This window comes from Flavobacterium muglaense, assembly GCF_014305155.1.
GTDB classification, from domain to species: Bacteria; Bacteroidota; Bacteroidia; order Flavobacteriales; family Flavobacteriaceae; genus Flavobacterium; species Flavobacterium muglaense.
In genome coordinates, this window is record NZ_JACRUK010000031.1 from 1 (window position 1) to 45,654 (window position 45,654).

Annotated in this window: 40 protein-coding genes, 1 tRNA gene and 1 pseudogene; 18 read left to right on the forward strand and 24 right to left on the reverse strand. The window is 35.2% G+C overall.

Translation table 11 applies throughout. The annotated features are described in order from the left end of the window. Positions 1-139 precede the first annotated feature (139 nt). From H8R24_RS12090 to H8R24_RS12115, 7 genes are all read right to left on the reverse strand, one after another. A complete protein-coding gene (locus H8R24_RS12090) occupies positions 140-898 on the reverse strand; it encodes a hypothetical protein (protein WP_187038205.1) in 759 nt (252 codons plus the stop codon). 127 nt (positions 899-1,025) lie between these two features. After that, the gene (locus H8R24_RS12095; protein WP_317173679.1) at positions 1,026-1,556 is read right to left on the reverse strand and encodes an REP-associated tyrosine transposase; all 531 of its coding nucleotides are present in this window, start codon (positions 1,554-1,556) and stop codon (positions 1,026-1,028) included. 516 nt (positions 1,557-2,072) lie between these two features. Then, complete coding sequence (locus H8R24_RS12100) at positions 2,073-2,630, reverse strand: hypothetical protein (RefSeq protein WP_187019493.1); 558 nt, start codon at positions 2,628-2,630, stop codon at positions 2,073-2,075. Next, entirely contained in the window at positions 2,627-3,127 is a 501-nt protein-coding gene (locus H8R24_RS12105; protein WP_222617402.1) for a hypothetical protein, read from the reverse strand. Before H8R24_RS12105 ends, H8R24_RS12100 begins: the two co-directional genes overlap by 4 nt. Before the next feature lie 120 nt (positions 3,128-3,247). Next, on the reverse strand, positions 3,248-3,541 hold the full coding sequence (locus H8R24_RS18370) for a hypothetical protein (RefSeq protein ID WP_317173677.1): 294 nt from the start codon (positions 3,539-3,541) through the stop codon (positions 3,248-3,250). Next, positions 3,528-3,845 carry a transposase gene (locus H8R24_RS18375; RefSeq protein WP_317173678.1) on the reverse strand — a complete coding sequence of 106 codons (318 nt, stop codon included), beginning with the start codon at positions 3,843-3,845 and terminating at the stop codon, positions 3,528-3,530. The genes H8R24_RS18370 and H8R24_RS18375 overlap by 14 nt, the downstream gene beginning before the upstream one ends. 170 nt (positions 3,846-4,015) lie before the next feature. Then, complete coding sequence (locus H8R24_RS12115) at positions 4,016-5,626, reverse strand: reverse transcriptase domain-containing protein (RefSeq protein WP_187019491.1); 1,611 nt, start codon at positions 5,624-5,626, stop codon at positions 4,016-4,018. 412 nt (positions 5,627-6,038) lie between these two features. On the opposite strand from H8R24_RS12115, the gene H8R24_RS12120 reads away from it, so the two are divergent. Beyond that, positions 6,039-7,400: a hypothetical protein gene (locus H8R24_RS12120; protein WP_187019489.1), complete on the forward strand. Its 1,362-nt coding sequence runs from the start codon at positions 6,039-6,041 to the stop codon at positions 7,398-7,400. A gap of 188 nt (positions 7,401-7,588) precedes the next feature. Here the strand turns inward: H8R24_RS12120 and cobA are convergent, their stop codons facing one another. From cobA to rocD, 4 genes are all read right to left on the reverse strand, one after another. After that, entirely contained in the window at positions 7,589-8,392 is an 804-nt protein-coding gene (gene cobA, locus H8R24_RS12125; RefSeq protein ID WP_187019487.1) for a uroporphyrinogen-III C-methyltransferase, read from the reverse strand. Positions 8,393-8,427: 35 nt separating this feature from the next. Continuing rightward, a complete protein-coding gene (locus tag H8R24_RS12130) occupies positions 8,428-9,600 on the reverse strand; it encodes a molybdopterin molybdotransferase MoeA (protein WP_187019485.1) in 1,173 nt (390 codons plus the stop codon). 1,498 nt (positions 9,601-11,098) lie between these two features. Then, positions 11,099-12,061 carry an arginase gene (locus tag H8R24_RS12135; RefSeq protein WP_187019484.1) on the reverse strand — a complete coding sequence of 321 codons (963 nt, stop codon included), beginning with the start codon at positions 12,059-12,061 and terminating at the stop codon, positions 11,099-11,101. 6 nt (positions 12,062-12,067) lie between these two features. Beyond that, the gene (gene rocD / locus H8R24_RS12140) at positions 12,068-13,351 is read right to left on the reverse strand and encodes an ornithine--oxo-acid transaminase (protein WP_187019482.1); all 1,284 of its coding nucleotides are present in this window, start codon (positions 13,349-13,351) and stop codon (positions 12,068-12,070) included. 224 nt (positions 13,352-13,575) lie between these two features. On the opposite strand from rocD, the gene H8R24_RS12145 reads away from it, so the two are divergent. From H8R24_RS12145 to H8R24_RS12155, 3 genes are all read left to right on the forward strand, one after another. Continuing rightward, entirely contained in the window at positions 13,576-14,028 is a 453-nt protein-coding gene (locus H8R24_RS12145) for an Lrp/AsnC family transcriptional regulator (protein ID WP_187019480.1), read from the forward strand. A 90-nt stretch (positions 14,029-14,118) separates the two neighbouring features. Beyond that, positions 14,119-14,892: a dienelactone hydrolase family protein gene (locus H8R24_RS12150; RefSeq protein WP_187019478.1), complete on the forward strand. Its 774-nt coding sequence runs from the start codon at positions 14,119-14,121 to the stop codon at positions 14,890-14,892. Positions 14,893-14,912: 20 nt separating this feature from the next. After that, positions 14,913-15,932 carry a M28 family peptidase gene (locus H8R24_RS12155; RefSeq protein WP_187019476.1) on the forward strand — a complete coding sequence of 340 codons (1,020 nt, stop codon included), beginning with the start codon at positions 14,913-14,915 and terminating at the stop codon, positions 15,930-15,932. Between the two features lie 208 nt (positions 15,933-16,140). Here H8R24_RS12155 and H8R24_RS12160 read toward each other — a convergent pair. The 4 genes from H8R24_RS12160 to H8R24_RS12175 form a co-directional block, all read right to left on the reverse strand. Further along, a tRNA-His gene (locus tag H8R24_RS12160) sits at positions 16,141-16,216 on the reverse strand. A gap of 74 nt (positions 16,217-16,290) precedes the next feature. Beyond that, positions 16,291-17,007 (reverse strand): bacillithiol biosynthesis deacetylase BshB1, encoded by a 717-nt coding sequence (gene bshB1, locus H8R24_RS12165; RefSeq protein WP_187019474.1) that lies wholly within the window; start codon positions 17,005-17,007, stop codon positions 16,291-16,293. A gap of 46 nt (positions 17,008-17,053) precedes the next feature. Further along, entirely contained in the window at positions 17,054-18,139 is a 1,086-nt protein-coding gene (locus H8R24_RS12170; RefSeq protein WP_187019472.1) for a chorismate-binding protein, read from the reverse strand. Continuing rightward, positions 18,139-18,576: a PaaI family thioesterase gene (locus H8R24_RS12175; RefSeq protein ID WP_187019470.1), complete on the reverse strand. Its 438-nt coding sequence runs from the start codon at positions 18,574-18,576 to the stop codon at positions 18,139-18,141. Before H8R24_RS12175 ends, H8R24_RS12170 begins: the two co-directional genes overlap by 1 nt. A gap of 137 nt (positions 18,577-18,713) precedes the next feature. Between H8R24_RS12175 and H8R24_RS12180 the strand changes: the two genes are divergently transcribed. The 3 genes from H8R24_RS12180 (at position 18,714) to purL (ending at position 26,028) form a co-directional block, all read left to right on the forward strand. Further along, entirely contained in the window at positions 18,714-20,231 is a 1,518-nt protein-coding gene (locus H8R24_RS12180; protein WP_187019469.1) for a hypothetical protein, read from the forward strand. A gap of 171 nt (positions 20,232-20,402) precedes the next feature. Next, positions 20,403-22,247: an endonuclease gene (locus H8R24_RS12185; protein ID WP_187019467.1), complete on the forward strand. Its 1,845-nt coding sequence runs from the start codon at positions 20,403-20,405 to the stop codon at positions 22,245-22,247. 112 nt (positions 22,248-22,359) lie between these two features. Continuing rightward, a complete protein-coding gene (purL, locus tag H8R24_RS12190; protein ID WP_187019465.1) occupies positions 22,360-26,028 on the forward strand; it encodes a phosphoribosylformylglycinamidine synthase in 3,669 nt (1,222 codons plus the stop codon). Positions 26,029-26,102: 74 nt separating this feature from the next. On the opposite strand, the gene H8R24_RS12195 is transcribed toward purL, so the two are convergent. After that, positions 26,103-26,594 (reverse strand): DUF4920 domain-containing protein, encoded by a 492-nt coding sequence (locus H8R24_RS12195; RefSeq protein WP_222617401.1) that lies wholly within the window; start codon positions 26,592-26,594, stop codon positions 26,103-26,105. Between the two features lie 266 nt (positions 26,595-26,860). Here H8R24_RS12195 and H8R24_RS12200 point away from each other — a divergent pair, with 266 nt between their 5' ends. The 10 genes from H8R24_RS12200 (at position 26,861) to H8R24_RS12245 (ending at position 39,219) form a co-directional block, all read left to right on the forward strand. Continuing rightward, a complete protein-coding gene (locus H8R24_RS12200; protein WP_187019463.1) occupies positions 26,861-27,595 on the forward strand; it encodes a suppressor of fused domain protein in 735 nt (244 codons plus the stop codon). Between the two features lie 157 nt (positions 27,596-27,752). Further along, positions 27,753-28,175, forward strand: a complete 423-nt coding sequence (locus tag H8R24_RS12205) for a hypothetical protein (protein ID WP_187019461.1) — start codon at positions 27,753-27,755, stop codon at positions 28,173-28,175. A 190-nt stretch (positions 28,176-28,365) separates the two neighbouring features. Continuing rightward, positions 28,366-30,141 carry an AMP-dependent synthetase/ligase gene (locus tag H8R24_RS12210; protein WP_187019459.1) on the forward strand — a complete coding sequence of 592 codons (1,776 nt, stop codon included), beginning with the start codon at positions 28,366-28,368 and terminating at the stop codon, positions 30,139-30,141. Positions 30,142-30,489: 348 nt separating this feature from the next. Continuing rightward, the gene (locus H8R24_RS12215; protein ID WP_187019456.1) at positions 30,490-30,972 is read left to right on the forward strand and encodes a MarR family winged helix-turn-helix transcriptional regulator; all 483 of its coding nucleotides are present in this window, start codon (positions 30,490-30,492) and stop codon (positions 30,970-30,972) included. Positions 30,973-31,051: 79 nt separating this feature from the next. After that, positions 31,052-33,442, forward strand: a complete 2,391-nt coding sequence (locus H8R24_RS12220; protein WP_187019453.1) for a 3-hydroxyacyl-CoA dehydrogenase/enoyl-CoA hydratase family protein — start codon at positions 31,052-31,054, stop codon at positions 33,440-33,442. Between the two features lie 110 nt (positions 33,443-33,552). Beyond that, a complete protein-coding gene (locus H8R24_RS12225) occupies positions 33,553-34,734 on the forward strand; it encodes an acetyl-CoA C-acyltransferase (protein ID WP_187019451.1) in 1,182 nt (393 codons plus the stop codon). A gap of 165 nt (positions 34,735-34,899) precedes the next feature. Beyond that, positions 34,900-36,690, forward strand: a complete 1,791-nt coding sequence (locus H8R24_RS12230; RefSeq protein ID WP_187019449.1) for an acyl-CoA dehydrogenase family protein — start codon at positions 34,900-34,902, stop codon at positions 36,688-36,690. Between the two features lie 128 nt (positions 36,691-36,818). Beyond that, complete coding sequence (locus tag H8R24_RS12235; RefSeq protein ID WP_187019446.1) at positions 36,819-37,346, forward strand: superoxide dismutase family protein; 528 nt, start codon at positions 36,819-36,821, stop codon at positions 37,344-37,346. Continuing rightward, positions 37,279-37,935, forward strand: coding sequence for a YdeI/OmpD-associated family protein (locus H8R24_RS12240; RefSeq protein ID WP_187019444.1), 657 nt, complete (start codon positions 37,279-37,281; stop codon positions 37,933-37,935). Before H8R24_RS12235 ends, H8R24_RS12240 begins: the two co-directional genes overlap by 68 nt. A gap of 81 nt (positions 37,936-38,016) precedes the next feature. Continuing rightward, positions 38,017-39,219, forward strand: a complete 1,203-nt coding sequence (locus H8R24_RS12245; RefSeq protein WP_187019441.1) for an LETM1-related biofilm-associated protein — start codon at positions 38,017-38,019, stop codon at positions 39,217-39,219. Between the two features lie 33 nt (positions 39,220-39,252). On the opposite strand, the gene can is transcribed toward H8R24_RS12245, so the two are convergent. The 4 genes and pseudogenes from can to H8R24_RS12265 form a co-directional block, all read right to left on the reverse strand. Next, positions 39,253-39,888, reverse strand: coding sequence for a carbonate dehydratase (can, locus tag H8R24_RS12250; RefSeq protein WP_187019439.1), 636 nt, complete (start codon positions 39,886-39,888; stop codon positions 39,253-39,255). An 88-nt stretch (positions 39,889-39,976) separates the two neighbouring features. Continuing rightward, a complete protein-coding gene (locus H8R24_RS12255) occupies positions 39,977-41,632 on the reverse strand; it encodes a SulP family inorganic anion transporter (RefSeq protein WP_187019437.1) in 1,656 nt (551 codons plus the stop codon). A gap of 77 nt (positions 41,633-41,709) precedes the next feature. Further along, positions 41,710-41,994, reverse strand: a complete 285-nt coding sequence (locus tag H8R24_RS12260) for a hypothetical protein (RefSeq protein ID WP_187019434.1) — start codon at positions 41,992-41,994, stop codon at positions 41,710-41,712. Positions 41,995-42,126: 132 nt separating this feature from the next. Continuing rightward, positions 42,127-42,600, reverse strand: a pseudogene (locus tag H8R24_RS12265) (Dps family protein). A gap of 95 nt (positions 42,601-42,695) precedes the next feature. On the opposite strand from H8R24_RS12265, the gene H8R24_RS12270 reads away from it, so the two are divergent. After that, complete coding sequence (locus H8R24_RS12270) at positions 42,696-43,640, forward strand: LysR substrate-binding domain-containing protein (protein WP_187019432.1); 945 nt, start codon at positions 42,696-42,698, stop codon at positions 43,638-43,640. Positions 43,641-43,644: 4 nt separating this feature from the next. On the opposite strand, the gene H8R24_RS12275 is transcribed toward H8R24_RS12270, so the two are convergent. The 4 genes from H8R24_RS12275 to mnmD form a co-directional block, all read right to left on the reverse strand. Further along, positions 43,645-43,845 (reverse strand): hypothetical protein, encoded by a 201-nt coding sequence (locus tag H8R24_RS12275; protein ID WP_187019430.1) that lies wholly within the window; start codon positions 43,843-43,845, stop codon positions 43,645-43,647. 185 nt (positions 43,846-44,030) lie between these two features. After that, positions 44,031-44,228 (reverse strand): hypothetical protein, encoded by a 198-nt coding sequence (locus tag H8R24_RS12280; RefSeq protein WP_187019428.1) that lies wholly within the window; start codon positions 44,226-44,228, stop codon positions 44,031-44,033. A gap of 203 nt (positions 44,229-44,431) precedes the next feature. Further along, positions 44,432-44,629 carry a hypothetical protein gene (locus H8R24_RS12285; RefSeq protein ID WP_187019426.1) on the reverse strand — a complete coding sequence of 66 codons (198 nt, stop codon included), beginning with the start codon at positions 44,627-44,629 and terminating at the stop codon, positions 44,432-44,434. A 137-nt stretch (positions 44,630-44,766) separates the two neighbouring features. Beyond that, positions 44,767-45,438: a tRNA (5-methylaminomethyl-2-thiouridine)(34)-methyltransferase MnmD gene (gene mnmD / locus H8R24_RS12290; protein WP_187019424.1), complete on the reverse strand. Its 672-nt coding sequence runs from the start codon at positions 45,436-45,438 to the stop codon at positions 44,767-44,769. Positions 45,439-45,654 lie beyond the last annotated feature (216 nt).

Sequence of the window (45,654 nt, forward strand, 5' to 3'; positions counted from 1 at the left end):
CTAATTATTAAGATGATGAAGCATAAACACATTGGATTACAAATAATTAAAATAAGTACATAACTTTACACCTCTATTAAATTATCAGAATCAGAAAAGAAAATACTAACTTGATTTTGTTGTTTAGAAATGTAAAACATCATTTAACTTTTATAAAATTGTAAAAAGAGTTAGAGGTGTTTGAAATTATATCCTTGAATTGTTCAATTGGTGTTTTAAGAGCTGTATCGGATAAATCAAACATTGCTTTTAGATCCTCATTCCCCCAAATCACTTCAAAAACCTCATTTCCTTGTTGTTTTAGTGTTTGCGTTGTTGCATTGTACATCATATCTTTAAAAACAGTTTTTACCCAATCTTCTTTAGAAGTATTGTTTGTTCCAGCTAGTTTTTTGGCATCAAAATAATAGTTTATTTTGCTCATAGAGCTTACTGCTGTAGCAGATAATAACGCCTTAAATTGCTTGAATGAATTACCTGTTAAACTAGTTTTAAAATAAGAGAATGCTCCGCTACTGCTACTTGCTGCTTCGGGATCGTCTTTGTCTGCTGTTGCCCCTCTTGTATTACTCCAACTTTTAAACTCGCAATATACTCCATTATTTACAACATCTGGTTCACAACTTGCTGCAGGCTTTAAATCTGTATATTCATAAGCTGTAATGTTATTAAATAATGTTGGGTTATTTCTTATTACTTCAATGATATAATATTCGGCTTCTCTTGATCTATCTGCCGAAGTTATTAATAGGCTTTTTACATTGCTACGTCCAGTAGCACTTTTAAAATGACTCGCAAAATAATTCAAATCTAGTAAATATTGATCCATTGGTTGTATAAAATCTACTCCAGAATCACCACATGTATTACATTTTGGTCTTTCATTTGTTTTGACCAAAGTTTTAATTCCATTATATTCCCCGCTCCCCGAAGTCTTCTAGAAAACATAAATGTTGATGTAGAACGCTGTGCGAAGTCTCCCGACTTCGTACCCACTCCTATATGCCGTTCCAATTTTCTAAAACTCAATGTTCATTATATTTTGTAAAATTATTCAAATTTAGAACATCAACAATAGGAATATCTGCTTTTTCTATTTTTAATAAACCTGTATCCGAAACATAATTACTGGCACTGGAATAAATATAATGGGATGCTTTCTCTACAATTCCTACACGAACAGGATTTAAGTGAATATAATCCAATTTTGACCACATAAACTTGTTACTATAAATTTCTTCTGGGTGATTGCCATATTGCCAAAACTGATAATTTTTGTTTCTGGAATGACTTTCGGTTGCTAATTTAAAACGCTCCAACATCCACTCTCTTCTGCTTTCGGGATCTGATTTTATTTTTTCTATAATTTTTGTGGCTGTAAATTGCTTAAAATCTCGCAATAAATCCGACAACTCGCCATCGCCAGATTGAACTATCATGTGAATATGATTGCTCATAATTACATAGCCATACAAAACCATTGCCTTTTCTTTGATGCAAAAATCCAAACAGGCTACAACGATATCTCTATAATTTTTTCTTGTAAAAACATCTATCTAGTCTACAACTGTTGCTGTTACAAAATGTGGCAAAGTTTGGTCTCTTATTTTGTACCCTTCTGACATATTTTTTGTTAAAATATAATGGTTTTTTACTACAAATAAATATTTGTTTTACTTGATTAACTGTGTGGATTATAGGAACGGGTACGAAGTCGGGAGACTTCGCACAGCACGCCCCTAGTTTTAATAACGTTTATCTTTTAAGGAACTCTTCGGAGAGCGGAGACATTCGCACAGCACAGCCGATATTTTAGAACTTTTGTTTGATAGGGAGACTTCGGAGAGCTGGGTACGAAGTCGGGAGACTTCGCACAGCACGCCCCTAGTTTTAATAACGTTTATCTTTTAAGGAACTCTTCGGAGAGCGGGAGACTTCGCACAGCATGCCCCTAGTTTTAATAACGTTTATCTTTTAAGGAACTCTTCGGAGAGCGGGGCTAAATACCTACCAACTTTTCCAGTACTAATTTCAAGTTCTCTCCACTCTATCCAATCTCTATCGTAGAGTATTTAAAAATGTAAATCTTTTGGTAAACGTTCTAATTTTATTAAATCATCATAATTACCAAATTCAGGGTAATTTTCCCATAAATCACTAACATCTATGGGTTCTTGTGCAGTTAAAATTTCTTGTTCGTTCTCAAAATAAGAGATTATTTTTAATTCTCCATTTGGTTCAAAATTATAGTTGGTTCGTTTAATTGCATCTTCATTATTTCCATCAAATTGAGCAAAAGAAGCTTGTTTCATAAATAGTTTATTGGGTTCAAATTCATCAAATGAATAACTTAAATATACTCTATTGAATTCATCCAAAAAACCAATATAAAAGAATCCTGCATTGCACTCCATAAAACAAAAAGGCTTTTCATTATCAAAAAAAGTAGCAAAATAAGTTTGTTTTTTATCGTGAGCTTCTGATGAGGCTAGTTCAAGCATTCCTTCTTGGTTTTTACGTCTTGAATATCTGGTTTTGTTAAAATCATCTAATTTTGAAAGAGTTATTGATTCAGTTGCTAATTCTTTGTAACCTCTATTCCATTTATAGTATTTAAATTTCATCATCATTTATATATTTTACCATTAATGTCTCTTATTTTTATATCATTATCTCTTGCATACTTTAAAATTGTATACGATATTTTACCACTTTTCTGTGCAGGGATTTCTAGTATCAAATCTCCTTTTATCTCCTTTACATCTTTCAATGCTTTATTCGATCCATTGATATTAGAATCAACTTGTGCTATTTTTGCATTTACAGGATATTTGCTTTTTAATTCTTTAATGTATTGTAATCCTGTTGTTTCTTGTATGTCATCAAATTGTGTAAACTTTCGAGATATTATTTCACCTTTTACATTGTTATAGGAGTCTAATATTACATATTTCCCTTTGCCACCTAGTCCTACCGGTTTTTCCAAATATATTTCATTATGAGGATAAAAAGAAGCGCGCTCCTTATTAAATTTATTTCCATCCCGGACTTTTTGTAACCATTCGGGTAATTTTTTTTGTTTGGCAACATCATCTAATTTCTGAAAATCTTTCCATTCATCTATCAATCCGAAATTATCTCCCCGCTCCCCGAAGTCTTCTAGAAAACATAAATGTTGATGTAGAACGCTGTGCGAAGTCTCTCGACTTCGTACCCACTCCTATATGCCGTTCCAATTTTCTAAAACTCAATATTCATTATATTTTGTGAAATTATTCAAATTTAGAACATCAACAATAGGAATATCTGCTTTTTCTATTTTTAATAAACCTGTATCCGAAACATAATTACTGGCACTGGAATAAATATAATGGGATGCTTTCTCTACAATTCCTGCACGAACAGGATTTAAGTGAATATCATCCAACTTTGACCACATAAACTTGTTACTATAAATTTCTTCTGGGTGATTGCCATACTTCCAAAACTGATAATTTTTGTTTCTGGAATGACTTTCGGTTGCTAATTTAAAACGCTCCAACACCAGCTCTTCTGCTTTCGGGATCTGATTTTATTTTTTCTATAATTTTTGTGGCTGTAAATTTCTTAAAATCTCGCAATAAATCCGACAACTCGCCATCGCCAGATTGAACTACCATGTGAATATGATTGCTCATAATAACATAGCCATACAAAATCATTGCCTTTTCTTTGATGCAAAAATACAAACAGCCTACAACGATGTCTCTATAATTTTTTCTTGTAAAAACATCAACCCAGTCTACAACTGTTGCTGTTACAAAATGTGGCAAAGTTTGGTCTCTTATTTTGTAGCCTTCTGACATATTTTTTGTTTAAATATAATGGTTTTTTACTACAAATAAATATTTGTTTTGCTTGATTAACTGTGTGGATTATAGGAACGGGTACGAAGTCGGGAGACTTCGCACAGCACGCCCCTAGTTTTAATAACGTTTATCTTTTAAGGAACTCTTCGGAGAGCGGGGAAAGGAGATTATCCTCTCAAATGCTTAGCAATAGCTGAATTAGCTACGTGTTTACTTTTTTTAATCTGTTTTTGAAATGAATCCGTTTGAAACTCTTCACAACAACGCAAGATATAACTATGATAATTAGCTTGTTTTTTATTATTTCGTTCACTAAATTTAAATTCATAGAACCCTCTGCCATTTAAAACAAGATTATACCTCATTTTTTTCTTGAGTTTTTGTTCAGTCAAATCACCATCTTTAAATTTCACGGGGAGATTGTATATTCTTCTAATTTGATTTTTAAAAACAGCTTTTTTTGTATTTGGATTTTCTTCGATTAATTTTAAAGTTCTTTTACATTTTCTTTTTACAGTCGAAATTATCTTTCTATAATACTTTGCCAAATTGGTAGATTTGATACCAGTGTGATAACCTCTAAACTCAAAACCTAAATAAGACATAGCAGAAGATACTTCTGAGCCATCTTCTTTTATTCTAAAACACTCTAATCTGCTATTATCATTTGAAATTTTCACATTTTTAAAAACAAATTTCTCCGTTTTTTCCTTACTAATTTTAACTGCATATTTTTTCTCTAATTCATTGATTCCTTTTTCAATTTCATTACTTAAATTCTTTTCACAAACAATAAATATATCATCGGAATACCTTCTATAATATGCATTTAAAGGTTTTACCCACCGATTAACTATTTCTAAGTCAAAATCAAATAGATAAAGATTAGCCAAAACTGCACTAATAGGTAGCCCTTGTGGAATTCCAATCTTTACAGGTTTATCATTTGGTAGTTTTTTAGAAAATGGATTAGAATAAATTGATAAGTCTCCATTTTTTATACTTTGTCTAAAATCTTCATTCGACTCAAAAAAACATCTAAATCCTTTTGTTTTTCGGACATGAGCAAGCTTACTTTCATCGTAAGGAGCTTTTCTACCATTTTCAGTCTTTCTTACTCTCAAATCATCCAATAAAACATACTTAAAGTCTGTACATGCCTTAAATACTCGATAATGGTCCTTTGGAAGTTCTTTTTCATTTAAAACCCTACACCATTGTTCTTTTAAAATCTTATGATCTAAAGTCGAAAAAAAACTTTTTAAATCAATTGCTAAAACTGATACTTCAGCACCATTTTTGGTTCTTTCTTTAATTTCGTCAAAACATTCTTTTGCAAAATGAATATTGGATTTACCTTTTTCCGAACCCTTAAATGTTTCAATTTTTCGATAAGCAATAACGGCTTGATCTTGTAAAGGTTCTTTTCCTAACAATTTTTCGTATCCCTCTTTTATTATGTCAGCGTAATATCCAAATACTAATGAATCCATGTGACTAGCATAATGTAAAGGCCTATCTTTTGATTTTTTGACGGGATGTAATGATTTTAGACGATAATGCGTGTGCTTTCTTTGGCTAGTAGTATGTTTCTTAGCATTGCCTTTCTTGAATTTCCTATCAGAAATGATAGTGTGAATTAATGGATAAAAAGCATAAGTTTCGATATACTTTTTACTAGTAACCTTTTTTATTAGTAAATCTGAATTAGTTCCTAATTCTAATGATGGTGACACATGTAAATATCCTTTTTCTTTCAGCCAACTCGGTCTTTCCATAATCCAATTTTAAAAAAGAATCTGCGAGTAACAATAGCGTTTAAAAATTACATACCTAATAAATAAGCTGGATCGGTACCCAATTACTGAGTCATTGGTTTTGTACTAAATATTATATAATACCTATGAAACATCAAATAGATTGCTTAAATTTGCTCATATCGTTCTTAACGAATGAACCTATAATAACTCTAATCAAAGTTCTAATTATACTCTTACGGTATCTCCTGGTTAAAGGATATGACCAAAAGATTGTTAAATCTCATTTCCTAATATACCTTTTTGTATAAAAGTAAAACAGAATTAATTCTGCTTTGCGATCCACACAACTGTAATTCAACTCTTCTCGCAGATTCTCTTCAAATTTAATAATAAAATTCATATATTCGGTGTTTAATCAACAAAACTAAATATGAGCCAATTTAAAAGAGGTAATTTGATTGTTTTTAAAACACACCCATTTATAGATAAGCATACAAATATTAAAATTTCAGCTTTTCCAGAGTATACTTCGCCAATACTGATTATAAAAGAAGTAAAAGATAAAACCTTTGAAAAAGGAACAGGAAGAGATAATGGCCAACAATTAAATTGCATTTACTATAACTCTAGAGATGGAAAATTTACAGAAAAGTGGATTAGTAGTCAACTTATCAATCAAATTTCTTTCTCTGTAGAAAATAATAAAATACTTAGGGAACTTGATTTTAAAAAAGAATTAGAAAGTTCAGGAAAAGAACTCATAAGTAAAAACTATGATAATTTAATTAGAACTACTTATTTAAATAAAAAAGTAGTTTTAAAAAGTGTTGATTTAGAATTATTTAAAAATAAAGTAAATCGCACTAAGGAAAATGGAGAACTTTTAGAAACAAATCATTTAGAATTTTTACCGCCAGTTATGACTGTAATAGCCTTTAAATATTCTGATGAAAAACATAAATATTGCGAAAAAACAGGCTTACCATTAATTGAATTAAAATGCAAATGGTACAACTCCAGCTCTAAAACTTTTTCTGAATCATTTTTCCATTATGACATTTTATATTCTATTACGGAAACACAAAATTTGATTAACAAAGATGATTTGCTAAATGATGCCGTTAAGTCAATGGAAGAAAATACATTTTTTATTTTTCCGTTAGAAAAACCATTTATTTTAGAAGGAGATTCGGATGACAAAAAAATAACCACAACTATTGGGCAATCTCATTCAATAATATTTAAACATTACTTTTATCAAATGAATTATTTTGATTTTATAACTCAAAAGAAATCTACGATAACGATAGATTACACTTTTGACATAAAAAATGAAATAGATATTTTCGGAAAAAGATACCCTAGTTATAACAATAAATATAAATTTGAAATATCAGATTGTAAATTTGAAATAGGTAATTATTACCATATAATTTATAAAGATGCGTTCCTTAATGTAACCAAACGAATAGTAAAAGTAAAAGATTTTTTTATTCATATAAAGGATTTTAAGAAATTTAAAGAGGATTATCAAGAATTAGATTCTTGGAAACCTGAAAAAAACATCAATTTTGTTAATTTTAAATATCTTGAAAATGGTAAAATAACTATAAATCTTGACGGCGAAACAATAACCAATAACACTTTGCCAAAAATAGTATTTAAAGACAAAAATTTAGAAATAATGCTAAATACAAATTGCTTATTAAGAAGAGGTAAAATACGTAATTTTAAACTAAGTCAAATATCAGAAGTACGAGAGATAATAAAGGGAGAAACTATTTTTGAATAAGAATTTCATTACCCCCCCAATCCCCTAGCCCCGGGAGCAGTGAAAACCCCATGCCGGTGGAAAACCACTTTTACTGCTGCTGGCAGAGCGACCGGAGGAAGCTCCTGCAAGCGGCTAGTAAAAGGGTTTGAGACCAAATGGGTTGTAACGCATAACGGGAATTGCTCCTAAAAAAAAAAAACGCCCTTTTAAAGGACGCTATTGAAATTTAAGTTTTGGAAAACGAATTCGTCTTCACTATTTTCTTCTTGAAAGCAAGCGTTTAATTTACAGCTGTGATTCACTACTTCGCCAATGATAATGATGGCTGGTGACGAAATTTGCTGGTCTTTTACTACCGCTGTTATGGTGCTAATGGTAGCGATTACTTTTTTTTGTGCGGCGGTTGTGCCGTTTTGAATGATGGCTACGGGTAAATCATCGGTTCTGTTTTTTTGATATAATGCGACTATTTCGGTTAGTTTGTGCATGCCCATTAGGATCACGACTGTGGCCGAGGATTGCGATGCTAAGTTGACGTCTTTGGATAACTTATGGTCGGAGGTGGTGCCGGTAATGACCCAAAAACTCTCGGATATCTGGCGCTGCGTTAAACTGATTCCGTTTACGGCTGGCACACCCAAAGCCGATGAAATACCGGGAACGATGGCGGTTTCTAAGCCAAATTGTTGGGCATAGGCGATTTCCTCACTACCACGACCAAACACGAAGGGATCACCACCCTTGAGGCGTACTACATGTCCGTATTGCTGTGCCATGACTACTATTAACTCATTAATTTGGTCTTGGGAATTGGCGTGGCAACCCAAACGCTTGCCTACAAAAACAAGTTGAGCTTGGGGTGCATGCGCTAGTAAATCCTCGTTTACCAAGGCATCATACAAAACTACTGTGGCGGTTTGCAAGGCTTTGATGGCTTTGATGGTAATCAAATCTGGGTCTCCGGGTCCAGCGCCTACAATGGTTAACTGGGGCACAATAGTGTTTTTCATGAGTTGGTACTTTTGGGGTTGCTATTTACTGTTGTTTAACTAAAAGGAATGATTTGGATTTCTTGCTGTTGTGCTACATTTTCGACCGTATGCGGAATGTATATAAAGCAATTCGCAACGGCAAAAGTATTGAGCATGGCCGAGCTTTGGCTTTCTAGAACCGTCACGGTTTCATCATTATAAAACCCTTTTAGAAACAAAGTTTTGGCGGTGTTGTTGTGGAACGCACTGGTGATTTTTCGGTTCATTTTGGGCAAGTGAATGTCGGTGAATCCCAAACGTTTTTTAAGTGCTGGCAACGCATAGACATAAAAACAAGTCAATGACGAGGCAGGATTTCCCGGTAAGGCAAAAACCAGTTGCTTGTCTTTTTTACCAAAAAACAAGGGCTTACCCGGCTTTTGATTGATTTTATAAAACAACTCTTCTACCCCATTTTGCAACAAGGCTTCTTTGACAAAATCGTAATCACCAACGGAGATTCCGCCAGAAATAAGCAAAATATCAAATTGAGTCAAACAACTTTCTATTATTTTTGTGGTTGCTTTTAAACTGTCTTTCACTCTGAAAATAGTTGGTTTTTTTATCCCTACTTCTTTCAAAGCGGCTTGCAGCATAACCGAATTGCTTTCGAATATTTTCCCTTTGGCCAACTTTTTACCGGGACGCACGAGTTCGTTACCAGTGACTAAAATAGCCACTTTGGGTTTTGAATACACTTTGATTAGTGTAATTCCTAAACAAGCAAAAAATCCAATTGCTGCAGCTGTTATGATAGTGTTCTTTTCTAAGACCAGTTGGCCTTTTTGTATCTGTTCGCCTTGCTTCCTGATGTTTGCAAAGGGCGCTGGAAATTTATCAATAACAACGGCATTGCCCGTTGCGGTGGTGTGTTCCTGCATCACAACAGTATCTGCATCATCCGGAACATAAGCTCCCGTAAAAATGCGAACCGCTTGGTCTTTGCTTAGTTTTATATTTTGATAATCGCCTGCTTGCGAGCTACTAACCACTGATAAAGTATTTAAATCAGTATGCACAAACGCATATCCATCCATAGCCGATTGCCGAAACGGTGGCATGTCAATGGGCGAATAAATAGTTTCGGCCAGCACATACCCGAGCGCCTTACCTACTTTTATTTTTTTTACAGGCATCTTAGCGCTGTTTTGCGCTATAATCGATAAGGCTTGGTCTACTTGAATCATAAAATAAATTTAAAACTACGTAAAAATACTTAAACAAATATAAAAAAATCCCGTTAGTAAGAATAGTTTTTCGGTTTAAATCCCAACAAAATGCAGGAAGCGCGATTTATTCGCATTCTTTTGTGAAAATCGGAATGCAAGTATAAATAGTAGAGTAAATATGTAAAAAGCATGAAAACTGATTCGCTTCAGTGCATTTCCAGTGTGACAAAAACTAGCATAGACAATAGCCCATGGATCAAACAGACCTAAACTGATTTTATCAACTAAACCCAACCCAAGAATCCGTGAAAATCTGTGTAATCTGTGGCAAAAAAACCTCAACTACACAACTGCATTCCTACACTAAACCCAACCCAATTAATCCGTGTAAATCCTTGTAATCTGTGGCAAAAAAAAATAGCCCACTGATCCAAGGGATCAATCAGATCTAAACTGATTTTATCATCGAAGCGAAACCCAATAATTTGCGAAAATATGTGTAATTTGCGGTAAAAAAACCTCAACTACACAACTGCATTACTACACTAAACCCAACCCAATTAATCCGTGTAAATCCTTGTAATCTGTGGCAAAAAAAAATAGCCCACTGATCCAAGGGATCAATCAGATCTAAACTGATTTTATCATCGAAGCGCAACCCAATTAACCCGTGTAAATATGTGTAATTTGCGGTAAAAAAACCTCAGCTTCACAACTGCATTCCTACACTAAACCCAACCCAATTAACCCGTGTAAATCCTTGTAATCTGTGGCAAAAAAAATAGCCCACTGATCCAACGGATCAAACAGATCTAAACGGGTTTTATCATCGAAGCGAAACCCAATAATTTGCGAAAATATGTGTGATTTGCGGTAAAAAAACCTCAACTACACAACTGCATTACTACACTAAACCCAACCCAATTAATCCGTGTAAATCCGTGTAATCTGTGGCAAAAAAAAATAGCCCACTGATCTAACGGATCGAACAGATCTAAACTGATTTTATCATCTAAGCGCAACCCAGTAATTTGCAAAAATATGTGTAATTTGCGGTAAAAAAACCTCAGCTACACAACTGCATTTCTACACTAAACCCAACCCAATAATCTGTGTAAATCTGTGTGATTTGTGGCTAAAAAAAATAGTCCACTCATCTAACAGATCGAACAGATCTCAACTGATTTTATCATCGAAGCGCAACCCTGTAATTTGTGAAAATCTGTGTAATTTGCGGTAAAAAAACCTCAGCTTCACAACTGCATTCCTACACTAAACCCAACCCAATCAATCCGTGTGAATCCGTGTAATCTGTGGCAAAAAAAAATAGCCCACTGATCAAACGGATCAAACAGATCTAAACTGATTTTATCATCGAAGCGCAACCCTGTAATTTGTGAAAATCTGTGTAATTTGCGGTAAAAAAACCTCAAAAAACTTCATTTTTCCCTTTCAGCAAAAAAAAATCCCCAAAAGCAAACGCCTTTGGGGAAAATGATATCAAATCATCATGGATTTAAGCAATCCATAAATCTATCGTTTCAGTCACTTGCTCCAGTACTTCAAATGCTGTTTCGGCCATTTTGTTCCCTTTAGTATCCAATAACGGATTCACCTCAACCACTTCCAAACAAGCCACTTTTTTAGAAGCGATAATCTGGTTGATAATAGCGATTACTTCATATTGATCAAAACCTTTAGCAACCGGAGTACCTGTTCCGTATGAAATCATATCGCAGTCCATGGAATCCACATCAAATGAAATGTAAATCATATCGCAATTAGATAATTTTGCTAGCGCTTCGTCAACACAAGTTTTCAAACCTCGGTAACGCACCTCATCTACCTTGTAATTTTTGATGTTTAGCTTTTCGATCTGCTTGTCTTCAGCCTCTTCTGTGTCACGGACACCAAAATAAACCAAATTCCCAGCTTCAATTTTTGCCCCTGGACAACCAATGTTTTTCATGTTCTCCCAATGCTGCTTGGTTTCAGGAGAGATTTCGTTGATTTGGCAATCTAAATTATCATCATAAAGCGCTGCCGATAAAGGCATACCGTGGATATTTCCAGATGGCGAAGTAAAAGGCGAATGCAAATCGGCATGCGCGTCAATCCAAATCACCCCTAGAGTTTTCCTTGGGTAAACCGCTTTGATTCCGCTTATAGTACCTAAAGCCGAAGAGTGATCGCCAGACAATACAATAGGGAAATAATTAGCCTCTATATTGTGCTTCACAGCGTAACTCACACGTGTACATTGCTCTACAACATGCTCGATTCTTTTAGCAAAATCATTGTTATTCTTATCGTAGATGCTTTCATTATGCGTTTTTACATCATCAAATTTATACTGATTAAAATAATCACTATTTTTATTGATAGCTGCAATTTCGATGGCATCAATTCCTAAGTCAGATCCACGGGTTCCCGCACCAATATCAGACCGGTTTTTTATTAATTTTATTGCTTTTTCCATGGCAGCTTATTTAAAGTCGTTTAGCGCTTTTTCGATAATCACAAGACATTCTTGAATTTGAGCTTCGGTAATTACTAATGGTGGTGCAAATCTAATTTTGTTACCATGAGTAGGCTTAGCCAATAATCCATAATCTCTAAATTTCAAGCAAATATCCCAAGCCAAGTCTGACTCTTCATCACTATTAATTACAATAGCATTCAATAATCCTTTACCACGTACTAGGGCAATTAATGGGTTTCTTGAAGCAATAGCATTCAAACCGTCTCTTAATATAATTCCTAAACGTTCTGCATTTTGTGATAATTTCTCGTCTTTTACTACCTCAAGAGCTGCCATAGCAACTGCTGCTGCCACAGGGTTTCCTCCAAAAGTAGATCCGTGTTGCCCTGGTTTGATGACATTCATAATAGCATCATTGGCTAATACAGCCGACACTGGATAAACACCACCAGAAATTGCTTTTCCTAGAATAAGAATGTCTGGTTTCACCTCTGGTTTGTTCTCACAACCGTTCTCACAAGAACAGTTTCCACAAGTGGCTAATAATCTACCCGTACGAGCAATTCCTGTTTGTACCTCATCTGCAATAAACAATACATTATGTGCTGCACAAAGTGCTTTGGCTTTCGCCAAATAGCCTTCAGTGGGTACATACACTCCAGCTTCCCCTTGAATCGGTTCTACTAAAAATCCTGCGATATTTTTGCTTGATTTTAAAGTTGCTTCCAAAGCATCAATATCATCATAAGCAATTTTGATAAATCCATCGGTAAACGGACCAAAGTTTTTGCGTGCATTTTCGTCATTTGAGAACGAAATAATCGTTGTTGTTCTTCCGTGGAAGTTATTCTCACAAACAATAATTTCTGCTTGATTTTCTGGAATGCCTTTTACCTCATACGCCCATTTTCTACAAATTTTCAAAGCCGTTTCTACTGCTTCGGCACCTGTATTCATTGGTAATACTTTGTCAAAACCAAAGTAGTTTGTCACATATTCTTCAAAAACTCCCAATTGGTCGTTATGAAAAGCACGAGAAGTTAAAGTCAATGTTTGCGCTTGCTTTACCATTGCGCCTACAATTTTCGGGTGACAATGCCCTTGATTTACTGCTGAATAAGCCGATAAAAAATCAAAATATTTTTTTCCATCTACATCCCAAACATATACGCCTTCTCCTCTGTCTAACACAACGGGTAATGGGTGATAATTATGAGCACCGTATTTATTTTCTTTAGCTATTAATGCTTCTGACTTAGTTGAAAGAGTTGAATCTGTTTGTTGCATGATGTTTATTTTTTATGTCCTTAAAGTACAAATCTACAAATAATTTTTCATAAAACAAGTATAAAAATACATTTTTGACTTTTTAATGGTTTTAAAAAAGTTAATTAAGCAAAATAACAAGATTAAAAAAGTCATTATAACAAATTACCCCTTGCTGATTTATTAAAAATAATAACTACATTTATACCTATAAAATGACAGCGTTATATTAAAAATAGATTTCCATGGATGTATTAGATGAATTTGATATCAAAATTATCAAAGAATTAGAAAAAGACGGACGTATGGCTTACTCGGCAATAGCAACAACTTTAAAAATATCAAATACCATGGTGCACCAGCGCATCAATCGTTTATTTGACCAAGGTATTATCACCGGAATAAAACCCATCATCAACGAAAAGAAAATAGGCTACGACTGGGGTGCCTTTACCGGAATCACACTAAACAAAGATGAAGATAGCAGCCGAATCATTGATGAATTGAAAAAAATCCCCGAAGTAACCGAATGCTATTACATCACGGGCTCTTTCACTTTATACATTAAAATGATTGCCCGAGACCACGAACACATGCGTAAACTACTGTACGAAAAAATAGATACCATACCCGGAATTGCCAAAACCGACTCGATGATCGAATTGGGTTGCGCCTTCAAAAGAAATATTAGCCTTTAAACAGTTATTAAAAAAACGATAAAAAAAAGCATCCAGTCCAGCCAGAGTATATATTTTCGGATATTTGTTTGATATAAAAAACAACCAATTATGAAAAACATAAAATTATTTATTTTGGGGATCATTGTTTATTCTCAAGGGGCTTTCGCCCAATTAAAACCAGTTGTCTATAAAGATAATACACAAGTTTTAAACGGATTTGCAATTGCTCCCACTAAAAAGAGCGATCAAAAACCAGGCATTTTAATTCTACCCGCTTGGAAAGGAATCGATAAAGCATCCAAAGACATTGCGACTAATCTAGCAAGTTTAGGCTACTACTCATTCATCGCTGACATCTACGGAGAAGGAAACTATCCAAAAGACAACGCCGAAGCAGGTAAAAGCGCTGGTTACTACAAAACCAACTTTGAAGCTTACCAACACCGCATTCAATTAGCATTAGACCAATTAATAAAAGCGGGAGCACATCCCGATAATATTGTAGTTATAGGTTATTGTTTTGGAGGTACAGGTGCTCTAGAAGCTGCCCGTGGACACTTAAAAATACAAGGAGTCGTATCTTTCCACGGTGGTTTAGCAAAAGAGGCCTCTCGCCCTACGGAACCCATCACTGCCAAAGTATTAGCTTGCCACGGTGCAGACGATCCTTATGTTTCTGCAGCTGAAGTAACTGCTTTCCAACAAGAAATGCGCGACACAAAAGCAGATTGGCAAATGATTTATTATGCAAACTCGGTACACGGATTTACAAATCCAGAATACGGAGACGATAATTCTAAAGGCGCTGCATACAATGAAAAAGCAGCAAAACGCTCTTTTGAACACCTTAAAGTTTTCTTGAACGAAGTGCTTAAAAAATAATACAAACTAATTGATTTTAAATGAAAAAATTAATTCCTTTTATTGCTTTAGCAGCAACCATAGCATCCTGCTCAAGCACAAAAACACTCAAAAAAGTTGATAATTCTGATCCAACAAAATACATTACTACTATTACCGCTGCCGATCTAAAAACGCATCTTTACATCGTGGCTGCCGACTCAATGGAAGGAAGAGAAACAGGTTCCCCAGGACAGAAAAAAGCAGGCAAATACTTGATTAGTCAATACGGAAAAAACAATATTTCTTTTCCTAAGGCAGCCAACTCTTTTTATCAAATTGTACCAGCCGAAGCCCTGAATAAAAGAGCTAGCGACAAACTAAACAGTTCTGAGAATATTTGGGCATTTATAGAAGGTTCTGAAAAACCCGATGAAGTAGTTGTTGTCTCTGCACATTACGACCATGTAGGGGTTAAAAATGGTGACGTGTACAATGGTGCCGATGATGACGGATCAGGAACCGTAGCGCTGTTAGAAATCGCTCAAGCTTTTGCAAAAGCAAAAAATGAAGGCCACGGACCCAAACGTTCTATTCTGTTCTTTCACGCCACTGGCGAAGAGCACGGACTATTAGGGTCCAGCTATTACTCGGACAATCCTTTATTTCCATTTGAAAACACCGTTGCCGACATTAATATCGACATGATTGGACGTCGTGATGTGGCTCATGCTAGTTCAAACAACTATGTGTACTTAATAGGCGCTGATCGTCTATCATCAGATCTTGACTCCATCTGCAAGCAAGTCAATGAAAAGTACATCCACATGGATTTAGACTACACATACAACGACAAGAACGATCCCAACCATTTTTATGAGCGCTCAGATCATTATAACTTTGCCAAGCATGGCATTCCATCGGTTTTCTTATTTAATGGTGTCCATGCAGACTATCATAGAAAAACAGATACGGTAGAAAAAATTGAATTTGACGCCTTGGCCAAAAGAACCCAACTAGCCTTTACAATTGCTTGGGAACTCGCCAATCGTGAAAACCGACCAGTAGTCGATAAAAAATAACAACAATAATTTGGGCACATCCTTGCTTTCACTATCGTTACAGCAAGACCAGGCTATTCGTTACAATCTCCCGAAAAAAAATCGGGAGGATTTACACTACTATCCTTTGTGCATAAAAAGAGAGCGCTTTGAACTATTCAAAGCGCTCTCTTTTTTTGACTATAATCCACAAAAAAAGCCTCTCATTTCTGAGAGGCTTTTGCTTTCTGGGTGGGAGACGGGGCTCGAACCCGCGACCCTCGGTACCACAAACCGATGCTCTAACCAACTGAGCTACAACCACCATTTGCTTAGCGGTGGCAAAGATACAACTAAAGTTTACTTCTGCAAATGTTTTTTTAAAAAAAATGCATCAAATTTAGATCAAATCTCCTAAGCTATTGACTGCCAAATATCTTTCTACAGTAAAACCTTCTGCATGATCGACTCCCACAAGCCTTCCTAAGTCTCTTGAGCGGTAATTTAAGCTTTCCAAGAAGTTTTTTGAGCTAATTGGTGACTCTGGCTCTTTTGAATTGGGATCATAAAACTGCGATCCATAAGCCAATATGGATTGTATCTTAGTATCTGTAAATCCTGTGATGTCTACCACAAAATCCGGAACAATATTTTTCCATTGTAAATAATGATACACAAGCTTAGGTCGCCACGCTTTTTGCGCTACTCCATCTACTGTTGTTTCAATTTTTACCAAACCCGATAAAAAACAAGCATCCGAAACTAATTTACTCCCTTTTGCATGATCAATATGACGATCGTCTATTGCATTACACAATACAATTTCGGGCTGGTATTTGCGTATCATTTTTATAATTTCCAACTGATGCTTTTCGTCATTTACAAAAAAACCATCGCGCATCTCTAGATTCTCACGAACCGAAACGCCCAAAATTTTTGCAGCAGCATTCGCTTCACTATCTCTAATCTCAGCCGAACCACGAGTTCCCAACTCACCGCGAGTCAAGTCAACAATTCCAACCGTTTTCCCTAAGGAAATCTCTTTTAAAATTGTTCCCGCACAACCCAATTCTACATCATCAGGATGTGCACCAAATGCTAGTATATCTAATTTCATTTATCTTACTTGTTTCTTAATTATTTTTTTTTCGCTATCAATCGTACTATTCAGTGCTTCTAAGCACTTTTTTCATAGTCATAGACTTATTCCTGCTTTCGTTCCATTCTTTCTCGGCTATGCTGTCTTTTGTAATACCACAACCCATATACAAACTCACCTTCGTATCCCCTTCTATATCTGTTGCACCTATTTGCATGCAGCGTAAGTTAACAAATAAGTCTGTGCTCGATTGCGTGCTATCACCAGAATTCAACTCACCCAAATAACCCGTGTAAAACTCCCTATCGTAATGTTCATTTTCGATAATAAAACTTTTGGCTTTCTCTTTGGGCAAACCACAAACCGCGGGCGTAGGATGCAACAGCTGTACGACTTGTTGTAAACTAAAACCCGAATTTAAAACTCCCGAAATATCAGTCTTTATATGCCAAATCGTTCCTGCCTTAATACTATATGGTTGAGAAACTTGCAATCGAGTAGATACAGTTTCCAACTTATCAACAATATAATTGGTAACAAATTGCTGCTCTTCCTTTTCTTTATTTTCCCAAACAATAGCTGTCAAACCAGTATCTTTTTGCGTTCCAGCTAAAGCTATGGTTTCAAATCGATTAGCATCGGCCTTCAACAACTGCTCTGGCGTTGCTCCTAGCCACATCCCTACTTTTGGATGGTAAAAACAATACACAAAAGTCGCAGGGTACAAATGAACCAGTTTATTAAAGGCGGCACTGAAATCAAAATTTTGAACCAATACCGTTTCCTTGCGAGACAAAACTACTTTTTGGAAAGCATTGTTTGCTATCGCCTGAATCCCTTTCGAAACTAAACCTTCAAAATCTGTCTTATCAGCATCACTCAGCGCTTCTTCAAAATAGCTGTTTATAACGGCATTATTTGCATTGAACAACACAGTTTCAACAATCGATTCCTTTTCTGGTATCAAATACGTCTGACTTCCGTCAAAGGAAGCAAAAACAAACCCTTTTTCGTTAAAATCACCGCCATCATGCAAACGATCATCCTGCTGAAAAAGTCCTATAAGTTCTTTGGCATCGGGTTTCGAATACATGACAAAAGGCAATTGAGCCGCAAATTGACGTTGGGCTTTGGCTAAAAATTCATCCATTACTTATTGGCTATTTTTCTTTTTGGCAACACCATATTGGTTAATTTACATAGAGAAATTAAACTCCCTCTTTCATCTGTAATGCGTATTTCCCACAAATGAATACTTGATCCCTTATGCACTATCTTGGCGGTTGCAGTCACTATACCATTCCGTTTTGCTTTCAAATGATTGGCCGAAATCTCGATACCACGCACCTCACTCAATTCTGGATTAATAAACAACATCGAAGCGGCACTCCCAACACTTTCGGCTAATGCCACTGATGCCCCACCATGCAATAAACCCATCGGTTGATGCACCAAAGGAGTTACAGGCATAGTCGCTACTAAGAAATCTTCGCCCACATCCGTGTAAGTGATATTGAGCGTGCGCATTAAGGTATTTTCGGATATTTGATTGTAAAATTCTAGTGTTTTTTCTTTATCAAAAGTCATAGTTTTAGCTTTAAAATGTAAAATTAAATAAAAGAAGAGTCATAAAATAGCAAATAGAGTTGTAATTCTAAATCCAAATTGAAAATTCACGCGCATCCAACTGAGATTTTCCTTATTTTTACAAAAAATAAACCCCAATGCGTCCTATAACAGTCTTGTTTTTTATCGGATTATTTATCTCCATTTGCTCCTGCAGGGCTGATTTTGAAACTGTTGCCAGTTCAGGCGATTTAACTTTTTCAAGAGACACCATTTTTCTAGACACCGTATTTACAAACATAGGTTCTAGCACTTACCGCCTGAAGGTTTATAATAAAACAAAGAACGACATCAATATACCTACCATACAATTAGGTCAAGGTTTAGCCTCAAAATACCGCATGACCGTTGACGGAATACAAGGCAATAATGGCAAGCTTTTTTCGAATGTTACCCTTTTAGCCAAAGACAGCTTGTACATTTTCATCGAAACAACTGCAAATAGTGCTGATGCCAATCCCAAAGATTTTCTATATACCGATAATATTGAATTTGACAGCGGTGCCAATTTGCAAAAAGTAGCACTAGTAACTTTGATTCAAGACGCCGTTTTTTTATACCCAAAACGCTTTACCAATGGCACAACCGAGACCGTACCTACCGAAGATGGCAGGACCATTGAAGGTTTCTACCTCGATGAAAACGACCCAATCAATGGCAACGAATTAAAATTTACCAACAAAAAACCATACGTTATCTACGGATACGCCGCAGTTCCCGAAGGAAAAACAGCCGTTTTTGACGCTGGAGCAAGGGTTTATTTCCATGCTAACTCAGGCTTAATGGTATCGACCACTGCATCTATTCAAGTGAACGGAAAAAAATCAGTGACAGATCAACTGGAAAATCAGGTTATTTTTGAAGGAGACCGTTTACTATCAGACTACGACAAAATTCCCGGTCAATGGGGCGCTATTTGGCTAAAAGCTGGAAGCACTAATAACAAATTCAATCACACCACCATCAAAAACGCCACCATAGGATTGCGCATTCAAAGTAACGATGGGACGCTAACTACAATAAAAAACACTCAAATTTACAACAGTGCTAATTATGGAATTTATGCACAAACGAGTCTAATTGAAGGAGAAAACATTGTCATCAACTCGGCTGGACTTGCAGCATTAGCCTGTACTTTTGGCGGAAGCTATCAATTTACACATTGTACATTCAACAACAACTGGAACAGCTCGTCACAGGTTGCCGTTTCGGTGACGAACTACAATCTAGACAAAACGGCCAACCCGATTGACTTGACAAATGCCACCTTTAACAACTGTATTATCTACGGATCGTACTTCAACGAACTCTTTCTGGACAAAAAAGCAGCAGCACAATTCAACTATAAATTCAATAATTGCCTTATCAAATACGATAGCGCAACTACAGATCCCAACTACCTTTTTAAAACTGATGCAACCCATTACAGCAACATTATTTTAAATCAAAGTCCGAAGTTTTTCAATAGTAATGCAAATCAATTGTATATCGACAATACTTCTGGCGCTTTCGCAAAAGGGAATTCGACTTATGCAATCCCACTTGATATTCTAAGCAAAATACGCACACTTCCGCCCGACTTAGGCGCCTATCAAAACACCGTTTTTCCAAAATAAAGGAGAAATCAATATTGTTGCCTGTTTTCGAACAACTTAAAAAAAGTTTAGAAAGTTAAAATTTTCATAACGTTGTATGTTCATTAATTACATAGATTTGGCGCAACTTAAAATCTCCTGTTGATTTTATTTAAAGACCATTAAAAACAAACCAAATCTATTTTCAACTACATGAAAAAACACTACACACTTGCCTTGTTGTTAAGCATTACAGCAGTAATGGCACAAATTCCATCAGGTTATTACAACACCGCTACAAGCAGTGGTTATACCTTAAAAACCGAACTGTATACCATTATTAAAAATCATACCGATAATGGTTACGGCGGACTGTATACTACCTACCAAACATCTGACGTAGATAATTTTTACGAAAAAGACGGTACTATTTTAGACATGTATTCTGAAAAACCAAACGGTACAGATCCTTATAATTACACAACAAATAGCACACAACGCTGCGGTACCTATTCTGCCGAAGGAAACTGTTACAATAGAGAACATATTGTACCACAATCCAGTTTTAACTCTACTGCGCCTATGGTTTCAGACGCGCATTTTATCACACCTACTGACGGAAAAGTAAACGGGCAACGCTCTAATTATCCACACGGAAATGTTGCTACGGCAAGTTGGACCTCATTAAATGGTAGTAAATTAGGTACTAGTGCTGTCTCTGGATATACAGGAACCGTATTTGAACCTATTGATGAGTTTAAAGGTGATATTGCGCGCATGTATTTTTACTTTGCCACACGTTACGAAACAACGGTTTCTGGATATTCTTACCCTATGTTTAACGGTACGACAAATCAAGTTTTTACAACTGCTTTTTTAAACATGTTACTAGCTTGGAACACCCTTGATCCTGTAAGCCCAAGGGAGGTAGCACGTAACAATGCCATTTATGCCACCCAAAACAATAGAAATCCTTACATAGATCATCCAGAATATGTGCAAAAAGTATGGAACCCTACTGCAGATACACAAGCACCTTCTACTCCTACTAATTTAATAGCATCCGGAACAACTCAAACAACAACTAGCTTATCATGGACTGCTGCAAATGATAATGTTGCTGTAACAACTTATGATGTCTATCAAGGAAGTGCATTAAAAGCAACTGTAACTACTACAAATTACTCCGTTACAGGCTTAACCGCTGCAACGACTTATGGCTTCTCAATTAAAGCAAAAGATGCTGCTGGAAATACATCAAGCGCCAGCAGCACCTTAAATGTTACTACAACTACTAACGCATCGGCAACAGCCACAGAATTATACTTCTCAGAATATATTGAAGGTTCTTCTAACAACAAGGCACTCGAAATCGCAAATGCTACAGCTAGCACAATCAACTTAAGTGTTTATAGCATCAAAAAACAAACAAACGGTTCAGGATCATGGAGTTCAGGAATCACGTTGAGTGGTAGTTTAAGCAAGGGAAACAAATACACAATTGTAAATAGTGCTATTGCTTCTAGTTGTTATTCCACTGCATCGACTAACCTTAGTACAACTGCTTCAGAAATGACTTTTAACGGAAATGATGCCGTAGGTTTATTTAAAAACGGGATTCTTATTGACATTATTGGTACTTACAACGGCGGAACTGCAAATTTTGCTGCTGATGTAACTTTAAGAAGAAAAGCTACGGTTTCTGGACCTACAACTACCTTTAATAAAACGACCGACTGGGATACTTATGCATCAGACACTTGCAATAATTTAGGTAGTAAAACAATACAGTCTAGCGCAAAAACAGCAATTATTGCTGATGAAGCTATTGCAACGGAAACCTTAATTTATCCCAATCCTTCGCATGGTGATTTTATAATTTACAACAGCAATAAACAATATGCTGTGACTATTTACAACCTTATAGGCCAAGTTGTTTTTGAAGAAAAAAGCAGTAACAGCAGCACTTTATCTGTTACAAATTTACTTAAAGGAATCTATCTCGTTAAAATTACAGACGAAACACATACTACCATTAAAAAGATACTAATCAACTAGTTACTCACAAAACAACTTACATTTAAAAAGCGGCAATATTGCCGCTTTTTTTTATTAGCATTTTAATCTTAATTAACTAAATTTGCAACGCAATACAACAAACTACACAACAATGATCCATTTCTTTGAAAACCAAAGCAAAACTGTTTTTGCAGTACAGACGCAAAACGAAATTTCGGCTCAAGACATTTCAAAATTAAACTGGCTTTTTGCCGACTCCAATAAAATAGAAAAATCCGTATTGACGGATTTTTTTGTTGGCCCACGCGCCACTATGATTACGCCATGGAGTACTAATGCCGTTGAAATTACTCAAAATATGGGGATTTCAGGAATCATTAGAATCGAAGAATTTAAAGCCGTAACGGAAGATTTCTCTGATTTTGATCCGATGCTTTCGCAAAAGTACAGCGCACTTGATCAAGACATTTTTACAATCAATATCGAGCCAGAAGCAATTCTAGAGATTGAAGATATCGCTGCTTACAACCAATCAGAAGGTTTGGCGTTAAGCCCTGAAGAAGTAGCATACCTTGACAACTTAGCCGTGAAAATTGGTAGAAAATTGACCGATTCAGAGGTTTTTGCTTTCTCACAAGCCAATTCAGAGCACTGTCGCCATAAAATTTTCAATGGAACATTTGTAATTGATGGCGAAGAAATGCCTTCATCATTGTTCAAATTAATCAAGAAAACATCACAAGAAAACCCGAACGATATCGTCTCGGCATACAAAGATAATGTGGCTTTTGTAAAAGGACCACGCGTAGAACAATTTGCACCAAAAAGTGCTGACAAAGCTGACTTTTATGAAGTTAAAGAGTTTGACTCAGTAATTTCATTAAAAGCAGAAACCCACAATTTCCCAACAACTGTAGAGCCTTTTAACGGAGCTGCAACGGGAGCTGGTGGAGAAATTCGTGACCGTTTAGCAGGAGGACAAGGTTCGTTGCCATTAGCAGGAACTGCAGTATACATGACCTCTTACTCTCGTTTAGAGTCCTTCGACTCCGCTCAGGAAAATAGACCTTGGGAAAACGGAATGACAGAAAGAAAATGGTTGTATCAAACACCAATGGACATTTTGATCAAAGCATCTAACGGAGCATCTGACTTTGGAAACAAATTCGGTCAACCACTTATTACGGGTTCCATTCTAACATTCGAACATGAAGAGGACGCTCGCAAATTGGGTTTTGATAAAGTTATCATGCAAGCAGGTGGAATTGGATACGGAAAATTAGATCAAGCGATAAAGAAAAAACCACAAACAGGAGACAAAATTGTTATTCTAGGTGGAGAAAATTATAGAATTGGAATGGGTGGAGCAGCAGTTTCATCGGCAGATACAGGTGCTTTTAGTTCTGGTATCGAGTTAAACGCTATCCAACGTTCGAATCCAGAAATGCAAAAACGTGCCGCTAATGCCATTCGTGGATTAGTGGAAAGTGATGTTAACCCAATTGTATCTATTCACGATCACGGAGCAGGTGGACACTTAAATTGCCTTTCGGAATTAGTAGAAGAAACAGGAGGATTAATCGATCTAGACAAATTACCTGTTGGTGATCCTACCCTTTCGGCAAAAGAAATTATTGGTAACGAGTCACAAGAAAGAATGGGACTGGTTATTGCCAAAGAAAATATCGATATTTTACAACGCATTGCAGACAGAGAACGCTCTCCTATGTACCAAGTTGGTGATGTTACTGGTGATCATCGTTTTACATTCGAATCAAAAACTACTGGTGCTAAACCAATGGATTATGCTTTAGAGGACTTCTTTGGTAGTTCGCCAAAAGTAGTGATGACTGATAAAAACATCGATAGAAACTATGCCGATTTAGGATACGACAAGAAAAACATTTCAACTTATTTAGAGCAAGTATTGCAGCTAGAAGCAGTAGCTTGTAAAGACTGGTTGACAAATAAAGTAGACCGTTGTGTAGGTGGAAAAGTAGCCAAACAACAAACTGCAGGCCCTTTACAATTGCCATTGAATAACTGTGGTGTAATGGCCTTAGATTACAACGGAAAAGAAGGTGTTGCTACCTCAATTGGCCACTCGCCTATTGCATCACTAATCGATCCTGTTGCAGGAACGAGAACGGCGATTGCGGAGTCTTTGTCTAACATTGTTTGGGCTCCTATTAAAGGTGGTTTAGACGGAATTTCACTTTCGGCTAACTGGATGTGGGCTTGTAAAAATGAAGGAGAAGACGCTCGTTTGTACGCAGCTGTTCAAAGTTGTTCGGATTTTGCAATCGAATTAGGAGTGAATATTCCAACAGGAAAAGATTCGCTTTCTATGAAACAACGTTATCCGAACGAAGAAGTTATTGCGCCCGGAACGGTAATTATTTCGGCAGGTGGAAACTGTACTGATATTCAAAAAGTGGTTGAACCTGTCTTGCAAAAAGACGGGGATTCTATTTATTACATCAATTTGTCACAAGACGAATTTAAACTAGGAGGTTCATCGTTTGCACAAACGTTGAATAAAATTGGAAAAGATGCACCTACTATCAAAGATGCTGCTTTCTTCAAAAAAGCCTTCAATACAATCCAAGAGTTAATTCTTGACAATCAAATTGTAGCAGGACACGATATAGGAAGTGGTGGTTTGATCACTACTTTATTAGAAATGTGTTTTGCAGATGTAAATTTGGGTGCCAAAATTGATTTTTCTGTTTTTGAAGAAAAAGACATTATTAAATACCTTTTTGCTGAGAATATTGGTCTTGTTTTTCAAGCAAAAAATGATGCTGATTTAGAAGCTAAGTTAAATGCAAATAGTGTTTCTTTCTATAAATTAGGAACAGTTACCACAAATGCAAAATTAGCGTTTAGCTCTTGTGAATTAGATATTGCAAAATACAGAGATATTTGGTTCAAAACCTCTTTTTTATTAGATCAAAAACAATCTAAAAACGGAACAGCACAAGCGCGTTTTGATAATTATAAAAACCAAGCGTTACAGTTCACATTCCCTGCTCATTTTACAGGTAAAAAGCCTGTCATTAACGGAAATGCTCGACCAAAAGCGGCCATCATTCGTGAAAAAGGAAGTAACTCAGAACGTGAAATGGCTAATGCCATGTATTTAGCTGGTTTTGATGTAAAAGACATTCACATGACCGATTTGATTTCGGGACGTGAAAACCTAGAAGATGTTCAGTTCATTGGTGCTGTTGGAGGATTCTCTAACTCTGATGTATTAGGATCTGCTAAAGGTTGGGCCGGAGCGTTCTTGTACAACGAAAAAGCAAAAACAGCTTTGGATAATTTCTTTAAAAGAGAAGACACTTTATCAGTAGGTATTTGCAATGGTTGCCAATTATTGATGGAATTAGAAAAAATAAATCCAGAGCACGAAGTACACGGAAAAATGCTTCATAACGATAGTAATAAGCACGAAAGTATCTTTACCTCGGTAACTATTCAAGAAAATAAATCAGTAATGTTGTCAACTCTTTCAGGAGCAACATTAGGAGTTTGGGTATCACATGGAGAAGGAAAATTCAACTTACCAGAACCAGAAGCAAACTACAACATTGTAGGGAAATACTGTTACGACAGCTATCCTGCAAACCCAAATGGATCTGATTACAACACAGCAATGCTATGCGACACAACAGGTCGTCATTTAGTGATGATGCCACATATTGAGCGCTCTACTTTCCAGTGGAACTGGGCTAATTATCCAGCTGGTAGAAACGATGAGGTTTCGCCATGGCATGAAGCTTTTGTTAATGCAAGATTGTGGATTGAGAAAAAGTAATTTTTTAATTAATTATAGTGAAAGCGCCCCTTAAAAGGAGCGCTTTTTTTATTATAAATTTAAAGACCGTTGGCTTACTTTTGAATCAATACACCATCAGCCATCAATGAATACTTCGTTTTAGGAGCTACAATACTATCAATTGCAGCTTGCGACTTGCCGTCATCCTTAGCATAATGTTTCAAATCTTCAACAGATTCTACACTAACATACGCTTTACCACTTATGATTACCTCTTCATCCTTAGAATCTGTAGGAACAAAAAAAGCATAATCTTTGAATTTTACAAAAACTTCTTTTTCATCAGGTAAATCTAGATTCATCCAGCAACCTTTTTCTTTACAAACCGCTTTAATCTTTGATTTGAATTTAATAGCAACAGTATCTCCTTGGGCCATTTTAGCATAAGTCGCTAATACCTCTTCTTTTGACAAAGCGTTTTCTGCCGAAATACTATCGCCAAAGGTAGCATAAGCCACATCCGACTTCATTTCTTGTACTTTTTCTTCCTTTTTACAACTCGCTAAAGCCAAAATTGAACAAGCAATTACAATTGTTTTTTTCATTATTATATATTTAGGTTAGTATGATATAAGCTCAAAAATAAGTAGAAAAATCAAAAACAACTTCAATACTATCTCGTTTTTTAAACAATTCGAATAAAAAACCTCCAATCCCCAGTTTTACTTTAGATCATAATAGCCTAACACTTCCACTAGGTCAGACTACGCCCCTTCTGCTAAATAATTTTAAAAATTTTTTAAAATTCTGAAAATTTTTCCTATTTTTAACCAAACAACCAATAGCAAACAGCACCTAAAAGTAATAAAGAATGAGTGATCAAGAAATGTCTAAATCTGGAAATCCTATTTATCGTTACGATGATGTTGTCCCGAATGAGTTTAGGCCTGCTATTGGTGATGATCAAAACATAGATGCAATCTCCGATCATATAGAAAAACACATTGGCCCGATTGAGCTCGTATACCATGAAATCGTTTCAGACCATGTTCATATTGATATTCATTGGGTAAAACCCTCTAAGAAATTCCCATTCAACACACTGGTAACATCCGGAATGAGTGACCTACCAATGCATGTACCCGAAGGCTTAGAAAACTTTCGCTTTGCGGAACTCTGCATTTTACTGCCTAACGATTGGAAAATTGACGAAAAAGCATTTGAAGATGAAAACAATTACTGGCCCGTACGGTGGTTAAAGACCATTGCCCGTTTTCCTCATGAATACAATACCTGGGTGGGAGAAGGACATACAATTCCCAATGGTGAAAATGCAGCTCCATTTGCCGATAATACAAAGCTAGGCTGTATGATGCTACTATCAAGCTATACATTTGGTGAAGAATTTACAACCTTAGAAATTAATGATCAAAAAAACATTCATTTTCACTGTTTGATTCCGCTTTATAAAGAAGAAATGTTACTGAAACTAAAAAAAGGAAGCGACGCCTTGCTTGACAAGTTTGATAAATATGAAATTTCAGAAATTATAAACAACAATAGAGTAAACACTGCTGCCAAAAAAGGGTTATTTGGTCTTTGGTAAAAATACTACAAGAATGCGACAACTAGCCAAAACATCCTATTACACAAGGAATTTGATTACAGAATTGCTTTTTTTTATGATCGAATAGTTGTGCAAATTAGTTGGAAACAGTAGTTTTGGACCAATTCCAAAAACTTTAATACAATCCACGCCAAAGATGATAAATACCATAAAGCAATCAGTCGTTATTTCCTTACTTTTCCTTGTAAATTGCTTTTCGCAAAATGTAGAAAAAATAGAAATCAAAGGCAATACGCATTTCATCACCACAAAAATAAACTACCCCATTACTGGAACCTATCTTTTTGAAGGCGCAAAAGAACCTATCATGCAATTGAATCCTAATGGTACAGGGATTTACCAATTGACTGATTTGACAAAACAATCAATCGTATGGGGAATGGAATGTCTAGAAAATGGAACTCCTAAATACCAAAAAGGTTTCAACTACGCGACCTACTCCCTTTGGTACAAAACAGAAGGTGACGACCAAGAATGGACGTATGCACACTTCTCAATTCACTTCCAAAAGAAGAAAATGTTTATAATGGGCGAACGAGTTAAAGAATATCAAGAATAAATAATTTTTATTTTGTAACTTTACCACATTGACGCTTTAGAACTCAAAATCAACCTCTTATTTTTTTATTTTAAGAAAACGATTGCGTTACAACACAAAATTCTAATTTATTTTTCCGAATTAATTTTTTAAAAACAAAAAGTGAACTGTTTTTTTATTTAATTTGCGATTCAATTCAACATTCCGATTAATGACTTCTATCACCAGACTCTTTGATTTTCCTTATTATCAACAAGATAAATACACTTCAATTCCAGACGCTTTAGTAACAAAGCAAGATGGTGTATGGGTAAAAACATCTACTCAAGAATATATTGCAAAAGCCAATGCAGTTTCAAGAGCATTACTCCAATTAGGCATTAAAAAAGACGATAAGATCGCCATCATTTCATCTACAAATAGAACGGAATGGAATATTATGGATATTGGTATTCTACAAACTGGTGCACAAACGGTGCCTATTTACCCAACAATATCCGAAGAAGATTACGAATACATCCTGAACCATTCTGGTGCTATCTATTGTTTTGTATCAGATACAGAAGTCCTAGATAAACTAAATTCAATCAAGCATAACGTTTCTAATTTGAAAGAAGTGTACACTTTTAATCAAATTGAAGGATTTAAAAACTGGAGTGAGTTACTAGTTCTTGGTGCAGATGAAAGCAATCAACACGAAGTTGAAGCTGCCAAAAACAGTGTAAAAACAGAAGACTTAGCTACAATCATATACACCTCTGGAACAACAGGAAGACCTAAGGGTGTAATGTTATCTCATAGTAACATTGTATCTAATGTATTAAATAGTGCTCCAAGAATTCCTTTTGAGGCAGGAAAAAGTAGAGCATTAAGCTTTTTGCCTATCTGTCATATTTTTGAACGTATGATCTTGTATTTATACCAATATTATGGTGTTTCAATTTATTTTGGAGAAGCAATCGACAAAATAAGTGACAACCTTAAAGAAGTTAAACCTACAGTTATTACAGCAGTACCAAGACTTCTAGAAAAAGTGTACGACAAAATATACGCAAAAGGAGCTGACCTAACTGGTATCAAAAGAAAATTATTTTTCTGGGCTATTGACCTAGGATTGCGTTACGAACCTTATGGAGCAAATGGTGCTTGGTACGAATTTCAATTAAAAATAGCTCGAAAATTAATTTTTAGCAAATGGAAAGAAGGTCTTGGTGGAAACCTTGACTTAATGGTTTCTGGAAGTGCAGCTTTGCAAACAAGACTAGCACGCGTATTTGCCGCAGCCGAAATCCCTGTAATGGAAGGATACGGATTAACAGAAACTTCTCCCGTTATCTCTGTGAATGACATGAGAAACAAAGGATTCAAAGTAGGAACAGTAGGAAAAGTAATTGATGGCGTAGAAGTAAAAATTGCCGAAGATGGCGAAATTCTATGCAAAGGCCCTAACGTAATGATGGGCTACTTTAAAGACGACGCAAAAACTGCCGAGGAAATCAAAGACGGTTATTTCCATACCGGAGATATAGGTGAGTTTGACAGCGAAGGCTTCTTAAAAATTACCGATCGTAAAAAAGAAATGTTCAAAACATCTGGTGGAAAATACATTGCTCCACAGATTCTAGAAAATACTATGAAACAATCGCGTTTCATTGAACAAATCATGGTAATTGGAGATGGTCAAAAAATGCCTGCCGCATTTATCCAACCAAGTTTTGACTTTATTAAAGAATGGGCAGCTATTCACAAAGTAGATGTAGGGACTACAAATGAAGACTTAATTACAAATACAAAAGTAATTGCCCGAATTCAAGAAGAAATTGACGGACTGAATGAAAAATTTGGAAATTGGGAAAAAATCAAACGTTTTGAATTAACACCTGATACTTGGTCTGTAGAAGGTGGCCAACTAACGCCGACTTTAAAACTGAAACGAAAAATAGTCATGCAAATGTACAAACCACTATTTAACAAGATATACAATTAAAAACATCCAAAACCACGAATTTCGATTCGTGGTTTTTTGTTTTTATATCCTATTTCATACTGAAATGTAATCAGGCTAAATAATAAAAATCGAAAAACACGATTAGAAACAACAATCAATACTACCCCTATCGGTTCATCAAAACCTTTAATTTAGTTCGAGAAATAGAAATAATCACCATCTTTTACTTTCATAAGTAACTATGTCAAAAAAATAACGTTAAAAAAATAACCAATTTGCTCTTATTCAGCGGTGTTTTTTTATATTTAATACTTTTTAACAAAAAATATTTGAATTTATTATGCGTGCATAGTATTTTTTCTTATATTTGAAATCGATATAGTTCCTATGAAAGACAAAACAATAGATTACATCCTTAGAGCTACTTGGCAAGCAGTCGCACGAATGTATAATGAAGAAGCTTCAAAGTATGATGCGAGCATGGCAACAGGGTTTGCTTTACTAAGCATTGACAAAGAAGGTGGTACTCCCTCAACGGCCTTAGGACCAAAAATGGGAATGGAGGCCACCAGTTTGACTCGGACTTTAAAATCTATGGAAGACAAAGGATTAATTGTTCGAAAGAAAAACCCAGATGATGGTCGTGGAGTACTAATCTACTTAACCGATTTTGGAAAAGAAAAAAGAGCATTATCAAAGAGTACGGTTTTGCAATTCAATGAAGCAGTAAAACATAATATTTCGGAAGAAAAATTACAGCATTTCATTGAAGTATCAGAAACAATCAACGAACTCATTTTAGAAAAAAATATTTTTACTAATTCAAGTGTCAGCGAAATGACACATCAAACTGAAAATACAGAAAACTAACTCGTTCTAGCTGTTGCATTTTAATCGATAAAACAATAAATGAGATTTTTTTCTCCCTCAAAAAAAAAAATAAAAAAGTATGAAACGCACAATTAAAAAAGTTGCAGTAATTGGATCCGGAATCATGGGTTCTGGAATTGCTTGTCATTTTGCTAACATTGGTGTCGAAGTTTTGCTTCTAGATATTGTTCCTAGAGAGCTTACAGAACTTGAAGCCAAAAAAGGGTTAACATTAGAAAGCAAGGTAGTAAGAAACCGATTGGTAAACGAGCATTTAAATAATGCTTTAAAATCGAAACCCTCTCCTATTTATAGTCAGAAATTTGCTAATCGTATCACGACTGGTAATACTACTGATGACATGGCAAAAATTGCTACTGTAGACTGGATTATTGAGGTAGTTGTGGAAAGACTAGATATTAAGAAACTAGTTTTTGAACAAGTGGAGAAATACCGCAAGCCGGGTACCTTAATTACATCTAACACTTCAGGTATTCCTATTCACTTTATGAGTGAAGGAAGAAGTGAAGATTTCCAGAAACACTTTTGTGGAACGCACTTTTTTAACCCTGCGCGTTATTTAAAATTATTTGAAATTATTCCTGGCCCACAAACTTCAACTGAAGTTTTGGACTTCCTTACTATATATGGTGAGAAATTTTTAGGAAAAACTTCGGTTGTCGCTAAGGATACTCCAGCATTTATTGGAAACCGTATCGGAATTTATGGAATCCAAAGTTTGTTCCACTTGGTGAAAGAAATGGGATTGACTATCGAAGAAGTAGATAAATTGACTGGACCAGTAATTGGTAGACCTAAGTCGGCTACTTTTAGAACTGTTGACGTTGTAGGACTAGATACTTTAGTACATGTTGCTAACGGAATCTATGACAACTGCCCTACCGATGAGCAACACGACTTATTTAAACTTCCAGAGTTTGTAAACAAAATGATGGAAAACAAATGGTTAGGAAGCAAAACAGGACAAGGTTTCTACAAAAAAGAAGGAAAAGAAATTCTGACTTTAGACTTAGACACTTTAGAATATAGATCGGCTAAAAAAGCGTCGTTTGCTACACTTGAATTAACAAAAACTATTGATAAACCAATCAACCGTTTTAAAGTTCTTGTAAAAGGAAAAGACAAAGCAGGTGAATTTTACAGAAAAAGTTTTTCTGGAATGTTTGCTTACGTTTCAAATAGAATTCCTGAAATTTCAGATGAGTTATACAAAATTGACGATGCTATGAAAGCTGGTTTCGGTTGGGAAAATGGACCATTCGAAATTTGGGATGCTATAGGTGTTGAAAAAGGAATTGAAATCATGAAAGCGGAAGGTTTAGAACCTGCTGCTTGGGTAACAGAGATGCTAGCTGCTGGAAACAAAAGCTTCTACACTGTTAAAGATGGAGCAACTCATTTTTACAGCATTCCTGCAAAAGCACAAACGAAAATCCCTGGACAAGATGATTTTATTATCCTGGACAACATTCGCGAAAGCAAAAAAATATGGAGCAACAGTGGTGGAGTAATCACTGATCTAGGTGATGGAATCATCAACTTAGAGTTCCTTTCAAAAATGAATACTATTGGTGGTGACGTTTTACAAGCGATCAATAAAGCCATTGATTTAGCCGAAAAAGAATACCAAGGTTTAGTTATTGGTAATCAAGCAGGAAACTTCTCTGTAGGTGCAAACATTGGTATGATCTTTATGATGGCCGTGGAGCAAGAATATGATGAGTTGAATATGGCTATCAAAATGTTCCAGGATACGATGATGCGTGTGCGTTACTCATCAATTCCAGTTGTGGTTGCACCACACGGAATGACTTTTGGTGGTGGATGCGAAATGAGCTTACATGCTGATAAAGTTGTAGCTGCAGCTGAAACCTACATGGGATTAGTAGAATTTGGTGTAGGTGTGATTCCTGGTGGTGGTGGTTCTAAGGAACTTGCATTGCGTGCATCAGACTTATTCCATAAAAATGACGTAGAGCTGAATGTATTACAAGAATATTTCTTGACTATTGCTATGGCAAAAGTATCAACTTCTGGTTACGAAGCCTTTGATTCTGGACTATTACAACACGGTAAAGATATTATCGTAGTGAACAAAGACCGTCAAATTGCCGAAGCTAAGAAACATGCTTTACTAATGGCAGAAGCGGGTTACACACAACCAATTCGAAGAACTGACGTAAAAGTATTAGGAAAACAAGCTTTAGGTATGTTCTTAGTAGGAACGGACCAAATGGAAGCGGGTAAATACATCTCAGAGCACGATAAGAAAATTGCTAACAAACTTGCTTATGTAATGGCTGGTGGTGATTTATCTGAACCAACAATGGTAAGCGAACAATATTTATTAGATCTTGAACGTGAAGCTTTCTTGTCATTATGTACCGAAAGAAAAACACTAGAAAGAATCCAATTTATGCTAACCAAAGGGAAACCGCTTAGAAATTAAAAGCCCCCTAGCCCCCAAAGGGGGAATCTAGAAGGTTTAACTATAATATTAACTAAAAATCCTATTCACCCCTAATAGGAATTCCCCCTCCGGGGGGCTAGGGGGCTAATATGAAAACAGCCTATATAGTAAAAGCATACAGAACTGCAGTTGGTAAAGCACCAAAGGGAGTTTTTAGATTTAAAAGACCTGATGAATTAGCAGCAGAAACCATCGAATTCATGATGAATGAACTGCCTGATTTTGACAAAACGCGTATTGACGACGTAATGGTTGGAAACGCGATGCCTGAGGCAGAACAAGGACTTAACGTTGCTCGTTTGATCTCTTTGATGGGATTAAAAGTAGAGGATGTTCCTGGAGTAACCGTAAACCGTTACTGCGCATCTGGTTTAGAAACGATTGGTATGGCTACAGCTAAAATTCAATCAGGAATGGCACACTGTATTATTGCAGGTGGTGCTGAGAGCATGAGCTTTATTCCGATGGGAGGTTACAAACCAACTCCGGATTATGCTGTTGCAAAAGCAGGAAACGAGGACTACTACTGGGGAATGGGTTTAACGGCCGAAGCAGTAGCACAACAGTTTAAAGTTTCAAGAGAAGATCAAGATGAGTTTGCTTATAACTCGCACATGAAAGCTTTAAAAGCACAAGCCGAAGGTAAATTTGACAAACAAATTGTCCCTATTACAGTAGAACAAACGTTTATCAATGAAAACGGTAAAAAAGAAACTAAATCGTATGTGGTAAACAAAGATGAGGGACCAAGAGCCGGAACTTCAATAGAAGCTTTAGCAGGACTAAGACCTGTTTTTGAAGCTGGTGGAAGTGTAACAGCTGGTAACTCTTCACAAATGAGTGATGGTGCTGCTTTTGTACTTGTGATGAGTGAAGAAATGGTAAAAGAATTAAACCTAGAGCCAATTGCAAGATTAGTAAACTTTGCTTCAGCAGGTGTTGAACCTAGAATTATGGGTATCGGACCAGTAAAAGCGATTCCAAAAGTATTGAAACAAGCAGGTTTATCTCTTAATGATATTGACTTATTCGAATTGAACGAAGCTTTTGCTTCTCAATCATTAGCTGTAATAAGAGAATTAGATTTAAATCCTGATATCATCAACGTAAATGGTGGAGCGATATCAATGGGACACCCACTAGGATGTACAGGTGCTAAGTTATCAGTTCAACTATTTGATGAGATGAAACGCCGTGGTAACAAATACGGTATCGTGACAATGTGCGTAGGAACAGGTCAAGGTAGCGCCGGGGTTTATGAGCTGATGTAAAGCCCCCTACCCCCGCAGGGGGAATGACCAAGATTACCATTAAAAATTAGATTTCCAAGTTCTTAAACAGATATATTCACATCTTTAACTTCATTTAGGTTAAAGAATTTAAAACCCTACTGACCCCTAGTAGGATTTCCCCCTTCGGGGGTAAGGGGGCGAATTATGGCAGACGTAACTAGAGGAGGACAATTCCTTGTAAAAGAAACAAAGTGCGAAGATATCTTCACTCCTGAAGACTTCAACGAAGAACAAATAATGATGCGTGACTCTGTAAAAGAGTTCGTTGATAAAGAATTATGGCCAAATAAAGACCGTTTTGAAAAGAAAGATTACGCTTTAACTGAAGAAACAATGCGTAAAGCAGGTGACTTAGGTTTCTTAAGTGTAGCTGTTCCTGAAGCTTACGGCGGAATGGGAATGGGATTTGTAAACACCGTTTTAGTTTGTGATTACATCTCTGGAGCAACGGGATCATTCTCGACTGCTTTCGGAGCACACACAGGAATTGGTACTATGCCAATTACTTTATACGGTAGCGAAGAGCAAAAACAAAAATACGTACCTAAATTAGCTTCTGGTGAGTGGTTTGGTGCTTATTGTTTGACTGAACCGGGTGCCGGATCTGACGCTAACTCAGGAAAAACGAAAGCAGTTTTATCTGAAGATGGAAAAACATACTCTATCACAGGGCAAAAAATGTGGATTTCGAATGCAGGTTTCTGTAGCGTATTCATCGTTTTTGCACGTATTGGTAATGATAAAAACATTACTGGCTTTATCGTTGAAAACACTGCTGATAACGGAATTTCAATGGGTGAAGAAGAGCACAAACTAGGAATTAGAGCTTCTTCTACTCGTCAAGTTTTCTTTAACGAAACTAAAGTTCCTGTTGAGAACATGTTGTCTGAAAGAGGAAACGGATTTAAAATTGCAATGAATGCATTAAATGTTGGACGTATTAAATTGGCAGCAGCTTGTCTAGACGCACAACGTAGAGTAATTACTAATGCAACCGCTTACGCAAATGAGAGAATTCAGTTCAACACTGCAATTTCACAATTTGGAGCAATCCGTTCAAAATTAGCTGATATGGCAACTAGCTGTTATGCTGGTGAAAGTGCTACTTATAGAGCTGCAAAAGATATTGAAAACAGAATCACAGCTCGTGAAGCTGAAGGATCTACTCATCAAGATGCCGAATTAAAAGGTGTTGAAGAATACGCAATTGAGTGTTCTATCTTGAAAGTTGCAGTATCTGAAGATGTTCAAAACTGTTCTGATGAAGGTATTCAAATCTTTGGAGGAATGGGATTCTCAGAAGATACTCCGATGGAGAGCGCCTGGAGAGATGCTCGTATTGCTCGTATTTACGAAGGTACAAACGAAATCAACAGAATGCTATCTGTAGGAATGTTGATCAAAAAAGCAATGAAAGGACATGTTGACTTATTAGGACCTGCAACAAAAGTTGGTGAGGAACTTTTAGGAATACCTTCATTTGATACTCCAGATTACTCTGAGTTATTTGCTGAAGAAAAAGAAATGGTTGGTAAATTGAAAAAAGCGTTCTTAATGGTTGCTGGTAGTGCAGTTCAAAAATTTGGAACTGACTTAGACTCTCACCAACAAATTTTGATGGCTGCTTCAGATATGTTAATCGAAATCTACATGGCTGAAAGCACAATTCTTAGAACTGAAAAATTAGTTAAAAAAGAAGGAGAAGATAAAGTACAAGAGCAAATTGCAATGGCAAAACTATACTTGTACCAAGCAGTAGACGTAGTAACTCAAAAAGGAAAAGAAAGTGTTATTTCTTTTGCTGAAGGAGACGAGCAACGCATGATGCTTATGGGATTAAGACGTTTCACTAAATATACTAATATGCCAAATATTGTAGGATTAAGAGAAATGATTACCGCTAAATTAGTTGCTGAAAACGCTTATTGTTTTTAAGCTTCTGAAGATAGTTTTTAGTTAGATTTATTTGTTAAAAAACCGCAACTGTTGTAAAACATTGCGGTTTTTTTATTTTTGACAGCTCTTAATTAAGTAACTTTATAGCAAAATTTAAAACCTTTCACATGAAAAAAATAATTATATCAACTGCTTTAGTTGTTGCAATTCTAATTGGTTGTAAAACCAATAGTTCATCTAGCGACAGTAAAAAATTAGAAATTGCTTTTGAAGCAAAAAGCAATAGTTCTGTTTCTGGAACAGCAACTTTTATAGAGAAAAATGGTAAGGTAACTTTTGTTGCTAAACTAGCAGGCTTACAACCAGGAGTTCACGCCATTCACATCCATGAAAAATCAGATTGTTCAGCCGCAGATGGTAGCTCGGCAGGAGGACATTGGAATCCAACATTCAAAAAGCATGGTAAATGGGGCGTTGGAGAATACCACAAAGGAGACATTGGTAATTTTACCGCTGACGCAAAAGGAAACGGAACTATCACTATGACTACAGACGAATGGTGTATAGGATGCGGAGATCCTGCAAAAGACATTTTAGGCAAAGGCTTAATTGTACACCAAGGTACAGATGATTTTACTTCACAACCATCAGGAAACGCAGGTGCTAGAGTTGCTTGCTCGGCAATCATTAAATAATTTATTGGCACAAACGACTTTGGAAGAAAAAGAACTTCTATATTTAAAAAATGCATTAGAATGGCGTAATTGGCTTCATGAAAATCACGCCAACTCTAAGGGCATTTATTTGCTTTTGTACAAAATAAACAGCTCTTACGAGAGTATGCGCTGGGAAGAAGCTGTTAAGGTTGCTTTATGTTACGGCTGGATCGACTCTACAGCAAAAAAAATTGATAACGAGGCTCGCCAACAAACATTTACTCCTCGAAAAGACAAAAGCGTCTGGAGCAAAGTCAATAAATCACACATTGAGCAACTACTACTTGACAACTTAATGCATCAAAGCGGTCTTACTAAAATAGAAACCGCCAAACAAAATGGCTCTTGGACCGCTCTGGACCAAGTAGAAGATTTAATCATTCCTGCCGACTTACAAGACGCTTTTGACACGAACAGCAACGCCTACAAGAACTATCTCAACTTTAGTCCTTCTTATCGAAAAAGTTATCTCTACTGGCTCCATCAAGCAAAACGTACAGAAACAAGGAATAAAAGAATTAACGAAATAGTACATTGTTGTGAAAACAATCTAAAATCACGGATTTAAACTAAATTTAATCATTAATTGAAGCTCGCTTTTTTAATAAACTGATAAATAAACTTAGCTTTGCAGTTTTAAATTGATACCATGATTAACCCTTCGGCTTCCGGTTGGATAGATAAATATTTTAGCAAGCAAAAACTGTCCGAGAAAATACTATCTGCGGACACTGATCTGTTTTATCAAAAAATTAGAAAAACGGGCTTTATCTACGGACATATCGTATCCTTTGAAACCGATGTTCCTATTGATACTAAAGGATGGGTGCAAAATGAAATACCAAAGGTGGCTTTATTGAATACTTTATTTGCCATTTATACCTTAACAAAACAAGAAAAAGATCCCGATCACTTCATTACAAAAACACTATCTTTTTATAATGAAATGAATCCAAAAGGTTTTAGTCTATTTAAAAAAGTACTACCAAATGGTGCTCCGTCATTAAATTTAGAAAAAATAATTGATGAACGTGTTCAAACCAACATTGACATCATCAATAAAAACTTTTCACACATTGTAACTAATGCGTTATTATTTATGGATGTTTTGGCTTTTCGCCAATATTTACTTCATGACGAAATACCTGAAAAATATTTAAAAAAAATAGAAGAAACCGTTAATAGTTTGGTAACGCTTTCTCTAAAAACAAAGCTGAATAAATCCAATTACGATGATTTACTAATCAAACTTTTCGAAGCATCCGTACGTTACAGTAAGTTTTCAAAAGTAAATGTTCAAAATTTAGAAGAATTAAATTTAGAATATTTCACTAATGATTTAGAGAAATACTATTTAATAGATATGGCCGGAATGGCGCTATGGAGTGACGGTCAAATTGAAAACGAGGAGGTTTACTTTCTGCATAAATTAGGCGAATTACTAAAAGTATCAGACTCATTTGTAAAAGAAAGTATCACCAGCACTGATGCATTTATCAATACCCATAAAAAGGATATCCCCTATTTTAATTATTCCAATCCGGTAAAACATTTTTACGATCAAACAACCCAAAGTGTGATCACGTTAATCAGTAGAAACAAAAACCGATTAGTGAAAGAAATTGTACAAAGTAAAGAGTTGATGATTTTACTAGCCACTTCTACCACGCGAGACTTAGATGAAAAAGAAAAGAAAAAAGTAAAAAAACAGTTATTAGACATCTGTAAATCAGTACCGTCATTAACCATCTTTTTACTTCCTGGAGGCAGTTTATTGCTTCCTATATTAATCAAGTTTATCCCTAAGCTTTTACCATCTGCTTTTAATGAAAATCTTGACGAAAACGAGTAAAAAAAAAGTCGCTTACTAAAGCGACTTTTTTAATTAAAATTTCAATTGAAAAACTTCATCTAGATCTTTATTCGAACTAATATTTACTTTTAAATCAGTTACAAATCCTGAATTCAAACCGTAAACCCAACCATGAATACTTAGGTCTTGACCACTTTTCCAAGCAGCTTGAACGATAGAAGTTTTAGATAAGTCAAAAACTTGTTCTTTAATATTTATTTCAACAAAAGCATTAAATCGTTCCGTTTCGTCTTCTATAGAATCTAAATAAGTATTATGTAAACGATAAACATCTTTAATATGACGAATCCAGTTATCAATAATTCCTATTGATTGATTTCCCATTGCAGCTTTCACACCACCACAACCGTAGTGACCACATACAATTACATGTTTTACTTTTAAAACATTCACAGCATAATCTAATACACTCAACATATTCATATCTGAATGGACTACCATATTAGCAATATTTCTATGTACAAACACTTCTCCAGGCTTAGCACCAATGATTTCATTTGCAGGTACACGACTATCTGAACAACCAATCCATAACAATGGTGGTGTTTGCCCTTTGGCCAAATCTGCAAAATAGTTTGGGTCTTTGGCTAAAGCCGTTTCCACCCATTCCTTATTATTATCTAATATTTTTTTATAAAAATCACTCATTATCTTTCGTTTTAAATTTTTAATACTTCCTTTGAGCTTAATCGTTTTATCAAATTTACGATTAAAACACAACTAATAACTATGGGCACTACTCATTGTTCGGCGTTTCTACAATTTCTTTTTTAACCATCTGTCTTTTAGCAACATCATAATAATGTTCGAATGTAACATGGTTTGTAGCCTCTGGACTATTTTCTAAATCGTACGCTTTTTTAAACCCTTTCAATTTTACTTTAATGTTTTCGTCTACAGCGCGCGTTTCTTTAAATTCTTTTATTAAATCTAAGATATCATGAGCAATATAAACCGTATCCTGTGCATTAATGATCACCTTAGAGTTTTCAGGAATATCACTTAACGTGCTTTTAATGGCCGCTTTATTCAAGAAAGATACTTCTTGAGCAAGATCGATATGGATAATATCTCCATCCACATATTCTTCTTTTTTAAAGCTATACGCTCTTTTAAGATTCCCTTTCAAGATAAAAATAATACTTATGATGATACCTAGAGCAACTCCTTTTAATAAATCAGTAGTTACAACAGCAACCAAGGTAGCTACGAAAGGAATAAATTGATACTTCCCTTTCTCCCAAAAATGGATAAAAGTAGCAGGTTTAGCTAATTTGTAGCCTACTAATATTAAAATAGTAGCAAGCGTTGCTAATGGAATTTTATTCAAAATAACTGGAATTGCAAGCACACTAATCAAAAGTAAAACTCCATGAATAATTGCAGACATTTTTGATTTTGCTCCCGCGGCATTATTAGCCGATGTACGTACCACTACAGATGTCATAGGCAATCCACCCAGCAATGCACTTATCATATTACCAATACCTTGTGCTTTTAACTCTATATTAGTATCGGTATATCGTTTTTGTTCATCCATTCTATCCGAAGCTTCGATACATAAAAGCGTCTCAATTGAAGCAACGATAGCTATTGTTAATCCTACTACCCAAACTTTAGGGTTGGTAATACCTGCAAAATTAGGTGTAACTATAATTCCTTTCAACTCTTCAAATGAACTAGGAACTGGTAAAGAAACCAAATGTTCGTTAGCAATAGCCATTGAACTTCCTGTTCTAATAAAAAACTCATTTAAAATGATTCCTGCCACAACAGCAATCAAAGCACCGGGGACCAACTTCAATTTCTTTAAAAAAGGGACCTTATCCCATGAAATAAGAATTATTAACGAAACAACCGTTATTGCAATTGCCCCTAATTGCACGTGATTGAACACATCAAACAATGATGAAAAAGAGTTGTCGCCATTACTTTGAGAGAAAGATTGATCTCCTTCAAAGTCAGCATCATATCCAAACGCGTGTGGTAATTGCTTTAGGATAATAATAACCCCAATACCCGCAAGCATTCCTTCAATAACATTTGTTGGGAAATAGTTAGAAATACTACCCGCTTTTATAAAACCTAGCACAAGTTGAAAGATTCCTGCAAGGAAAACCGATGTCAAAAAGATATCAAAAGCACCAAAATCTGTAATTGCTGTTAAAATAATTGCTGTTAAACCCGCAGCCGGTCCAGATACACTCAGGTGAGATTTACTTAAATACCCCACTACAATTCCTCCTATGATACCCGAAATAATTCCAGAAAACAAAGGAGCACCAGAAGCCATTGCTATACCTAAACACAAGGGAAGCGCCACCAAAAAAACCACTAAACCAGACGCAAAATCAGATTTAAGGTTAGCAAAAAGATTGATTTTTTTTGTCATAATAATACAATATAATATAGTTACAGTGATGCTTAAATAAGCACACAGTTAATTTTCTTTAAATTTAGTCGAAAATACTATACCAAATCGGGAGGGGGAGAAAAAATACTAGAAATAATCTTATCGTGTTTTGATAAGTTTTCAGATAAAATAAGGCTTGATTTATTGTACTTACCAAGTACAACAACTACTTGATCATCATTATAATCATCAAAAATTTTAAATTCCTTTTTAGCATGTTCTTCTTCGTTCATACTAAAAATCACCGAAGTGTCACAAGACTTCTGTATCATACGTACAATAGTAGGCGTCGATAGAAAAGCTATAAATAAGAATAATAGTAAACGTGCAATTAACTTCATTAAAACAAAAATAAGGCTTTACTGATAGAATAAAAATTATGTTAAACAAAATTCTAAAAATATTAACACAAACAAAAACGTCATTACACTAACATTCTAGTATAATGACGTTTACAAATATAATATATTTTATTATTCTTCTAACCAAGCTTGCATCATCCAAATGGTTTTTTCTTGCTCACTAATAAAGTCGCTCATCATTGCATTAGTTCCTTAGTCATTTATTTAGGACGCTTTAGTAAGTACTTGTCGCTCTATTTTTAACAGGTGTGATAATGAGCCAACGATTAAATGAATCGCTTTTTCATCATTCGAAATATTTTTCCCTACCGCAAGCTGATTGTTCTTTATGTAGTCCTCAAAAGTATGTAAAGGAGTGCCTCCTAAAGTTAAAACACGCTCAGCGATTAGATCAATTTTTAACTGCGAATCATTGTACAATTCCTCAAACTTAACATGCAAATCAAAGAAACGTTTTCCTCTAATATTCCAGTGAATTCCTCTCAAATTTTGGTAATATACTTGAAAATTTGATAGCAATGTATTTAATTCATTAACTATTAATTCTGACTCTTTTACTGGCAATCCTAAAATATTAGTTTTCATAATTTTTTATTTTACTCAAATTTACCAATAAAAACAGCAAAATAAACTATAAGTTTAATTGATTGTTTTTATATTTGTATCATAAAATCCTATAGATGACAATCACACAACTTAAATACGTACTAGCAGTAGCCGAACATAAAAATTTTACGCTAGCAGCCGAAAAATGTTTTGTAACTCAGCCTACTTTGAGCATGCAAATCCAAAAAATAGAAGAAGAATTAAGCATTCAAATATTTGATCGTTCCAAAAAACCAATACAACTAACAGATATTGGTCAAAAAATAGTCAACCAAGCAAAAAACATTGTCAACGAAGCCGATAGAATTCAGGACATTGTTGAACAACAAAAAGGTTTTATAGGAGGGGAATTTAGATTAGGGATTATCCCAACGATCATGCCTACCCTATTACCGATGTTTTTAAATAATTTTATAAAAAAGTATCCAAAGGTAAAATTAATAATCGAAGAGCTCAATACAGAGGAAATTATCACCAAACTCAACAACGGACATCTTGATGCTGCAATTGCTGCAACACCCCTAATGGAAGAAAAAATTAAAGAAATTGTTTTGTATTTTGAACCTTTTGTGGCTTATATACCTGAAAGTCACCATCATTTTCAAAAAGAAGAAATTGAAGTTTCCGACTTGAATTTGGATGAAATCCTTTTATTGCAAGACGGTCATTGTTTTAGAGAAGGGATTTTGAATTTGTGTAAAAACAATAGTAAAACTGATTTTAACCACTTTCAAATAGAAAGCGGAAGTTTTGAAACACTCATTAAACTAGCCGATGAAGGACTAGGAACAACACTACTCCCTTATTTGCACACTTTAGACTTAAAGGAAACAGACAAAACAAAATTAAAACACTTTAAAGAACCTAAACCTGCTAGAGAAGTAAGTTTGATATATCCTAAAAGTGAGCTAAAAATTCACATCATAGACGCCTTGAGAACAACTATTGCTGGAGTAGTAAAAGGCGCTATCGTTTTTCAAAACGTGCAAATTGTAAGTCCGATTCAAAAAAACAAATAGGAAACTACTTTTTACAAATAACAGCAACGCATTTTGTAAGCTCTGGTTTATTATCAGTATAAAATTTAAGCCAATTTTTTAGATGTTCCATTTCATAAGGCAATAAAATTTTCATTGCTTTCTTTAATTCTTTAGCAAACAAATCAGGGTTAAAGCTTACTTTTTCAAGAGTTTCTTTAGTATAAAAATAGATTAATCTAGACATAATAAATTATTTAAAGCGTTAAAAACTTGATAGTTGTATAAATGTACTATACTTAAAATATAATAAAACAAAAGCTAAGCCAAACTGCAAAAAAGTATCGACCAATTGACAAAAAAAACTAATTAGTAATAAACACAAGCTTTGGACAACACAGCAACAGGAACCAAAAATGGTTCCTGTTTGTGTTATTCGGTCACTATAAATAAACATTTTTGAAGCTCAGGCTTTTCACTGGTAAAAAAATCCAACCACTGCTTTAAGCTTTCTAATTCGTAAGGCAATAAATTTTTCACAGCCTTTTTTAATTCTTTAATAAATAACTCCGTGTTAAAGCTAACTCTTTCAAGCACTTCCTTTGTGTAATCGTAAATCATTCTTGACATAACAAATGGGATTTATAAAATTATTGAAATAATTACTACTGTAAATATAAAGATTTCAGATAGAAACATGAGCTTAAAACAACGTTAAAAAACAAATAAAATCGTCAAAATACATATGTCGTAAAAAAGCATTGCCAAAAACTTACATTAAATAAAATAAAAGGCATAAAAAAAAGGAATCCTTATGGATTCCTTTTTACTATTTATTGATTCACAATTAATAAACATTGTTTCAGTTCAGGCTTTTCTTTAGTGTAGCTAAATAACCATTCTCGCAATTGCTCCATTTCATAAGGAAGCAAACTTTTAATCGCTTTTTCTAATTCTTTGCAAAAAAGCATCGGATCGAAACTTACTCTTTCTAATATTGATTTTGTGTAATCAAACATGATTTTCGACATAATTAAATAAGAATTTTAGGTTAGAATTAAACTTTTAACTTGACGTAAAAATACATTTTTTAGTTAGATTACTTTTAAAATTAACGTAATTTTTAGAATAATATTCTATCTTCCTTCTAAAAAAACCGCAATCCTTTTTATAATCCAGCTTTTTTAGTAGCGCGGAACATTTCTCTTTTACCTGGAGGACCAGCCAGTTTTTCGACAGTAAAACCAACCTCAATCATACTTCGTTTTACCACACCACGAGCCGCATAGGTTACTAACACTCCATTATCCTTCAATGCATCATACATTTTTTTAAAAATAGCAGTGCTCCATAATTCAGGTTGCACACGATATCCAAAAGCATCAAAATAAATCAAATCAAATGCATTCTCGTCAACGATATCAGTAAAAAACTGTTGACGCTTTGTTAGTGAAAAATCATCATCAAGCACCGTTTTCTCCTCCCAATTACTTTGGTGCATCGTGTCAAAAATAGGTTGATATTCTATAGCATCAAGTTCCTTTACGTAATTCATAGAAAGCAACTCATCTGCCGATATAGGATAGGCTTCTACCCCAACATAATCAATTATTTGGTTTCTTTTTTTACTTTCTAAGTAAGTAATAAATGCATTGAGACCTGTACCAAAACCAATTTCTAAAATTGAAACATTCTTATTTTCAAACAAAGCAAGTCCGTTTTTTATAAAAACATGCTGCGCTTCTTGAATTGCTCCATGCTTTGAGTGGTAACACTCATCCCAGTCCGGTATATGTATGGTTGTAGAACCATCTAATGTCGTAATAATTTCTCTTTTCAAAATACTGTTTTTAATGCTACACTAATATACCTAGCATTGTTACCCGTCAAAAATAATCAAAAACTAAGAAACATAGCCCTCCTCTACTCATGATTATTACATATTTAACAGAAAACAAGGGCTTTTTTTTCGGTTTTTCCATAACTAAACCACTATGGACTGAAAGTCCATAGATTTGGTTAGCAGACTTAAAGTCTGCACGGTTGCTAGTCTTCA

Excerpts from the sequence above, each read along its gene's own strand:
- H8R24_RS12100 (WP_187019493.1), bottom strand. The coding sequence starts at position 2,630 with ATGATGATGAAATTTAAATACTATAAATGGAATAGAGGTTACAAAGAA.
- H8R24_RS18375 (WP_317173678.1), bottom strand. The coding sequence starts at position 3,845 with ATGTCAGAAGGCTACAAAATAAGAGACCAAACTTTGCCACATTTTGTA.
- H8R24_RS12115 (WP_187019491.1), bottom strand. The coding sequence starts at position 5,626 with ATGGAAAGACCGAGTTGGCTGAAAGAAAAAGGATATTTACATGTGTCA.
- H8R24_RS12120 (WP_187019489.1), top strand. The coding sequence starts at position 6,039 with ATGAGCCAATTTAAAAGAGGTAATTTGATTGTTTTTAAAACACACCCA.
- cobA (WP_187019487.1), bottom strand. The coding sequence starts at position 8,392 with ATGAAAAACACTATTGTGCCCCAGTTAACCATTGTAGGCGCTGGACCC.
- H8R24_RS12130 (WP_187019485.1), bottom strand. The coding sequence starts at position 9,600 with ATGATTCAAGTAGACCAAGCCTTATCGATTATAGCGCAAAACAGCGCT.
- H8R24_RS12135 (WP_187019484.1), bottom strand. The coding sequence starts at position 12,061 with ATGGAAAAAGCAATAAAATTAATAAAAAACCGGTCTGATATTGGTGCG.
- rocD (WP_187019482.1), bottom strand. The coding sequence starts at position 13,351 with ATGCAACAAACAGATTCAACTCTTTCAACTAAGTCAGAAGCATTAATA.
- H8R24_RS12145 (WP_187019480.1), top strand. The coding sequence starts at position 13,576 with ATGGATGTATTAGATGAATTTGATATCAAAATTATCAAAGAATTAGAA.
- H8R24_RS12150 (WP_187019478.1), top strand. The coding sequence starts at position 14,119 with ATGAAAAACATAAAATTATTTATTTTGGGGATCATTGTTTATTCTCAA.
- H8R24_RS12155 (WP_187019476.1), top strand. The coding sequence starts at position 14,913 with ATGAAAAAATTAATTCCTTTTATTGCTTTAGCAGCAACCATAGCATCC.
- bshB1 (WP_187019474.1), bottom strand. The coding sequence starts at position 17,007 with ATGAAATTAGATATACTAGCATTTGGTGCACATCCTGATGATGTAGAA.
- H8R24_RS12170 (WP_187019472.1), bottom strand. The coding sequence starts at position 18,139 with ATGGATGAATTTTTAGCCAAAGCCCAACGTCAATTTGCGGCTCAATTG.
- H8R24_RS12175 (WP_187019470.1), bottom strand. The coding sequence starts at position 18,576 with ATGACTTTTGATAAAGAAAAAACACTAGAATTTTACAATCAAATATCC.
- H8R24_RS12180 (WP_187019469.1), top strand. The coding sequence starts at position 18,714 with ATGCGTCCTATAACAGTCTTGTTTTTTATCGGATTATTTATCTCCATT.
- H8R24_RS12185 (WP_187019467.1), top strand. The coding sequence starts at position 20,403 with ATGAAAAAACACTACACACTTGCCTTGTTGTTAAGCATTACAGCAGTA.
- purL (WP_187019465.1), top strand. The coding sequence starts at position 22,360 with ATGATCCATTTCTTTGAAAACCAAAGCAAAACTGTTTTTGCAGTACAG.
- H8R24_RS12195 (WP_222617401.1), bottom strand. The coding sequence starts at position 26,594 with ATGAAAAAAACAATTGTAATTGCTTGTTCAATTTTGGCTTTAGCGAGT.
- H8R24_RS12200 (WP_187019463.1), top strand. The coding sequence starts at position 26,861 with ATGAGTGATCAAGAAATGTCTAAATCTGGAAATCCTATTTATCGTTAC.
- H8R24_RS12205 (WP_187019461.1), top strand. The coding sequence starts at position 27,753 with ATGATAAATACCATAAAGCAATCAGTCGTTATTTCCTTACTTTTCCTT.
- H8R24_RS12210 (WP_187019459.1), top strand. The coding sequence starts at position 28,366 with ATGACTTCTATCACCAGACTCTTTGATTTTCCTTATTATCAACAAGAT.
- H8R24_RS12215 (WP_187019456.1), top strand. The coding sequence starts at position 30,490 with ATGAAAGACAAAACAATAGATTACATCCTTAGAGCTACTTGGCAAGCA.
- H8R24_RS12220 (WP_187019453.1), top strand. The coding sequence starts at position 31,052 with ATGAAACGCACAATTAAAAAAGTTGCAGTAATTGGATCCGGAATCATG.
- H8R24_RS12225 (WP_187019451.1), top strand. The coding sequence starts at position 33,553 with ATGAAAACAGCCTATATAGTAAAAGCATACAGAACTGCAGTTGGTAAA.
- H8R24_RS12230 (WP_187019449.1), top strand. The coding sequence starts at position 34,900 with ATGGCAGACGTAACTAGAGGAGGACAATTCCTTGTAAAAGAAACAAAG.
- H8R24_RS12235 (WP_187019446.1), top strand. The coding sequence starts at position 36,819 with ATGAAAAAAATAATTATATCAACTGCTTTAGTTGTTGCAATTCTAATT.
- H8R24_RS12240 (WP_187019444.1), top strand. The coding sequence starts at position 37,279 with ATGATTTTACTTCACAACCATCAGGAAACGCAGGTGCTAGAGTTGCTT.
- H8R24_RS12245 (WP_187019441.1), top strand. The coding sequence starts at position 38,017 with ATGATTAACCCTTCGGCTTCCGGTTGGATAGATAAATATTTTAGCAAG.
- can (WP_187019439.1), bottom strand. The coding sequence starts at position 39,888 with ATGAGTGATTTTTATAAAAAAATATTAGATAATAATAAGGAATGGGTG.
- H8R24_RS12255 (WP_187019437.1), bottom strand. The coding sequence starts at position 41,632 with ATGACAAAAAAAATCAATCTTTTTGCTAACCTTAAATCTGATTTTGCG.
- H8R24_RS12260 (WP_187019434.1), bottom strand. The coding sequence starts at position 41,994 with ATGAAGTTAATTGCACGTTTACTATTATTCTTATTTATAGCTTTTCTA.
- H8R24_RS12270 (WP_187019432.1), top strand. The coding sequence starts at position 42,696 with ATGACAATCACACAACTTAAATACGTACTAGCAGTAGCCGAACATAAA.
- H8R24_RS12275 (WP_187019430.1), bottom strand. The coding sequence starts at position 43,845 with ATGTCTAGATTAATCTATTTTTATACTAAAGAAACTCTTGAAAAAGTA.
- H8R24_RS12280 (WP_187019428.1), bottom strand. The coding sequence starts at position 44,228 with ATGTCAAGAATGATTTACGATTACACAAAGGAAGTGCTTGAAAGAGTT.
- H8R24_RS12285 (WP_187019426.1), bottom strand. The coding sequence starts at position 44,629 with ATGTCGAAAATCATGTTTGATTACACAAAATCAATATTAGAAAGAGTA.